This is a genomic window from Williamsia herbipolensis (assembly GCF_036153515.1).
Classification (GTDB): Bacteria; Actinomycetota; Actinomycetes; order Mycobacteriales; family Mycobacteriaceae; genus Williamsia_A; species Williamsia_A herbipolensis.
In genome coordinates, this window is sequence record NZ_CP108021.1 from 3,444,833 (window position 1) to 3,501,835 (window position 57,003).

Below are 57,003 nucleotides of genomic sequence, written 5' to 3' on the forward strand. Positions count from 1 at the left end.
CCCGGGAACGTTACCGCCATTCATGAGTGATCGCGATGAGTTCCATCTGAGAAACGCGCGTGACGACGGGATCAAACCGCAGCACCATGGACGTTGGTCATGAGTAGAAGTGATCGGAAAGCGAGGGAGAACGAGATGCGTACAGACGATGCGACCTACTACGACGTGGTGATCGTCGGTTCGGGCTTCGGCGGACTGGCCGCAGCGCGCCGACTGCGCGGTCGCGGCAAGAGCGCTCTGCTGATCTCGAGCACCCCCGAATACCTCTTCCAGCCCCTGCTCTACCAGGTGGCAACCGGTGTCCTGCACCGCGACGACATCGCACCTCGCACCGACACACTGCTGCGCCGGCATCGCGACGTCGAGGTCGTCGAGGGCGAGGTCACCGCGGTCGACGCGATGCCCGCCGTCCTCACCTACCGGGCCGACGGACGTGACCACCGCGTGCGCTACGGCTCGCTGATCGCCGCGACCGGGGCCGCGCAGAGCTACTTCGGGCGCGACGAGTACGCCGATCGCACCTTCGCCCTCAAGACCATCGACGACGCCACCCGTCTGCGCGCGCACCTGCGCGCATGCTTCGACGCTCCCGCTCAGGACACCGCGGCCACCACGTTCGTCGTGGTCGGTGCGGGTGCGACCGGTGTCGAGGTCGCCGGTCAGATCGCCGAGTTGGCGCGCCGGCACGAACACCGCGAGGTCGCCATCACCGTGGTCGAGGGACTCGATGAGGTGCTGCCCGCGTTCGGCGGCGGGCTGAGCGACTACACCCGCGCATCGTTGGAGAAGGCCGGCGTCGAGGTGCTCACCGGATCGATGGTCACCGACATCGCCGACGGCGTCGTCACCATCGACGTCCACGACGGCGCCGCGACCCGCAAGATCACCACCGACACCGTCGTGTGGTCGGCCGGGGTCGCCGCGAGCGGCTTCGCCGGAGTCCTGGCCGAGGCGACCGGGTGCGACACCGACCGCGCCGGACGCCTGCTCGTCAACGACGATCTCACCGTCGGCGGCGTCGCCAACATCTACGCCATCGGCGACATGACATCGCTGCACGACTACCCCGGCCAGAGCCCGGTCGCCATGCAGCAGGGTCGCCACGCCGTCGACATCATCACGCGCAAGCTCTACCCCGGCAGCGCGTTCCACTACCTCGACAAGGGGTCGATGTCGATCATCAGCCGCGGACGCGCGGTCGCGAAGCTGACCGAGCGGATCACCTTCCGCGGCCTGCTCGCCTTCGGCGCCTGGCTCGCGGTGCACCTCTACTACCTCGCGGGCATGGGCAACCGGGCGAAGGCGGTCGTCGCCTGGATCCGGTCGTTCCTCGGCACCGCCCGCCCGGGCTTCGCCGAGGTGACCCGCACGCCGCAGGAGCACCGCGAACGCATCGCCGGCTGACCGGGCCGACTCAGGTCAGCCGCCGAACAGCAGATACAGCCCGAGGAACGTGTAGCCGACCATCGTCAGCATCAACGCGAGCTGACCGGTGAGCCGGTGGCGGCGGGGAAGAAGTCGCAGTGACGCGTCGTGTGCCGCGACCACGGCGGCGATGTGGCCGCCGACGACGAACACGAGCTTGAGCGTCGACGACACCGTCGGGTGCGACGACAGCACGTACTCGGGGTGGATGTCGCCCAACCACAACACGTTCCAGCCGCGGTCGAGGGGATCGGCGAGCGAGGCGAACACCAGCTGACTGCGCTCGACGATGTAGTTCAGGTAGTGGGCGAGGATGTAGCCGACGACGATCGGGATGAGCGTGTGCGTCATCTGCACCGGCAGGCGTCGCCGCTGCTGCGGCGTCACGCCGCCGGTGGCGCGGGTCGCCGCCCAGAACGTCACCGCCACCACCGCGATGAAACCGGCGAGCGTCACCGTCGACACCACCGATGCGATCGCGGTGCCCTCGCCGAGATCGTCGATGGTGCGCTGCCACACCGGGAACGACGAGAAGCTGTCGAACGCCGTCGAACCCAGCAGCACCGCCATCACCGCGAGCATGCCGGGTCGTTCGGGCAGCGTCGACAGATGCGCCAGCGGATTGCCCATCACGATCCGGCCCGAGTCGTCACGCCAGAACGGTGCGATGCGTGACGCGACGACGCCGTAGGTCTCGAACGGGTCGGCGCGGGCGAACCACCGCGTGCCGGTGAGCAGCCCACCGACGGCCATGGCCACGACGTACACCACCAACCAGATCCGGATGCCGATCAGCGAATCGGGATCGGGCGAGGCGAGTTCCAGCCACACGAACGCGGCGAGCCCGACCGCGGCGGGCCGGTGCCCCCACGACTCCGGGTACGCGCGCCGCGCCGTCGCACCGATCGGCAGGGTCGAGAGCAGCCGTGCCACGGTCCGGACCGGCGAGATGACCCGCCACACCGGTCCGATCAGCACCGACAGGACCACCAGCCCGACCCACAGCAGCACGTAGAAGACGCCGGGGAGCGGGTTGATCTCGGGATCGTCGCTGCCCGCGACGGCCGCCAGCGCGACCCACACCGTGAACAGCAGCGCGAACCCGGCGACGACCGCACGCACGCCGCGCGAGTCGACCAGTCGCGTCACCGCCGCCGGCAGCCCGATGCCCGAGGTCCGCGGATCCAATCGCGGTGTCTTCCAGGCGAAGGCGACGATCGCGAACGACGCCGTCAACGCCCAGGCACCACCGATCAGGGCATAGGTGTAGGGCAGCGGAAGGTATTCCGCGCCCAGCCCATGCGCCAGGATCGTGCTCTGGCTCAATGCCGTTCGGCCGGGTCGCTGCCGGCGGGATCGACGTCGGTGGCGGAATCGGTCTCGATGTCCTCGTCGTCGCCGCGCCGTCGATCCCGCACCGCGATGAACACGATCACGCCGACCAGCAGGACGGCGGGGACGAACGCGGGCAGCGCCAACAGCAGCGAATGCGACGCCAGCGTCGTCGTGGTCGTCACGGGCGCGGCCCCACCTTCGGCCGCTCGCTCGTCGAGCGCACCGGGGTGGCGTCGTTGCGGTTGATGCGCGCGGCACCCCACGCCATCGCGGTGATCAGCAGCAACGAGCAGACCCCGACGACCAGCGATGCCGCACCGTAGAGCCAACTGGGGTAGTCGAAGGTGCGCTCGCGCTGCAGGATCGTGATCTCGCGGACGAAGTCGCGGGTCATCCTCGGTTCCGCCGGCACCTCCTCGGCGCCGATGCCCGGGTCGGCGGGCAGATACACCGGGACCGCGGTCATGGTGGTCCCGTCCTGCACGCGCAGCAGCGTCTTCCACGAACCCGACGTCGGCACCGACCGTGTCGAGCGGTACAGCCCGGGCCCGATCTTCTCCAGCGGGTCGATGATGAGCCCGCGGGACTTGTCGAGACCGCCCTGCCAGGCCAGCATGGTCACCCACTCGGGGTCGTCGCTCACCAGATCCTTCCGCGTGATCGCGACGACGGCGGTGCCGCGGGTCTCGCCGTCCACACTCGGAGCCGGGCTCAAGGTGATGGTGGCACTGGCGTTCTCGGGCACGGTGGTCCGCAGACCGTTGGCCACGGCGCCGCCGATCACGAGCACGGTGACCGCGACGGCGACGGTCGCCCACCTCGGTCGCGGCAGGCGTTCGCCGATGAGGATGATGCCGAGAAGCGCACCGCAGAGTCCCATCCCGACGGCGACCGGGATCGCCATGGCGAGCGCCTCGGGCCACATGCCGACCGGCCACGCGTAGTGGTACACCGCGTCGATCCAGAGCGATTCGAGGTACAGGCCCGCGGTGGCGATGCCGAGGCCGCCGACGACGCCGAACCACACCGGCTTGCGGATGAGGGGTGTGAGAGCGAGGAGCTCGATCACCACGGCCGGGCCGAGGTAGAGAGCGAAGACGTTGATCGGTGCGCCGAGGCCGGGGCCGACGACGAGCGCGACGACGCCCCGGATGACGGCGGCGAACACCGCGGCGATCAGAGCGGCGCCACGGCCCAGGGTGATCCGGGCGGCGATCAGCGCGAAGGCGGCCGCGCCGGCGATCATCATGGGCTGCAACACGAGTCGGAACTGCTCGATGCCGAAGTCGTACTCGATCTGGAACACCGACAGTCCGATGAGCAGGCCACCGAAGGCCAGACACCGGGTCAGCCACATGCCGCGTCCGTCGGCCGGGGCGTCGTCGCCCATGGCGGCGCGGCCCTCGCGCTCGAGGAGCAGCACGCCGATCAGCGACATACCGGCGCCGCCGATGAGCATGAGGTGGGTGGGACCCCACAGGGTGACGTCCTGGCCGAAGATGCGATGCCAGATGTCGTCGAGGGGGAACCCGATCAGCGCGTACAGGCCGGAGCCCGCGAGCAGGATGCCGCCGATCGGTGCGTGCCAGGTGCGGGTGATGCGGACTGCGGCGCGGCCGGGCTTGTCGTACGGCAGGAAGATCGAGAGCATTCCCGCGATGAACAGCAGGAACAGGCCGACGAGGATGAAGTAGTGCGCGGGGTTGGCGAGCGGTCCGGCGTCGCGGCCCTTGCCCACGTGCAGGCTCACGTCCCACAGGAACCCGAACAGCGCGCAGATGATCGTGGAGACGAACAGGAACACGGGCAGCGCGGCCCACGGCGGTCGGTTGAGGCGACGTCCGGCCCACTCGCCCAGCGACGTCAGCCAGGTGATCTGACGGGTCCGGTGGCGCCATCCGATCCACAGCAGCGCCACCGAGACCACGGCCGCCGCGACACTCATACCGAAAACCTGGTCGAGGGCCGCGCCGCCACCCTCGGAGCCCTCGACCGCGAGAACCGCATCAACCGGTGTTGTCATGGTCTCAGTATTGAACAACCGCCGTTGTCATGTCCACGAAATCGTGCGTTTCGGGTGAACCACCCTCACCCGTCGACGGGTGCGAGGTCCTCCTGGGGTGTCTGACCTGCCTCGACACGCGCCGCATGGAAGTCCTTCGAGCGGATGAGGACCGCTGCACTCACCGCCGCGATCCCGGCGATGCACGCCGCGATCAGCAGGATGAGGTCGAGCGCGTCGGCGTATCCGCGTCCTGCGCGTTCGGCGACCATCGCCCGCAGCGGCGCGGGGACGGAGTCGATGACCTGGGCGGCGGCGCCGTTGGCGACGGCGTCACCGATCTCGCGGCCCTTGTCGGCGAGCGGGGTGCCGGCCAGTGCCGACTGCACGTTGTCGCTCAGGCGCGAGGCGAGCAGGCTGCCGAGCAGTGCGACGCCGGTGGCGATGCCGATCTGGCGGAACGTCGAGTTCATGCCCGAGGCCATGCCGGCGCGTGACTGCTCGACCACGCCGACCGCGGTCGAGGCCAGCGGCACGTTGATCAGACCGGTACCGACGCCGGCCACGATGAAGCCCGGGATGAACTGGGTCCAGCCGCCGGTGGGGTCGGTGCCGCGCATCAACAGCAGGCCGATGCCCACGAGGATGAAGCCGGGCGTGATGAGCCACCGCGCGGGGACCTTGTCCGAGAGGCGACCGGCGATGGCGGCCGAGACGAAGACCAGGCCGGAGAACGGCAGGAAGTACAGACCCGCCTGCAACGCCGAGTAGCCCATGGTGCCCTGCAGGTAGATCACGATGTAGGTCAGCAGCGAGAACATCGAGGCCGAGATGGCCCACGCGGCGATGAGTCCTCCGGTGAAGGTGGGTACACGGAACAGCGACGCGTCGACCATCGGTTCGGCGACGGTGCGCTCGACCACTGCGAACGCGATCAACAACACGGCGGCGGCGATCAACGAACCGGAGACCTGCAGCGAACCCCACCCGTCGGCGTGGCTGCGGATGAGCCCGAAGACCAGGAACGCCAGTGCGGCACTGAAGGTCACGCAGCCGAGCCAGTCGATCTTGTGGGTGCCCGGGGCCTTCGACTCGTCGACGCCGACGATGGTGATGACGAGCGCGATGATGCCGACCGGGATGTTGACGAAGAAGATCCAGTGCCACGACAGACCGGTGGTGAGAACGCCGCCGAGGACCGGGCCGACCGCGACCGAGACGCCGGTGACCGCACCGAAGACGCCGAACGCGATGCCACGTTCCCGCGGCGCGAACGCCTGGGCGAGCAGGGCCAGGGCGGTGGCGAACATGATCGCGCCGCCGACGCCCTGGGCGAGTCGGGCGATGATCAGCGTGAGGATGTTCGGCGCGAGTCCGCACGCCAGCGAGCCGACGGTGAAGACGACGATGCCGGTGGCGAACACCAGTCGGCGGCCGACGATGTCGGCGATGGTGCCCGAGGTCAGCAGCAGCGCGGCCAGCGACAACGCGTAGGCATCGACGACCCACTGCAGGTCGGACAGGTTCGAGTTCAGGTCCTTCTGGATGTCGGGCAGCGCGACGTTCACGATCGTGACGTCGAGCAGGAGCATGAAGACGCCGGTGCATACGGCGGTCAGGGTCAGCCACTTACGGGCCATGGTGCCTCCAGATCGAGTGCGAGCTCAGGAGATGGTCGCACATTCTGAGTACGCACTCAACAATTGACATTCGGTGGGTAGTGTGGCCCCATGGCGCGACGCGGAAGGCCACCGGCGATCGGACGAGACGAAGTGTTGTCGTCCGCGCTCGATGTGCTGCGCGAACGCGGTGTCGCACGGTTGACCACACGCGAGGTCGCCTCGCGCGCAGGGGTTTCCGAGGGCTCGATCTTCTATCACTTCCGTGATCGGCAGGGTCTGCTCACCGCGGTGTTCGACGAGGCGCTGCGGCCGCTGTTCGCCTTCAAGAACGACATGGATCCCACCGTGGTCGGTGAGCTCGAGGACGTGCGGGCGGTGCTCGAGCAGTACGTCGCGGCCGTACACACCTTCCTCGACGACGGCCTCGAACTGCTGGTCGCCGCACACGGGGACGCCGGTCTACGCGACGAGGTGGGGGCGGTGGTGACGGCCAACGACTTCGGTCCGCATCGCGGTGTCGCCGCGATGGGCGAGTACTTCGGAGCGCTGCAGGAGGCGGGGATCATCGCCTCCGACGTCGACACCGGCGCCGCGGCCTACCTGATGGTCAGCGCGACGTTCCTGCGCTCGGCCCAACCCAAGCTCTTCGGCCATTCCCACGGCATCCCGCCGATGTCCGACGTCATCGACGCGGTCCTGCGCATGCTGGGCGCCCGTGCGCGCGAGAGCCGGTCGGTCTAGCCGAGGACCTTCTCGGTCTTCGCGTACCCGCTCTCGACGCCGTCTTTGTACGGGCGCCACCAGTCGACGTTCTCGCGATACCAGTCGATCGTCGCGGTGAGACCGGCGGTGAAATCGACATACCTTGGCGCCCAACCGAGTTCGGTACGCAGCCGGGTGGAGTCGATGGCGTAGCGCATGTCGTGGCCGGGGCGGTCGGTGACGTGGTCGTAGGCGTCGGCGGGCTCACCCAGGACGGTCAGGATCGACTCGACGACGGTCTTGTTGTCGGTCTCGCCGTCGGCGCCGATCAGGTAGGTCTCGCCGACCGTGCCGCGCTCGATGATGGTCCACACGGCGTCGTTGTGATCGTCGACGTGGATCCAGTCGCGCACGTTCGTCCCCGCGCCGTAGAGCTTCGGCCGCAGGCCGCTCAACACGTTCGTGATCTGCCGCGGGATGAACTTCTCGACGTGTTGGTACGGCCCGTAGTTGTTCGAGCAGTTCGACAGCGTCGCGTGGATCCCGAACGAGCGCACCCAGGCGCGGACCAGCAGGTCGCTGCCGGCTTTCGTGGAGCTGTACGGGCTCGACGGGTTGTAGGGCGTCGACTCGGTGAACCGTGCGGGGTCGTCGAGCTCGAGGTCGCCGTACACCTCGTCGGTGCTGATGTGGTGGTACCGGGTGCCGTGGCGGCGGACCGACTCCAGCAGCGTGTAGGTCCCGACGAGGTTGGTGTGCACGAACGCCGACGGGTCGGCCAGCGAGTTGTCGTTGTGCGACTCGGCGGCGAAGTGCACCACCAGATCGGTCGCGGCGACGAGCCGATCGACCACCGCGGCGTCGGCGACGTCGCCCTCGACCAGGGTGATGCGATCGGCGACCGGTGCCAGCGTCGCCGGGTTGGCCGCATACGTGAGCTTGTCGAGCACGGTGATCTCGACGTCGGGACGCTGTTCAACGGTGCGCAACACGAAGTTGGCGCCGATGAAACCTGCCCCGCCGGTGACCAGAACACGCATCAGGTGGCTCCTTCCCTCGAGGGCGAAGACTACCGGCCCCGTAGCGCGGTCGCGTGACTCACGCGTGTGTGCGCGGTGCAATAGTGTGGCGCCATGCGGGGAATCATCCTGGCCGGTGGCACCGGTTCACGACTCCATCCGATCACTCTCGGCGTCAGCAAGCAGCTGGTGCCGGTCTATGACAAACCGATGATCTACTACCCGTTGTCGACGTTGATGCTGGCCGGTATCCGCGACATCCTGGTGATCACCACTCCCGGTGACGCGGCGGCGTTTTCGCATCTGCTCGGTGACGGATCGCAGTTCGGCATCTCAATCACCTACGCCGTGCAACCGTCGCCCGACGGCCTGGCGCAGGCCTTCGTGCTCGGGGCCGATCACATCGGAAATGATTCCGTCGCACTGGTTCTGGGTGACAACATCTTCTACGGACCCGGCCTCGGCGATCAGCTGATGCGCTACACCGATGTCGACGGCGGATCGATCTTCGCCTACTGGGTGGCCGAGCCGAGCGCCTACGGCGTCGTCGATTTCGACGCCGACGGCAAAGCGATTGCGCTGCAGGAGAAACCGGAGAATCCCCGTTCGAACTACGCCATCCCGGGTCTGTACTTCTACGACAACGACGTGATCGAGATCGCGCGGTCGCTGACGCCCAGCCCGCGCGGTGAATTGGAGATCACCGATGTCAACGCGACCTATCTCGAACGCGAGAAGCTGTCAGTGCACGTTCTGCCCCGCGGGACGGCGTGGCTCGACACCGGTACCTTCGACTCGCTGCAGGACGCCGGAAATTTCGTACGAACGGTCGAACAACGGCAGGGCCTGAAGATCGCGGTGCCCGAGGAGATCGCGTGGCGTCGCGGCTTCATCGACGAGGACGGACTGCGGCGCCGGGCCGAGACCCTGATGAAGTCGGGGTACGGCGCCTACCTGCTGACCATCCTGGAACAGGGGAGCTGACATGCGTGTGCGACCGCTGACGATCGCCGGGTCGTGGGAACTGACGCCGGTGCAGCACGGCGACCCGCGCGGGGTGTTCCTCGAGGCGTTCAAGGCGCCCGTCCTCGCCGAGCTGATCGGCCACGATTTCACCCTCGCGCAGGTCAACATCTCGGTGTCGGCGGCCGGGGTGCTGCGCGGCATCCACTACGCCGACACCCCGCCCGGGCAGGCCAAGTACGTGACGTGTCCCCGGGGCGCGATCCTCGACGTCGTGGTCGACATCCGTGAGGGGTCGCCCACGTTCGGTCAGTGGGACAGCGTCGTCCTCGACGACGTCGACCGACGCGCGATCTATCTCTCGGAGGGGCTCGGGCACGCGTTCTGCTCCCTCGAGGATGACTCGACGGTCTCGTACTTCTGCTCGACCGGCTACAACCCGGGCGGCGAACACGGCATCCACCCACTCGACCCCGATGTCGGGATCGACTGGCCCGCGGTGGGTCGCGACGGTGCGCCGCTGCAGTACTCGCTGTCGGACAAGGACACTGCCGCGCCGACGTTGGTCCGGGCCCGCGCCGATGGTGCGTTGCCCCGCCTCGACGACGTCGAGAGGTACCTGCGCGGTCTCGCCGCCCGCGACGCCTGACCCGCGCCGCGCGTGGTCAGCCGGCCTGACCGTAGAGGTGATCGGCGTGCAGGCGCAGGACCAGTCGACGGTCGGCGACCATGGCGCGCCGGTAGTCGTCCCAGTCGGGGTGCTCGCCGCCGATCGCGCGGTACAACTCGACGAGTTCTTCGGTCGCGTCGTCGTCGGGGGCCTGCGCCACGGCACTGAGCTCGGCGGGCCCGTCGGCCACGGCGTACGACCACCCGTCGGGACTGCTCACGTGCAGCGCCGCCCGCGGGTCGCGACGCAGGTTCGCGGTCTTGGCACGGCCGTCGGTGATCGAGACCCGCAGGATCTCGGTGCGGGCATCGAAGGCGTAGTTGACCGTCGACAGCTGCGGACGGCCGTCGCGGCGGATCGTCGCGAGCACGCCCTGCTCGTGTGCGCGGATCAGATCGATGAGTGCAGATCGCGTTGCCATGGGTGGACTATGACGGCCACAGGTCCCGGCGACAACCCCCTCGAGAGCGACGTCGCTAGGGTGGAGAGATGAGTGACGACGTCGAGAGCATCTCCGAGGGTTCGGACAACGAGTACAGCTACGATTCCGACGACCAGCTGCAGCCCGAGGACACCCTCGTGGATCGCGGTGTCGACGACATCCTCGACGAGGGCATCTCCCCGCCGGAGAAGCCGAGCAAGGCAATGCGTTACGGGGTCACCGCTGAGGATCAGCGTGAGGGCGAGTCCCTCGAGGAGCACCTCGCCGAAGAGGTCCCCGATCCCGCCGCCGAGGTGACCTTCCACGAGGACAGCGCCCCCAAGCCCGCGGTTCCCGCCGACGAGGACCTCAGTGACGCCGTCGACGAGATCGACGAATTCGACAACGAGGTCGGCGACGACCGCGCAGGCCGACTCGTCTCGCCCGACGAGGGCGTCAACCCGCACACCACCCACCAGGAGGTCGCCTCCGACGCCGGCATCGACGGCGCCGGGGCATCGGCCGAGGAGGCCGCCGTGCACACCGTCCCCGAGGGTCAGATCCCCTGATCTGCTGACATGTCGCGGGTCACCGGCTGCCGGACACGCCCAACAGCGCCGCCATCTGGCGGGCGAGAGGGTTCAGGTCTAGGGTGTCGGGCGCCTTCTTCGGAGTCCGGTCCCACGGCTGGGCGATCGTCGGCTCTGCGTACTTCGCGTTCTGGGCTCCTCGGACCAGGGTCGGATTCCCCTGTGGCAGAGCACATCCTGCCGACGTGTTGAACGGGAAATCGTCGTAGTCGATGGTGAAGTCGGGGTTCTTCCGCTTGATCTCGGCAATCTGGGCCGCGGTGGACTCGTAACCGACCGTGCACGACGGCGGGTTGTTCGTCTCGAGGACGGCGCCGAAGCGGATGGAGCCGTCGCCGCGAGCGGTTGTGTATGCGTGACTGGAGATCGACGACAACATCGACAGGGCCGGTGAGATCAGCGGGAAGGTTCCCCTGATGTTGCCGACATCCTCGGCCAGGTTCCGGACGACTGTGGTCGCGTCGCCGCCGCTGCGTTCGAGCAGCGCCGATATCTCTGTGGCCGCGAGGCTTCCCGTGGTCAACAGTCTGCGGATCGAGGGGTCGCTGCTGGCCAGCACGGCGGTGATCACGCCGAGGTTCTTCGACCAGTCACCGATCGCGTCGGCCTGGTCGGCCTGAGTCGCCAACGCGGTGTCGGCGTTGCGGAGCAGCGAGACCGTTGCCGGGATGTTGTCGTTGCCGGAGGTCGCCAGTTTCGACAAGGAGTCGATCAACGACCGGAGGTTCTCACCGTTCCCGTTAAAGGCCTTGCCGAGTTCGGTGACGACGGTGCGGAGGTCGTCGACCGGAACCGAGTCGGCCAGATCGACTGCGCTCGCGAGGACGTCCTGCACGGGCGTCGGGATGGCCGTGTCGGTGACGACCGAACCATTCGCGAGGAACGGCCCGTCGACCCCGGCCGGCCTGAGATCCACGTACTGCTCGCCGATGGCGGAGCGGTTGACGATGACCGCCTGAGCCGATGCCGGGATACGCGGCGCATCGGACTCGACATGCAGTTCCACGCGGACCCCGTCCGGGCGTAGGTGCAGCGGACCCACGCGCCCGACCGGAACGCCCTGATAGGTCACCTCGGCGTTGGTGAAGATTCCGCCGGAATCGGTGAAATCGGCATGAACCGTGTAGCGCCCTGCGCCGACCAGTTGGTCGAGATGCACGTACCGCACACCGGCGATGGACAGTGCGGCGACGGCCACGACAACCAGCGCCACGAGCTGCCAGATCTGGCGGCGGCTCACCATGTTCATCGCGATCCCCTCGGCGCGGCCCACGTCGGCGTGGAAACACGCCGACATTCATAGTCTATATGGAATAGTGCATATTTGAGAGTGGCCTTGCCCACGCCGGGTAGGCCTACCGCAACGACAGAGGGTGCGATGACGACAGGATCGATGACCACGAGGCGCATGGCCGCCGTCGCGATATCCGCCTCGCTGGTGGTGGCATGGGGCGCGACGCAGTCCGGTTCGGCCAGCGCCGCGCCAGACCGCTTCTACACCTACAGCGGACACGCCGCGCTGACGTCCTACGTGCCCGGCTCGGTGCTGAAGACGCGAACGATGCGGTATCACGTGGCCGGGATCGCCACACCGTTGCTCGCCACCCAGATCCTCTTCCGCTCGACCGGAGCGACAGGCGCGGCGACGGCGAACGTGACGTCGGTGATCAGCCCGCCGGGGACGAAGCGCTCCAAGGGTGTCGTCTCCTACCAGTCGGCGTATGACTCGTTGAACCCGGAGGACGGACCGTCTCGCGCGGTGGCCGGCGATGTCGATCTCGGTCCGCTGACCCCCGTCGGGCGGAACGTCCACATCGGCTCGATTGCGGCGAACGCCGAGAACGGGATTCTGACAACGGTTCTCGCGTTGGGCTACTCGGTCAACATTCCCGACACCGAAGGTCAGGACGCCGACTTCGCCGCCGGACCGGAGTACGGGATGAACACCCTGGACTCACTGCGCGCTATCGCCGAGGTCCCCTCCACCGGCACCGACAGGACCTCCCGAATCGGACTGATCGGCTACTCGGGTGGAGCGATCGCATCGAACTGGGCGGCCATCCTCGCGCCCGGGTATGCGCCCGATGTGAATGCGCGTCTGATTGGTGTCGCCCAGGGCGGTCTGTTGGTCAACCCGTCTCGCAACCTCCGTTACGTATCGGGCAGTTACGGCTGGGCCGGTGTGACCGGCATGGCGATCAAGGGAGTGTCGCGTGCCTACGGTTTCGACCTGGACAAGTACCTCTCGAACTACGGCCGACAGACTCTCCGACAGCTGTCGGACGCGTCGATCCTAAATTTCTGGTACCCCGGGCTCACCTGGAGGAAACTCATGAAACCCCAGTTCGCGGACCCGCGAACCGTTCCGGAATTCGTCGACGCCGTGAACGAGCTGAACATGGGCACCGCCGCGATTCCCACCGTCCCCATGTTCATCGCGCAGGCGGCCAACGGGATCATCGAACTCACACCACCTGGATCCCGGGACATCGGCCCCGGAGACGGCGTCATGATCACCGGCGACGTCCGAGCTCTGGCGAAGCGATACTGCGACAACGGACTTGCGGTCGCCTACCACCAGTACGACGTGCTCAGTCACACCACCGGCGCAGTGGTCTGGCTCGCCGAATCCGTGCCGTGGCTGCTGGACAGGTTCGCGGGTCGACCCGCTCCCGATACGTGCGGGCAGATCGCACCGGGCAATAAGGATGCGTTCGCTCAGGAGCGGCACATGCCGTCGCACACATCGGGCGGGTGACGCGCCGCCGGTTCTATGTCTATCGGGACTCGGGGAAGGCGGGAAGTGCCTTCTGCCGCAGCCACTTCTGCCACAGCGGCGTGAGCGGGGTGTCGCTGTGGCGGGCGGCGAGGGCCGTGAAGTCGTCGGTGCTCACCGAGCTGTAGCGGTATTCACGCGTCCACTCCTTGAGCAGGGAGAAGAACGCGTCGTCGCCCACCGTGGCCCGCAGCGCGTGCAGCGTCAGCGCGCCGCGCTTGTACACGCGGTCGTCGAACATCTTCTCGGGGCCGGGATCGCCGACCACGATGTCCTTTCTCGACGTCGCGAGCTGCCGATGATGCCGGCGGGCCAGGTTGTCGGCGGTGTCGTCCCCGGCGTACTCGGCCCACAGCCACTCGCTGTAGCAGGCGAACCCCTCGTGCAGCCAGATGTCCTGCCAGCGGGCCAGGGTCAGCGAGTTGCCGAACCATTGGTGGGCGAGTTCGTGGGCGACGAGTCGCTCCGACCCGCCGTTGCCGTCGCAGTGGTTCGCACCGAACGTCGACATCCCCTGGGCCTCGATCGGGATCTCGAGGTTGTCGTCGGTGACGACGACGGTGTACTCGGGGAACGGATACGGCCCGAACATGTCGCAGAACGCCGTCATCATCTGTTCCTGGCGCGCGAAGTCGGAGTCGAAGCCGCTGCGCAGCCGCTCGGGCAACACCGCGTGGATCTTCACCGGTTTGGTCGCCAGGGTCTTCCGCACGTACGGCCCGATGGAGATGGTCGCGAGGTAGGTCGCCATCGGCTCCACCTGCTCGTAGACCCACGTCGTCATCGCGGCCTTGTTGCGCTTGCGCTGCAGGGTCCCGTTGGCGATCGCGTGGTACGGCGACTCGGTGGTGATGGCGATCCGATACGAGGCCTTCGACGACGGATGGTCGTCGCACGGGAACCACGACGCCGCGCCGTTGGGCTGGTTGGCACACAGTGCACCCTCGGTGAGTTCCTCGAAACCGACCTCGCCCCACGGCCCACGGATCGGCTTGGGTGAGCCCGAGTACTTGATCACCACGGTCATCGACGCGCCCGGCGGCGGAGGCGTCGCCGGGGTGATCGACAGTTTGTTGGACCGCTGGCTGTAGCGCGACGCCCGCTTGCCGTTCACCGACACCCGCGACACCGACAGTGACGTCGCGAGGTCGAGCGAGAAGCGTCCGAGGTGGTTGATGGCGGTCGCGGTGATCGTGGCGGTGCCGGTCAGGCGGTTGCTGGCCACCTTGTATTCGAGCTCGAGGTCGTACCGACTGACCCGGTATCCGAGGTTGCCGTTCTTGGGCAGGTAAGGATCGATCCCGTCGGTGGGGTCACCGAGTAACGGACCCCCACCCGAAGAACTGCTGTCCGGCACCAAACCTCCACTCGCACATGTGTGTCGTGCGCCCCCGGCGCCCACGATCGTGAAATGAGGTTACCCGGCCACCTGTGGGGTCCGCTCCGGTAGCGTTCGCCCCGGAGCCGGCGAATCGGACATCAGGAGGAACGGTCATGGGCGCATCGAGAAGTCTCACATCGCTGATCGCACGGGTGATCCTGGGCATCATCTTCATCATGCACGGCTGGCAGAAGCTGCACACGAACGGAATCGCCGCCACGCAAAAGGGATTCGCGGCCATGGACGCGCCGTTCCCCGAGTTCAGCGCCCACTACGCGACGTGGGTCGAGTTCGTCGGCGGCATCCTGCTGATCCTGGGCGTCCTCGTGCCGCTGGTGTCGATCCTGCTCATCATCGACATGATCGGCGCGATCTTCGTCGCCCACGTCGACAAGGGGTTCTGGAACTACGACGGCGGATACGAGTTCCCGCTGGCCCTGATCGCGGCGCTCATCGCCGTCGGCCTGGTCAACACCGGCAGGACCGGGGTCGACGGATACGTCATGAGCCGTCGGGGCCGCGCCAACACCTGATCGTCATGCTTTCTCGCTCCAGGGCGCGATGGGGTTGCCCTGCCAGCGGGTGAAGTCGGGGACCACGTCGCCGCGCATCACCAGCGACGCGGGGCCGACGGTCGCCGCGTCGCCGAGGCCGGCCGCCGGTAGCGCGACGCAGTGCGGTCCGAGCGTGGCACCGTTGCCGAGGGTCACGCGGTCCATGGCCATCACGCGATCGTGGAACAGGTGCGTCTGCACCACGCAGCCGCGCGCGATGGTGGCGCCGTCGCCGAGGGTGACCAGGTCGGCCTCGGGGAGCCAGTAGGTCTCGCACCACACGCCGCGACCGATCTTGGCGCCGAGCAGTCGTAGCCACACGTTGAGGATCGGCGTGCCCGTGGCGGCGTTGGCGAACCACGGGGCCGCGACGGTCTCGACGAACGCGTCCGAGAGCTCGTTGCGCCATACGAAGGAACTCCACAGCGGGTGTTCGCCCACCGCGATCCGGCCCACCACCAGCCATTTCGCCGCGGCCGCGATACAGCACGCGGCGGCCCCGGCGACCAACAGCATCAGGCCGCTGACCAGGCCGGCGAGCCAGAAGTTCGATTGCGAGGCGATGTACTGCAGGCCGATGAGGACGAACAGTCCGAGGCCGAAGGAGATCATCACCGGGATCAACCGCATCGTCTCGACGATCGCGCGCGCGACCTTGAGCTTGCGCGGCGGGTCGAAGGTGCGGCTGGTGTCGGTCTGGGCGACGGCGCGCCGTAGACGGACCGGCGGGCTACCCAGCCAGCTCGATCCCGACTTCGCCTTGTCCGGCGTCGCCGACAGCACCGCGACGAGGCTGTTCTTCGGGACCTTGCGTCCCGGACCGGTCATGCCCGAGTTGCCGAGGAAGGCACGCTTGCCGATCTTCGCCTCGTCGATGTGCATCCAGCCGCCGCCGAGTTCGTAGCTGGCGACCATGGTGTCGTCGGCGAGGAACGCCCCGTCCCCGACCGAGGTGAACTTCGGGATCACCAGAGCGGTGCTGATCTCGGTGCCCGTCCCGATGTCGGCGCCGAGCAACCGGAACCACGCAGGCGTCAGGAGGCTCGCGTACAGCGGGAACAGGTAGGTGCGGGCGGAGTCCATCAACCGTTCGGTGGCCCACACCTGCCAGCCGACCCGCGAGCGCACCGGGTGGTAGCCGACGGACATGCCGATCGACAGCAGGCGCACACCGATCGCGGTGATCGCCGCGAACACGAGCAGGCTCACGACGGTGGCCGCGGGCAGCAACGCCAGCGACCGCAGGGCCACGTCGCGTAGACGGTCGGCGCGCGCCGCCCAGGTGCCGATCACCGCCAGGCCCGCGGCCAGGGCGATCAGCGGGATACCCGCCAACAGGATGGAGCTGACGCCGTACACCGGCACCCACCAGCTGGCACGCGGCGGTCGTTCCGCCGGCCACGGGGTGGTGGCCTTGCCGGTCTTCACCGCCGGCGATCCGGCCCAGTGCTGACGCGCCTTCACCTTGCCGAGGACGGCCGATCCCGGCGCGACGACGGCGTCGCGGCCGATGCGGGTGCCGGGCAGGAGCGTCGAGCGGCTGCCGACGGTGGCGCGTTCGGCGATCTCGATGTCGCCGATGTGGACCACGTCGCCGTCGATCCACCAGCCCGCCAGGTCGACCTCGGGTTCCACCGAGCAGCCCTCGCCGAGCGAGATCATCCCGGTCACCGGGGGAAGTGAGTGCAGATCGACACCGGAGGCGATGTCGGCGCCCAGCGCCCGGGCGAAGTAGATCATCCACGGTGCGCCGGCCAGGTTCGATGCGCCGCTGGCCTCGGTGAGGCGTTCGGCGACCCAGAGCCGCAGGTGCACCGATCCGCCGCGCGGGTAGGTTCCCGGCGTCACCCCCGCGAGCAGCAGACGGCAGCCGACGGTGGCGATCACCATGCGGCCCAACGGGGTGATGAACACGATGAACGCGGCGAGCAGCACCCACCAGTTCACCGAGATGAGCCACGGCACGTCGGTGAACACCGCGGCCACGTTGTTCGCGACACCGAGCCATGTCGCCCACTGCAGACCGGTGAGGGTGGTCAGCGGGATCGACAGCAGGATCTGCGCGATGCCGGTGATGCGCGGTGTCGGCCGCACCTCGCGGGGCTCGGCGACGATGCCGGGGTTGAGGTCGTCGAGCATGCCGGCGAGCGATCCCAGGCGTGGGTGGTCGTAGAGATCGGCGACGGTCACCTCGGGATAGCGCTCCCGCAGTGCGGTCACGAGCTGCGCGGCGGCCAGGGAGCTGCCGCCCTCGCTGAAGAAGTCGGCCTTCTCGTCGACGATGGCCACACCGAGCACCGCGGTCCACAGGTCGGCGACCCACTGTGCGGTCGGACCGAGGTCGGAGCGGTCGGCATCACCGGTCGCGCCGGGCAGTGGCCACGGCAGGGCGTTGCGGTCGACCTTGCCCGAGGTCCGGGTGGGCAACTCGTCGACGAGTGCGAGCCGCGGCACCATCGCCGCGGGGAGTTGCTCGGCGAGGAGGTCGTGCGCCCGCGTCAGGTCGAAGGCGGGATCGGTCGAGGCGAGGTAGCCGACGAGCACCGAGTTGCCCGCGGCGGTCTTGCGCACCGCTGCCGCCGCACCGCCCACACCGGGCAGGTTCTGCAGCGCGGTGTCGATCTCGCCGAGTTCGATACGGCGTCCGCCGACCTTCACCTGGTCGTCGGCACGCCCGGCGAAGATCAGTCCCTCGGCCTCCAGACGGACCAGATCGCCGCTGCGGTAGGCGCGGTCCCAGCCGAGAGTGGGCATGGCCGAGTACTTCTCGGCGTCCTTGGCCGGATCGAGATAGCGGGCCAGCCCGACTCCGCCGATGACGAGTTCGCCGGTCTCGCCCTCGGCGACCGGGTTGCCGGTGGCGTCGACGACCGCGAGATCCCATCCGCGCAGGGGCAGTCCGATGCGCACCGGTCCCTGGCCGGTCAGCGGTGCGGCACACGCGACGACGGTGGCCTCGGTGGGGCCGTAGGTGTTCCACACCTCGCGGCCCGGGACGGCCAGGCGCTCACCGAGTTCCGGTGGGCAGGCCTCGCCACCGAAGATCAGCAGTCGGACCGCCTCGAGGGCCTCGGCGGGCCACAGTGCGGCCAGCGTGGGGACCGTGGAGACCACGGTGATGTCGCGGGCGACCAACCACGGACCGAGGTCCATACCGCTGCGCACCAGGGCTCGGGGCGCGGGCACGAGGCAGCCGCCGTGGCGCCATGCGAGCCACATCTCCTCACACGAGGCGTCGAACGCGACCGACAGACCCGCGAGTACGCGATCGCCCGGACCGATCGGGTCGTCGACGAGGAACATGTCGGCCTCGGCGTCGACGAAGGCCGCGGCGTTGCGGTGGGTGACCGCGACGCCCTTCGGGGTGCCGGTCGACCCCGAGGTGAAGATGATCCAGGCGTCGTCGTCGGGTGTCGGGGCCATCGACGACGCCGACGCCGGCACCTCGACGGTGTCGCGGTTGCGCACCGACGCGGTGCGGTGCAGTCCCGACTTGTCGATGACCGCGGCGACCTGGGCCTCGCCGAACACGAGCTGAGCGCGCTCATCGGGGTCGTCGACATCGACGGGGACGTAGGCGGCACCGGCGGCGAGCGTCGAGAGGATGGCGAGATACAGCTCGCGGGAGCCCGACGGCATCCGGATGCCGACCCGATCGCCGCGCCCGATGTTCTGCTGCGCCATCCACCGGGCGCCGTCGTCGACCGCCTCGATCAGTTCGGCGTAGCCCAGCGACACCTCGCCGTCGTCGATGGCGGGTGCGTCGGGGTGGCGACGGGCGGTCTCGGTGAGGATGTCGATCAGCGTGCGGGCGTCGCCGGCCTGCGACGACAACAGGTACTGCGGCGGGATCGGGTGGGTCACCGACGTCCTTTCCGGCTGTGGTCACGGCCCTGTGGGGCGATGACAGTGTGGCAGCCCCCGGCCGAGGAGATGCGGTGAGGTCGGCCACGCCGACGGCCATGTCGGCGGGCATCTCCGGGCACGATCAGACGACGACCTCGGGCGGTGGGTGTTACGTTCGGTCACAGAGACAAGCGTCACGCAATCCGACGTCACCGTTCGTTCATCGAGCGTCTGCGTCCCGTTCGACTGCACGCGTTCCGACAAGAAGGGGCGGTCGCGTGCGCGTCGAGACCCACCGGAGGAGGCCCCCGTGCCGGTGATCACCCACACCCGCCCCAGCCGCGGATCCAAGCCGATCTGGGTGGGCTCCCGTCTCGTCCTCAAGCCGCTCCTGCGGCTGTGGCCGGTGACCCCCTCGGGGTTGCGGCTGCTCTACCTCATCGACCGTGCCGCGGCCCGCGGCCCCAAGCCGCGCGGCGTGGTGAGCGAGCAGATGGAACTCGCCGGCCGCCCGGTCGAGATGTCGGTGCCCGCGGGACCGAGTCGCCGCGACAGCGACACCGCCCTGCTCTATCTGCACGGCGGCGCGTTCATCACCTGCGGCCTCGCGACCCATCGTGTGGTCGCCGGCCGCATGGCCCGCGTCACCGGTCTCCCGGTGTTCTCCCTCGCCTACCGCCAACTGCCCGAGGCCGGCGTGGGGACGTCGGTGCACGACGCCTACTACGCCTACCGCGAGCTGCTCCTCGAGCGCGGATACCGCCATGTGGTGGTCGCGGGCGACTCCGCCGGGGGATTCCTGGCCGCGAAGATCGGTGAGTACGCCCACCGCGACGGGCTGTCCATGCCCGCGGCCTACGTGGGTTTCTCGCCGCTGCTCGATCTCGACCTCGCGAACAATCCCGATCGCAGCAGCCGCAGCGACGCCTACCTCCCGATGTCGAAGATGGCCGAGCTGACCCCGATGTTCGACCAGGGTCCGATCGGGCTCGACGGTGTCCGCCGCATCGCGGCTCTCTCGCCCCGGTCGATCCCGCCGCTGCTCATCACGTGCGCGCAGGACGAGATGCTCGAACCCGACATCATCGAACTCGTCGAATCCCTCGACGCCGCGGGTGCGACGGCGGTCGCCCACAGCTTCTCCTGGCAGGTGCACGCGTTCCCGGCCATCTCGGGCAAGCATCGTGAGGCGCTCGAGGCGATCGCGTTGGCCGGCGACTTCGTGCGCGAGGCGCTGCAGAGCGCCAAGCAGGGCGACACCTCGGCCGAGAAGATGCACGGCCAGGCCGGTTAGCTCCGCTCGGTCAGGTCGGATGTGGGGCACGCCGTTCGCGGCGGGCCTGGGCTCGGCACTTCGCCGAGCAGTATCGGACGTCGTCCCACTGGCCGCGTGCGGCCCAGCGCTTGCGGTTGTCGAACGGTCGACCGCAGACCTCACAGGCCTTGCTCTCCCGCCAGTCCGCGGAGTCGCCTCGCTGCCTACCCATCGCCCCATTCTGCGCCCACAGTTTCTGGGCCGACGGTTTCCGGGCCGACGGTCGACTCGATGGCCGAGATGCGGCGGAGGTCGTCGAAGCGCACGATGACGGTCCCGTCGGCGCAGCGGAGCTCGTAGCAGTCGGCGTCAGCGCGGTCGAGCACGATGCCCTCGCGGCGGGCGGCGTAGGAGTGGACCGCGAGAACGTGGTCGGTCATCATCCCCGAGCTCAGTCCCGCGGTCAGCGTGCGGTTCACCGACAGGCTCCCCGCCGGCGGCAACGCGAAGTCGGCGTCGTTGCGCAGGATGAACGTCGCCTGGTCGTCGGGGGACTCGCCGAACGACCGGAACCAGACCGGCGCCGGGTCGAGCGACAGGGCCTGGGTGAGCAACACGTACTGCGTGGCGACATCGGTGCGGGCGGGCAGCCCCTGCGCCGCGCGGGCCTCGGCGTCGAGTGGCTGCAGCGCTGTGGTCAGTTCCGCGATCCCGAGTTGCTCGCCGTTGCCGTGGACCGTGTTGGCGATCGCGACCACCGGCTCGGCGAACTGGTTGATGTTGTGCCACCCCCACATCCACGATCCGTCCGCCGAGGTCGACCCGACGAAGCTCGGTGCGAACCGCGCCGGGGGATCGGTGTGGAAGGTGAAGGTCGGAGGTTCGGTGAGATCGCCCTCCCAGGCCACGCCGCCGAACCGTTCGGCGAACAGCACCTGCGACTCGAAGGCCAGCAGGACGATGTGATCGACGAGTTGGGCGACCACGTCACCCTCGACATCGATCCAGAAGTTGGGCTCGAGATCGGCCACCGTTCTCCCCCTCGGTGAATGCGTGTTCGGAACGAACCCTATCGACCCCTCGGACGTCGGGCGCGGGGCTAGCCTGGGAAGCATGACCGCTCAATCCGTCACCGAACTCATCGCGCTCGACGATCTCCTCGACGCCGACGAACGCGAGATCCGCGACACCGTCCGCCGCTTCGGCGAGGAGAAGCTGCGTCCGCACGTGGCCGGCTGGTTCGAGGACGCGAAGCTGCCGGTGCGCGAGCTCGCGGGACAGCTCGGCGAGCTCGGATTGTTCGGGATGCACCTCACCGGCTACGGCTGTGCCGGCTTGTCGGCGACCACCTACGGCCTGGCCTGCCAGGAACTCGAGGCCGTCGACTCGGGTCTGCGCAGCTTCGTCTCCGTCCAGGGCTCGCTGGCCATGTTCGCGCTGCACGCCTTCGGCAGCGACGAGCACAAGGACGAGTGGCTGCCGAAGATGGCCGCGGGCGAGGCCATCGGCTGCTTCGGGCTCACCGAGGCCGACTACGGGTCGAATCCCGGTGGCATGCGCACCAACGCCAAGCGCGACGGCGACGACTGGGTGCTCAACGGGTCGAAGATGTGGATCACCAACGGGTCGGTCGCCGACGTCGCCGTCGTGTGGGCGCGCACCGACCTCGACGAGGGTGCCCGCGGCATCCGCGGATTCGTCATCCCCACCGACACCCCCGGCTTCAGTGCCCCCGAGATCACGAAGAAGATGTCGCTGCGCGCGTCGGTCACGTCCGAGCTCGTTCTCGAGGACGTGCGGCTGCCGGCATCGGCGATGCTGCCGGGCGTGCAGGGACTCAAGGGCCCGCTCAGCTGTCTCAACGAGGCGCGCTTCGGGATCGTGTTCGGTGCGCTCGGCGCCGCCCGCGACTGCCTCGAGACGGCGCTGTCGTACGCCGCCGATCGCGACGTGTTCGACAAGCCGCTCTCGAGCTACCAGCTCACCCAGGCCAAGCTCGCCGACATGGCACTCGAACTCGGCAAGGGTCAGCTCCTCGCGGTGCACCTCGGGCGTCGCAAGGACCGCGGCGAGATCCGCCCCGAGCAGATCAGCGTCGGCAAGCTCAACAACGTGCGCGAGTCGATCAAGATCGCCCGGGAATGCCGAACCATCCTCGGCGCCAACGGCATCACCCTCGAGTACCCGGTGATCCGCCACATCAACAACCTCGAGTCGGTGCTCACCTACGAGGGCACCAGCGAGATGCATCAGCTCACCGTCGGCAAGGCGCTGACCGGGTACGACGCCTTCCGCTGACCGAGTCGGACATGTCGGTTCGTTAGGCTGTCGCGCATGGAACAGGGCATGCGTACGTTCTCCAAGAGCCTGACCGTGCTCGGGTCGATCCTGCTGATCGGCTGCGTCGGCTACCTCATGGTCGGGTGGTTCACCGACGAGCGGTGGGGCTGGGTCGCGATCGGCGTCATCGTGATCGCCGCGAACCTCGGTGTGCTGTTCGTCCAGCTCAAACCCACCCCGAAGCCTCGCGACTGGACCGTCGACGAGGTGCGGACACTGATCGAGCCGGTGCACGGCGAGATGGCCCAGATCCGCACCCTGCGCCGCGCCGACAAGGGTCTGCCGCTGGCCAAGGCGGTCGAACTCGTCGCCCAGGCCCGGATCGGCTCCTAGCGCACGATCTCGTCGGCCACCCATCGCGCGACACCGTCGGGATACGGCGCGGACAGCCCGAGCGTGACGTGGTCGAAGCCCGCGGCGACCGCCTGGGCCACCGCCACCCGGGTGGCGCCGGGGTCGTCATACGACACCCCGAGGTGGATCGACCGGCTGATCGACGCGGGGTCCCGTCCGATCTCGGCGCAGTACCCGTCGAGCACTGCACTCCGCTCGGTCACGTCGTCGATGTCGCCGCCGGGGATGTTCCACATGTCGGCGTGCTGGGCGACCAGACGCAGCACGGCCTTGGAGCGGCCGCCGATCATGATCGGCGGTCCGGGTCGCTGGATCGGCTTCGGGTTCCCGAACGCGCCGGTGACGTCGACGTGGTCACCGTGGAAATCGAACGGTTCGGATTCGGTCCAGAGCTTCCGGATCACCGTCAGCGACTCCTCCAGACCGGTGACCGCGCCGGTGGCGTCGAGGTACGGCAGACCGTGGGCGTCGTACTCGCGTCGCGCCATCGGCACGCTGGGTCGCGAACCGGCCCCGATCCCGAAGATCAGCCTCCCGCCGGACACCACGTCGACCGTCGTCGCGATCTTGGCCAGGATCGCCGGCGGCCGAATCCGGTTGCTGGTCACCAGGAGTCCGAGCCGCAGCCGTGCGGTCTGCGCGGCCATCGCCGACAGCAACGTCCAGCCCTCGAAGATCGGGCCGTCGGGGTCGCCGCCGATCGGCATGAGGTGATCGAAGAGCCACGCGTCGCTGATCTCCTCGACGCCGTCGGCCTCCCGCCACACCCGCACCAGGTCGGCGTAGTCGACGTTCTGTGGGGGAGTGACGATCCCGAAGCGTGTCACCTCAGCGCCGCCGCAGCGAGGCGTCGAGGATCGCCGGCGGGGTGTCGAACTTCTCGTCCGGCGCCAGGTCGACACCGGGGGCGACGATCTCGTCGATGGCGTCGAGAACATCGGCCGACAGTTCGGTGTCACCCGCGGCGAGTTGAGAGGTCAGGTGCTCGAGCGTGCGCGGTCCGATGATCGCGCTGGTCACGCCGGGATGTGCGGTCACGAATCCGAGTGCGAGCTGGATCAGTGTCAGTCCGGCCTCGTCGGCGAGTGCGACGAGCTTCTCGACGGCGTCGAGCTTCGGCTTGTTCGCGGGAGCGTCGGGTCCGAAACGCTCGGGCATGAGCTTTGCGCGGTTCGAGGTGTTCTCCTGCCCCGCGCGGATGGCGCCGGAGAGGAAGCCGCCGGCGAGCGGACTCCACACCAGCACCCCCATCCCGTACTCCTCGGTGACGGGAAGGACGTGGGATTCGATGCCGCGCTGCAGGATCGAGTAGGGCGGTTGCTCGGTGGTGAAGCGACTCAGGTGGTTCTCGCGAGCGGCCCACTGCGCCTGCACGATCCGGTACGCGGGGTAGGTCGACGAGCCGAAGTAGCGGATCTTGCCCGCGCGCTGCAGGTCGGTCAACGCCGAGAGCGTCTCCTCGTCGCTGGTCTGGGGGTCCCAGCGATGGATCTGATAGAGATCCACGTGGTCGACGTCGAGGCGTCGCAGGCTGTTCTCCAGCTCGGCGACGATCCAGCGGCGGGAGCTACCGCGGTGGTTGCGCTCGTCTCCCATCGGGTTGAACACCTTGGTGGCCAACACGATGTCGTCGCGGCGCCCCGCGATGGCCTTGCCGACCATCTCCTCCGACTCGCCCTGGCTGTACATGTCGGCGGTGTCGATGAGATTGATGCCGCCGTCGAGGGCGGCATCGACGATCGCGGTCGCGTCGTCCTGCGTGGTGTGGCCGATGGCGCCGAAGTTCATGGCGCCGAGCGAGAGGGTGCTGACCTGGACGCCGGTGCGGCCGAGAGTGCGGTATTTCATGAGGGCCCCTGATCTGAGCTATCGTGGACGGAAGCGGAACGTGGTTCCGATTCAAAGATACGGAACACTGTTCCGCTTGTCGAGAGGGGATGCTGCCGTGGTCGAGGCCACCCCGTCACCGACGCGGAAACGGGCCGATGCCCGGCGCAACGCCGAGACACTGCTCGATGCCGCTGCGGCCGCATTCGTGACCGGCGGTGTCGCCGTCCCGGTGCGCGAGATCGCCGCCGTCGCCGGCGTGGGCGTGGGCACCATCTACCGCCATTTCCCGACCCGCGCGGACCTGATCGTGGCCGTGTACCGCCACCAGGTCGACGCCTGCGCGGCGGCCGGACCGGAACTGTTGGCGCGCAACGAGTCCGCGCACGACGCACTGGCGCTGTGGATCGATCTCTTCGTCGACTTCCTGGTCACCAAGCACGGCCTCGCCGAGGCACTGCAGTCCACCGACCCCACCTTCGAGGCCCTGCACGCCTACTTCCTCGACAACCTCGTCCCGGTGTGTGCCGACATCCTCGACGCCGCGGCGCGGGCCGGCGAGATCCGGTCCGACGTGCGCCCGATCGATCTGATGCGGGCCGTGGGCAACCTCTGCATCGGTGCCGGGTCGGACACCCGATACGACGCGCGACGCATGGTCGGAGTTCTCGTCGCGGGCCTGCGGGTGCAGCAGAGCCGCTGACGCCCGCCGGCGTGGGTCAGGCGGCGGCCCGCTCCACGGCCAGCAGGCTGTTGGCGTGATGCTCCGCTTCGTAGGCGCGCGCTCCGCCGTTCGCGCCGAACAGGCGTTTGCTCCACACGAGCCAGACCACCGCGGCCACGTTCACCGCGAACAGCAGGACGCGCAGCACGGTGACCTTCTCGGTGAGCTCGTAGATCTCGACGGGCAGGAACACGCTGGTCGCGACGACGGCGAAGTACTCACCCCACCGCTTCATCAGCCACAGTCCGGTCGCCTCGATGAGCTGGGAGACGCCGTAGACAACGATGGCGACCCCGATCCACACAAGCGTGGTGGAGCTCAGGGAGAAGCTCTTCTCGACGAGCCTGATGACCTTCGAGTCGTCGATGTTCCACCCGAGCTGGTTGGCGAGGGGACGCAGCAGCGGCAGCTCGGTGTCGAAGGCGTGGCGGGCCGACTCGCGACTGTCGCGGAAGCGGATGACCGCGCCGCCCGCGATCAGCAGCACGATGGCGCGCAGCAGTCGCTCGACGGCGAGCAGTCGCAGCACCACCCGGTCGCGCGCGGCCTTGCCTCCGGCGATGTCGGGTGCCTCGTCGGCCGGTCCCCGGCCGTGTGGCTCGCCCACCGCGAAGTCACCGCAGCGCAGGCACCGCCAGGCGTCGCCGGCCGCGGTCGTCGCCGTCAGTCGTGATCGCAGCCCGGGGTGGTCGGTGGGCTCGTACGTGGCGTGTCCGTGTCGGCTGCACGCACGCAGTGACCAGTCCATCGATGCCGCCGCCTCCCGTCGGAAGAAATGTGCCCACACCATAAGCGGTCGCTGTGGGAGCGGAGTGACCATGCGATCTTTGTCCGATTCGAGCGAAGGCCGGGTGAATGGACGGCGTTTCACTGGGCTCGAGCGCGCGTCTGAGGCAAGATTCGACGCGGCACGTCGGTTGATGTGCTGTCGACGCAGACCGCTCGTCTGCCCGGGTCGAGGAGACCACCATGACCGGCTTCGACCGCCACGACATCAGCCGTCGGACCCTCTTCAAGGGGGCGGGAGCGCTCGGAGCGGCCGCCGCTGCCGGCGCGGTGAGCAGCAAGAACACCCCGGTCGCGTTCGCCGATCCCACCGCCGGGTCACGCGCGGTGTCGATCGCGGGCACCACCCTCGACACCGTCGGCGTCCCCGCCGCGACCGGACCGAAGTCGTACCGCCGCCTGGTCGCCGGCCCCGCGTGGCCGCTGGTGGTCCGAGGAGAACTGGCCACACCCAAGGCGGGTCGAGACGGTCGACGGACGGGACTCGCGTCGATCGTGCAGACCACCGACGTCCACATCGTCGACGCCGAGAGCCCGGTGCGCGCGGAGTTCGTGCACCAGTACAACGGCTCGGCGTTCCGACCCCACGAAAAGCTCGGTGCCGCGGCGACCATCAACCTGGTGCAGCGGATCAATGATCTCGCGTCGGCCCCGTTCAGTGGGCGCAAGTTCGACTGCGTGGTGTCGACCGGCGACAACACCGACAACCACGAGTTCGTCGAACTCGGGTGGTTCCTCACGCTGTTCAGCGGTGGAACCCTGGCGCAGTCCACCGGTGACCTCACCCGGTACGAGGGCGTGCAGGTGTGGGGTTCCGAGCTGTACTGGCAGCCGGAGTCGGCGGTGAACGACCTGTACAAGCAGAAGGGGTTCCCGCAGATCCCCGGGTTGCTCGCCTCGAGCATCAAGCCCGTCACGAGCCCCGGTCTCGACACCCGCTGGTACAGCGTGTTCGGCAACCACGACGACAGCGTGCAGGGCACCCTGCCGAGTGGGATCGGGGCGCTCGACGCGCTCTACACCGGTTCCATCAAGCCGGATCTGCCGCTGCGTCAGACCGAGGTCGCGCAGATCGCCGATGCCTTCGACAACCGACCGGCCGACGCCGCCCGCATGCTGGCCGCGCAGGCGGTCAGCGGGCCGATCCGCACCATCACCCCCGACCCGCGTCGGCGCCCGTTCACGCCGAGGCAGTACATCGCCGAGCATTTCAAGGACCGCTACACCGGTCCCGGACCGGTCGGTCACGGATTCGCACGGGACGCAGCCGAATCCGGCATCACCTACTACTCGTTCGAGATCGCGCCCGGCGTCGTCGGTATCTCGATGGACACCACCAACCACGCGGGATTCACCGACGGGTCGATCGGGCAGGGCCAGCTCGACTGGATGCAGCGGCTGTTCACCCGCGACCGCACCACCCTGTTCGTGGCGTTCAGCCACCACACGAGCGACACGATGGAGCTGCCGATCCCCGATCCGGAGCGGCCACTCGAACGTCGCGCCACCGGCCCACAACTGATCGACTTCTTCCACCGGTTCCCGAACGTGATCGCGTGGGTCAACGGTCACACCCACACGAACAAGATCACCCCGCACCGCGGATCGACTCCCGCGCAGAGCTTCTGGGAGATCAACACCGCCTCGCACATCGACTTCCCGCAGAACGCCCGAGTGATCGAGGTATGCGACAACGCCGACGGCACCCTGTCGCTGTTCTGCACCCTCATCGAATCGGCCGCGCCCTACTCGGTCGACTACTCCGACCACTCGGTGACGGGGTTGGGCTCGATGTACCGCGAATTCTCCTACAACGACACCGGTTACGAGGCCAAGCGTCTCGGCACCTCGGTCGACCACAACGTGGAACTGCTGCTCCCCAAGCCTTTCTGACCGTCGACGCGGCGAAACTCTGCACGGAGCGGGTCGGCATGGACCATACGTCCACGCCGGGTCCCTGCCTGCAGACTTTCGCCGTCTGCCGCTGAGATCCCTCATCCAGGAGCCGGGACCACACCCAGCGCGACCACGGCGACGATCCCGACCACCCCGCCGATCTGCCGGGCGACCGACATCACACCGGAGGCCAGGCCGGCGGCGCCGGGTGGGACATCAGAGGTCGCCAGCGAGACGGTGGGCATGGTGAGCACGCCTGTGCCGCATGCCCACACGAGCGTCGCGCCGACAAGGACCGCTCCGGCGCAGTCGTCGTTCATCGACATCGCCAGCGTCGCGGCCCCGACCGCTGCCATGATCGTTCCCGCCCTCAGCACGCGTTGGGTACCCCACCGGGTGAGAAGTCGAGGCGACGCAACCGCGCCGAGCGCGAGGACGACGCTCATCGGAAGCAACAGCGAACCCGTCTCCAGTGGGGTGCGCCCCTGCGTGTTCTGGAGAAAGAGCGACAGGCAATAGAGGGCCGCGGTCATCGCTGCCCCGAGTGCCGTCATCGCCAGGTTGGCGAGCACGATGCGACGCCGCAGCACCGCCCGCCACGGGTATGCGGTCGTCGGAGGCGTCTCGTCGGAGCTCGCGACCGCGGACAGGGCTGCGGCGAAGGCGAACAGCGCCACGCCGACAGGCACGTTCGTGAAGAACACCCATCGCCAACCGAATTCGGACGTGATGATGCCACCGACGACGAGGCCACCGGCGCCGGCCACGGCGGAGGTGGCGCTCCACGCGGAGAGTGCCCGGGAACGCGCGGGGCCGGTGAACGTCGTGGTCAGCAGGCTGAGGCTGGTGGGTGCGACCGCGGCCGCCCCGATTCCCTGCGCGATGCGCGCGGTGAGCAGCATTCCACCGTTCGGCGCGAGGCCGGCGCACAGACTCGCGAGGGTGAACACCGCGACACCGGCGATGAAGACCCGTCGGTGTCCCAGTCGGTCGGCGGCACGGGAGGCGGGGAGGAGCAGACCACCGAAGGCGAGCAGGTAGCCGTTGACCACCCAGCTCTGCGATGTCGGCGACAGCTCCATGTCGGATCGGATGGCGGGCAGGGCGACGGTCACGATCAGCCCGTCGATCACCACGAGCAATTGGCCGACGCACGCGACCGCGAGCGTCATGCGGGAGGTGGAGGCGCGAGCAGCTAGGTAAACAATGTTCACCTAGCCGAAGGTAAACGGATCCTCCACCGGCGTCAACGGCGGACGTAGTGTTTCAGGCGATGGCCGTGCAGAGACTCAATCGTGATCGCCTGGTGGCGATCGCGCACGGCTATGTCGCCGAGAACGGTCTCGACGCCCTCACCGTCCGGCGGCTGGCGGCCGCGGCGGACGTGACACCGGGCGCGCTGTACAAGCACTTCCGGGACAAACGCGATCTGCAACGTGCACTGGCCGACTCCGTCTACGCGACCATTGATCTCGATGGTCTCGGGCTCGACTCTCCACAAGCCGATCAGATCATCGAGTGTTGTGCGCGAATGCGTCAGGCAATGCTGGGGTTCCGCGATGGCGGACGGATCGTGGCGGGCTCATATGCGCCGTTCGCCGCGACAGTCGCGATCTCGACGACGCTGCGTAAGCTGTTGGCGCCCCTCGTCATCGCGCCGTTCGACGCCGGCGACATCGCCTTCGCGTTGCGCAACTTCACCCTCGGCTTCGTGATCGAGGAGCAGGCCTACCTCGCGTTGACCGCGTCCGGCGAGTGGGACGGACTCGTCGCCAAAGTCCGTGCGGGTAGCCCGTCGACGTCGCACTCGGGATCTGATGGCGTCGCCATCCTCTCCGGAGATCGTGATGCGCGGTTCCGTGCCGGTCTCGCGGCGATTCTCACCGGAACGGTCGAGTGAGTCTGCGGGCGGAGCGGTCGCGGACGCTTCGCGTCGCGGCAGCCCAACCGCACACAGTGCTGGACGATGTCGCGGCGAACGCCCACGCGCACGCACGGGCAATTCGAGAATGTCGGGCGCGCCTGGTGGTGTTCCCGGAGTTGTCGCTGACCGGGTACTCGATGGACGCACCAGTCGTGAGCCCGGGCGATGCTGCACTCGAACCGCTCATCGAGGCGTGCGCAGTCGCTGATTCGGTCGCGCTTGTCGGTGCTGCGGTTCACCACGGCGACGGCCGCACCATCGGGGTCATCGCTGTCGATTCCGGTGGCGCACGGGTCGTCTACCGGAAGATGTCCCTCGGTGGGCCGGAACTCGGGGCCTACCGACGTGGGATGTCGCCCGGTGTCATCGAGGTCGACGGGTGGCGAGTCGGTCTCGGTGTCTGCAAGGACACGCGCATGCCCGAGCATCTCGACCTGACGGCCGCACTCGGGATGGATGTCTATGCGGCAGGTCTGGTGCATGCCCCACATGAGATCGGAGCGTTCGACGAGCGGGCACGCGCGATCATCGAGCGGTTCGGGGTTCCGGTGGTGTTCGCGGGATTCGCCGGCCCGTCCGGCGGTGGGTACAGGGAGACCTCGGGCGGATCGGGGATCTGGGTCCGTCGGGGCGAACCTGTCGCGAAGGCCGGTGTGACACCGGGGGAGTTCGCGGTCGCGGACCTCGAGCGCCAGGCATCCCCGGACCCCGAGTAGCAGGCGGCCGACACCTGGCCCCCTACACGAGCAGCAGCACCGCGGCGACCACCATGGCGACGGCGGTGAGGCCGTGGATGGCCAGCGCGGAGGTGGTGGATCCGCGATTGCTCAGGACGATCGCGGCGTCCCCGGTGGGGATGATGGCGAGCACCAGCATCAGCCACCCGAGCTGGGCCGGAGCGAGGAAGATCCACACGATCGGGGCGATCCCGCTGGTCACGTCGCGGATGCCCTTGACCTGCCACCACCCGCGGGCGTCCTCGCTCGGGTAGGTCCGCAGGCCGAATCCTGCCGCGTTCTTCTCGTTCTTCGTCAGGTAGGCCAGGCCGATACCGATGATGCCGAGTGCACCGATCCAGGTGAGGGCGAGTCCGATGAGGTGTGCCACGACGGGTCCTATCCACGGTTGGAGATCTATCGGTGATAGATCGTTGCTAGGAAAGCTATCACTGTTAGATTCAGTTAGTGGCACGACAGGACAGAAAGATTCGGGAGCGCGCCGAACGGGAAGCCCGCATCATCGAATGCGCGGCCGACATCGCCGAGCGCGAGGGGTGGGCCGCGGTCACCACGCGCCGCCTGGCCGACGAGATCGAATACAGCCCTCCGGTCCTCTACGGGCATTTTCCCAGCGGTCGCGCCGGCATCGTCGACGCGGTCGCGGTCCGTGGATTCGCGCAGATGGCACAGATGTTGGCCGCCGAACCCGACGCCGGACTCGATCGACGGCGCGGGGTGATCGAGCGCTACCTCGAATTCGCCGCCACGAACCCCGCGACCTACACGGCGATGTTCTCGATGCCGATCCTTGCCGAATTCGCCACCACCACAACACCGCCGGAGCTCCTCGATGCGTTCGCGACCATCGCCGACGTGGTGGGGGACGGCCCGTCGCGCGACGCGCGGGCCGAGGTCCTGTGGAGCGCACTGCACGGTCTCGCGACGCTCGCGCGCGACGGCCGCCTCCCGTCCGACACCCGCGATGCGCGCGTCGACGCGCTTGTCTCGATGCTCGGCTGAACGTGTGCGCGCAGATGCACCGTTGACTTAATGACCGAGTAGTCATTAGTGTCATCGGCATGACCACACGCGACATCCGAAACCGGACGATGATCCCGATCATCGGCACCCTGGTGCGTGCCTACGTCGTGATCGCGGTCCTGACCGTGGTCGCGCTGGCGATCCTGTCGGCGGTGGCGCCCGATCAGGCCCCTCGGGACGCGTGGGTCCACGCGGTCGTCGTCGTCGTGTTCGCCGCGCTGCTGCCGCTGCGACTGCGGTCGGCACAGCGGGGAAGCGTGGCGGCCCTGCGCGCCGTCGGGATCATCGCGGCGGTGCTGTTCCTGGCCAACGTCATCGAGGCGATGATCCCGGACTTCGCCCCGGGATGGATGCGCATCGAGATGATCGTGATCGCGCTGGTGATGCTCGGGATCATCGGATCCGTTGTGCGGGAACGCGTGTGACGGTCACTCCCACCCCACGTCGACGCCTGAGCCCCGACGCGCGCAAGGAGCAACTCGAGCGCGCGGCGATCGACCTGATCGGCCGCGACGGCCTGCCCGCGACGACCGCAGAGGCGATCGCGGAGGAGGCCGGGGTGTCGAAGGGTCTGCTGTGGCGGTACTACGAGAACCTCGACGCACTGCTGGTGGCCGGCGCGCGTCGCGCCTTCGTCGCCCTCGAGAAGGCGGTGTCGGTCGATGTCGATCTCGACGCCCCCGCGGCGACACTGTTCACCACGGCCATCCACCGCGCCGCCGGTCTGCCGACCACCCACCCCGCCGAACTGCGGACCGTTCGCCAGGTCGGTGCGGCCTTCGCGACGGCCGATGGCGACCCTGCCGAGCGAGCCGCCGAATACGCTGCGCTCCACCGCCGTCAGGCCGAGCTGCTGCGACGCTGTCAGGAACGCGGCGACATCCGGCCCGACCTCGATGTCGCCCTGCTCGCGGTCACCTATCAGGGCATGGTCGACACCATGCTCGACCACCTCGACGCCGACCCGACCCTCGACCCCGATACGTACGCCGACCACGTCACGGAGGTGTTCCTCGGTGGCGTTCGCGCTCCGCTTGCGTAGTCGCGCTCCGCTTGTACGTGGAGCGCGACCGGAGAAGTGGAGCGTGACGTCAGACGGTGACGTCGGCGGGTTGTTGATCGGCGAACTGGGTGCGGTAGAGCTCGGAGTAGCGACCACCCGACGCCAACAGGGTGAGGTGGGTACCGCGCTCGATGACGCGCCCGTCCTCGAGGACGAGGATCTGTTGCGCGGCGCGGACGGTGGACAGCCGGTGGGCGATCACGATCGACGTCCGGTCGACCAGGGCCTCCGAGAGCGCCTCCTGTACAGCGGCTTCCGACGTCGAATCGAGGTGGGCGGTCGCCTCGTCGAGGATCACCACGGCCGGTTCGGCCAGCAGTAGTCGTGCGATCGTGAGCCGCTGACGTTCACCACCGGAGAGCCGGTACCCGCGTTCGCCGACGACGGTGTCGAGCTGGTCGGGCAACGACCGCACCAACTCCTCGAGCCGGGCGCGCCGCAGGGCGGCCCAGATGTCGTCCTCGGTGGCGTCGGGAGCGGCGAGCATCAGATTGGAGCGCACGGTGTCGTGGAACAGGTGTCCGTCCTGCGTGACGAGACCGACCGCGCGATGCAGCGACGCCGACGTCACGTCACGCACGTCGATGTCGTTGACCGTGACGGCGCCGGAGTCGACGTCGTAGAGCCGTGTGGCGAGCTGGGCGATGGTCGACTTACCGGCGCCGGAGCTGCCGACGAGGGCGACCATCGAACCGGCGGGTACCTCGAACGAGACATCGTGGATCACCTCGACGCCGCCGCGGTTGTCCAGTTGCGCAACCTCTTCCAGCGACGCCAGCGACACCTTGTCGGCCGACGGGTAGGCGAACCGGACGCCGTCGAAACGCATCGACACCGGTCCGCGGGGCAACTCGCGCGCGTCGGGCTTGTCGGCGATGAGGGGTACGAGATCGGTCACCTCGAAGACGCGCTCGAAACTGACCAGGGCGCTCATGATCTCGACACGGGCGTTGGCCAGCGCCGTGAGCGGCGCGTACATCCGTGTCAGCAGCAGGGCGAGTGACACCACCGATCCGGCGTTCAGGTGTCCGTGCACGGCGAGATAGCCGCCGACGCCATAGACCAGCGCGAGCGCCAGCGCCGACACGAGCGTCAGCATGGTGACGAAGACGGCCTGCAGCACCGCGCGCCGCACCCCGATACCGCGCACATTGGCTGCGCGGGCGGCGAATTCGCGCGACTCCTCGTCGGGGCGGCCGAACAGCTTCACGAGGGTGGCGCCGGGCGCGGAGAAGCGCTCGGTCATCTGGGTCGACATCATCGCGTTGTATTCGGCGGCCTCGCGCGACAGTGCCGCCATCCGCGCACCCATGCGTCGGGCGGGGACCACGAACAGTGGCAACAACACCAACGCCAACAGGGTGATCTGCCACGAGATGAACAGCATGACGGTCATGGTCAGGATGAGCGTCACGAGGTTCGACACCACGCCTGAGAGCGTGTCGCTGAACGCGCGCTGCGCGCCGATCACGTCGTTGTTCAGGCGGCTGACCAGCGCTCCGGTGCGGGTCCGCATGAAGAACGCGATCGGCATCGTCTGCACGTGGTCGAACACCGTGCGCCGCAGATCGAGGATCAGGCCCTCGCCGATCGTCGCCGACAACCACCGCACGAGCAGTCCGACACCCGCCTCCACCAGCGCGATGACGGCGATCGCGATCGACAGCCACACGATCACCGACGTGTGGCCGTTGCCCGTGATCTGGTTGACGACACGGCCGGCGAGCAGTGGGGTGGCGACGGTGAGAATCGCGGTCGCGATGCTCAACACGAGGAAGACGGCGATGCGGGTGCGGTGCGGACGGGCGAACCGACCGATCCGTCGCATGGTGCGACGCCGCTCCTCCTTCGGCAGTCGCGACTTCTTCTCCGACCGCGACATCGAGCGGTACAGCGAGTTGTACGCGACGGATTCCATGGACATCATCCGAGCGTAAGACATCAACCAATGTTCAGGTCAACGGAAGCCTGCCCCGTTCGCGCTCAGAGGAATCCGACGGGCTTCCTCCCGGCCCCGACGGCCGGTGTGGGGTCGGTACCGATGCCCCGGGCCAGCAGTTCGGCGTAGACGTCGCGGAAGTCGGTGGTGACCTTGAGATCGCCGACGTCGAGATCGGTGAGACTCGGTTCGTCGCCGTAGAAGCCACCGCGTACCGGGGCGCCGGCGACGAACACCGGGCCCGCGGTGCCGTGGTCGGTGCCCTCGGAGGCGTTCGCCCGCACCCGTCGGCCGAACTCGGAGTACGCCATCACCACCACGTCACGCCCGCGCGGATCGGTGCGCATGTCGGCCAGGAATCCCGACAGTGCGGCATCGAGCTCGCCGAGCAGCTTCTGCTGCGTGCCGCGTTCGTCGGCGTGGGTGTCGAACCCGCCCAGCTGCACCGAGTACACGCGGGTCGCGACCCCGGCCTTCACGCACCGGCCGACGACGGCGAGCTGATCGGCGAGCGACTGACCCCCGTGGCCACGCCCGCCCGTCCCGCCGCGCGACGACGAGCCGCCCAGCAGCGGGGAGAAGGTGCCCGAGGCGACCTTCTCGGCCGCGTACGACGCACACACCATCGACTCGGCCGCAGAATCCGATGCCGACCGTGCGCCGAGAGCCGCCAGGGTCGCGACCGACGCCGCGGCCAGCGGGGTCCCCGAGGTGTTGAGGGCCGCGGCGGTGGCGCGCTCACCGACGGCCAACGACGGCAGCACCGACCCCACGTTCACCGCCCGCAGAGGGTCGTCGCCCGTCGCGTCGAGCCACCGGCCGATCCACCCCGTGTGCACGGGTTCCGAGGGCGACGCGGTCTGCCAGATGTCCATGGACCGGAAGTGGCTGTGATCGGGCTTCGGGTAGCCGACACCACGCACGATCGCGAGCGACCCCGCACCCCACAGGTCGTGCAACCCCGTCATCGCGGGATTGAGGCCGAGCTGTCCATCGAGATGGAGGACATCGTCCTCGGCGTAGGCGAGCTCGGGCCGGGCGTCGTGATAGGCGTTGTCGGAGTAGGGGATGACCGTGTTGATGCCGTCGTTGCCGCCGTAGAGCGTGACGATCACGACCACCCCGTCGCCGTCCGCGCGCGGATGCTCCACGGCCGTCGCGGTCAGCTCCTCGACCGACCACGCGGTCGCGCCACCCGCGACGCCGAGCGCGGCCACCACCGACGAGCCGATGAGAAATCTCCGTCGATCGACCTGCATCCGTGGGCCTTTCATGCGGTGAGGTATTCGGGACTGTTGAGGCCGATCGCGGTCAGCGCGGGAGGGTGACCGACGGCGGTCCGCAGCACCGACGCGGTCCGGTCCGACCATCTCCCGACCCCGAGCAGGTGTCCCAGGGCGTCGATCCGGTCGCGCGGTGCGGCGTCGATGACCACCGCCGGTGTCGCGTGTGCGGCGAATCGGGTCGCCACGGCGAAGCGGGTCTCGGCGCCGGCCGTCGAGAGCCACGCCTGCCCCGCGGGCCATCCTCCGACGCTCGGGGGGAAGAACGGCAACTGCCCGAGGGTGCGCAGCGCGGAGGTCATCATCGTGATCTGCTGCGGCGTCACCTGCGGGGTGAGGGCGCGCGCGAGCCCGACCATCCACTCGACGGGGGACATCACGATCGACGTGCCGGATGTGGTGAACGCGGGATCGGTCACGATGGCCGTGACCAGGGCACGCAGGTCGCGTCGGGGGCCGTAGGCGTCGGTGAGGCGGCGCAGCGTGTCGGGCGGCGGCGGGGCATCACTCGCGAGCTGTCGCCACATGCTCGTCGCGACGTACCCCGACGACGCCGGGTGGCCGAGCACGGCGTCGCAGAACGACGACGCGTCGAGGTCGCCGGTGACGCCGAGCACCGTCTTCGTGCCGGTGTCGTGCGCGCGGGTCCGCAGGGCCGTGGCCCCATCGGTGGTGGTGCGCCACCCGGTGAGCGCCCGGGCGCCCTCACGGACGTCGGTCTCGGTGTAGCCGTTGCCGTGGCCGAGGGCGAACAACTCCATGAACTCGCGCGCCAGGTTCTCGTTGGGGGCCGACTTCGTGTTCTGTGCACCGTCGAGCCACCGCAGCATCGCCGCGTCGGTGAGCATCGCGTACGCGAGCGGCCGGAACTCGCCCAGCCCCATCGACCGCAGCTTCTCGTTCTGCGCCAGCATCGCCGAGGCGTCGCGCACCTTCTGCGCCGAGGTCGCGAAGTGGTTGTGCCACACGAACGTGAGTTTCTCGGGGGCGGGATTGTGCACCGACACCATCCGGCGCAGCCACCACGCGGTGAGTTCCGTCTGCTGATCGGAGCGCTCGGAATTCACCTTCTTGCGCATCGCGGCCGAGACCGCTCGCCCCGGCGCGGCGATCGCATCGAGGCGGGGCGCGGGGGTGGCGATCGCCCCCGGGTCGGCCGCCGGCGGGGCGGCCAACACATCGGCGACCCATCGGTGTACTCCCCGGGCGACGGCCGCGTCGACCTCTTTGCCGGTCGCGCCGAAACCGAGTCGACGCACCACGCGCGCGGCGCTCACCCAAGCTGTGGTGTCGGTCATGCGGCCAGTCTGTGGTCGCGCCGAACGAATCGGGAAGGCTCGCGGCCCGACCTTAAGAAGGTCTTCAGCTCCGCGGTCTCCTCCGTCCCTAGCGTGGTCGGCATGACAGATCCACACGACCCGCACCAGCCGGAACAGCAGCCGCCGACCGAGAGGTTCGACGCGCCCGCGCCGCCGGCGTTCCCACCACCAGCCGGGACGCCGCCGTCCGCGCAACAGCCGCCGCAGCGGGCCTCCTGGTTCTCGGGGACGCGTCGGGCCGCGATCGTGACCGGTGTCGTCGGACTGGTGGTCGGCGGTGTGATCGGCGGCAGCATCGGGTGGGCGGCGACCGGCAACGACGACTCCGCGCACACGAACTCGGCGTATTCACGTCAGATGTCGAACGGTGAGGGTGGCGAGAACCAGACCGCACCGGCCAAGCGGCACGCCCGCGGCGCGGTGGCGGGGACCATCACCGCCATCAACGGGTCGTCGTGGACGATCTCGGGCCGCGGCGGACGCACGTGGGAGGTGACCATCGGGCAGAACACGACATTCGGTACGGCGAAGGCGCCTGCGCAGCAGGCGGACTTCCACGTCGGCGACCGCGTCGCGGTCGTGGGCAAGGCGTCCGGGGGCGAGGACGACTCGGGCACCATCGACGCCACCCGCATCGCCAAGAGGAATGTCCCCGCGGCGTCGTCGACCGCACCGAGCGCCTCGGCGACACCGGGCGCGACGAGCCAACCGAGCTGACGGCCGCACCGACCGGGGCATCATGGACTGATGGGTTCGTCGGTTCTGCTCGTGGAGGACTCGACGTCGATCCGTGTGGCCATCTCGGCCGCGCTGACCGATGCCGGGCACTCGGTGCTGGCCCGGGGCGACGGAGCACGGATCGAACTCGACCTGGCCGAGTTCCGGCCCGATGTGGTGTTGCTCGACGTCATGCTGCCCGGTTCGGACGGGTTCGCGTTGCTGGAGATCGTCCGACGCCGCAGCGACGCCGGCATCGTGATGGTGACCGCGCGTGACACCGTCGCCGACCGACTGCACGGCCTCACCGAGGGCGCCGACGACTACGTGATCAAGCCGTTCGAGATGGCCGAACTGGTCGCCCGGGTCCACGCGGTCCTGCGCCGGCGCGGGCGGGGAGCCTCGATCGTCCACGTCGACGACCTGGTGATCGACCCCGACGCCGCCGTCGTGGTGCGCGGTGGGACACCGATCGCGTTGACCGCGACGGAGTTCCGCATGCTCGTGGTCTTGGCGCAGCGACGGGGTCGGGTGCTCACCAAGACCCAGATCCTCACGGCGGTATGGGGTTACGAGCACTACGACCCCAACCTGGTCGAGGTGCACATGAGTGCCCTGCGCAGGAAGCTGGAGGAGCACGGACCGCGTCTGCTCCACACCGAACGGGGCCGGGGATACACCCTCGACAGTGCCCGGCCCGTGAGGTCGTCGTGACCGAGACCTCGCCGCTGCGGACGCGATCGCTGCGTTTCCGCGTCACCGCCATCTGTCTCGGGGTCCTGTCGGTCGTCCTGATCGCCGTGATCGTCACCACGGCAACGCTGTTCACCGCGGTCTCCCACCGCGACGTGAACACCCTGTTGACCGACCGGATCGCCTACGCGCGTCAGCTGGCGCGCACCGCGACCGGACCCGAGGCGTTCCTCACCCGTATCGACGGCCGCTCGGTACGTGCCCAGCTGATCCTCGCCGACGGCACCGTGGTGGGCCGGCCGCTCTCGCCCGGCGAGAGCGAGGAACGACGCGTGGTGCGGTTGCGCGGAGGGCGCGCGTGGACCCAGGGCGCCGAACTCACCCTGTCGGTCGACAACCGCCTCCTCGACCGACTGCAGTCCCGCCTGCTGTGGGGCATGGCGATCGCCGGGATCGTCGCCCTCCTGCTCACCGCGGCGCTGCTGTGGTTCGCGGTCCGCTACGCGTTGGCCCCGCTCGACGCGATGACGGGTCTCGCCCGGTCGATCACCGGCGGCCATCGCGGACGACGGCTGTCCCCGCAACGTCGTGACACCGAACTCGGTCGCACCGCAGCGGCATTCGACGACATGCTCGACTCGCTGGAGGGTGCAGAGGCGCGCGAACGCGCCGCGCAGCAGTCGGTGCGACGGTTCGTCGCCGACGCCGCGCACGAGCTGCGCACTCCCATAACCGGGGTGGCGGCCATCGCCGAGACGCTGTTGCAGTCCGACCGCGACACCCCCGTCGAGGATCGCGAACAGCTCTGTCTGCTGCTGGTCCAGGAGACCCGTCGCGCCGGTCGACTGGTCGACGACATGGTCGACATGGCACGCATCGACGCCGGGTTGACGCTGAGCCCGTCGCCCACCGAGCTGCGCTCGCTGGTCGCCGATCAGGTCGCCCGTGTCTCGGTGATCCACCCCGACATCGCGGTCACCGTGCGGGGGGATGCGACGCCGCTGGTGGCCGACGCCGGACGCATCAGCCAGGTGGTGGCCAATCTGGTCGACAACGCCTGTCAGGCGACGCCACCCGGTGGCGCGGTCACCGCGTCGGTGTACGCCACGCCGGGGTGGGCGCACCTCGAGGTCGCCGACACCGGACCCGGCGTCGCCCCGGCCGACCGCGAGCGGATCTTCGAACGGATGGTCCGGCTCGACGCCTCGCGCGATCGCCGGTCGGGGGGTTCGGGGCTGGGGCTCGCGCTGGCACGCGGCCTCGCCCGCTCGCACGGTGGGGATCTCGTCCTCGTCGATCCGCCGCCGGGTCTCGACGGCGCGGTCTTCCGCCTCGACCTCCCGCTGTCTCCCGCGCGGTGACCGCTACCTCAGCAGCGGCAGGAATGCCTCGGCGATGACGCGGTGTCCGGTGGGATTGGCGTGGATGTCCTTGTACTGCGTGCATCCCCACGTCCACTGACAGATCCGGGCGACGTTCTTCGGGAGCGGCCCGAAGCCGTCGACGGGGACCTGTGTGAGGACGTCGTTGTTGGAGAACGCGTTCAGCACGTCGGCGGTGGCGAACCCGTTGGCGCTGTTCGCCGAGCGGATGGTGTCGGAGAACAGGTTGTCGGCCGCCGCGGTGCCCTGGGCCAACACCTTGCCCTGCGCACTGTCGAGCCACCGCCGCAGCGGCGGCGTGTAGTAGTTCATGCCCACGTAGCGCGGACCGGCGCCGCCTGCGGTGCGCAGCCGCCCGTCGATGGTCGACAGGTTGGTGCCGACCGTCTGCAGTGCGCCGCCGATGCAGCCGACGTCGGGGATCCCCAGCGCGGAGGAACCGGTGGTGACCGACCCGTTGAGGCAGCGGTAGAGGTCGTTGGCGCCGATGTCGAGGGTCACGAACTTCACGCGCGCCCGGTTCGCGGCGATGAAACGGGTCGCCTGATCGAGCTGCGACGACGCCCCGGCGTAGGTGCACCGTCCGCCGTTGATCATCGTCGCGGTCGTCTCGCCGCTGCAGCCCAACCGCACGTGCACGAGGTTCGGGTCCGAGACCTTGAGGGCGTCGTAGATGCGGTCGGTGTAGGAGACCGGTTCGTCGGTGTTCGTGTCCGGTTGGTAGCCGGCGGCCAAGGAGTCGCCCAGCGACACGTAGTAGGTCGCGGTCGGTGACGGATCGGGCAGCGGTCCCGGTGCGGCCCACGCCGGCGTGGTGACCAGTGCCGCGAGCGTCAGTGCGGCCGCTCCGACCGCTGCGAGCATCCGTGTGCGCATGAAGAACCTCTCGATACCGATGTGTCCTCCGAACGGGGGACGCCGGTTCGATTCGTACCACGGAAGGTGTTGGCCGGATGAATCTTTCATCGCATCGAGACCGCACCTATGTCCCACCGAAACTCTGGCGCTAGGTTGAATGGTACGTAAGTCGCCTCATGGCGATCCCTCGGACAGGAGCACAGCGATGGCGCAGCAACTGAGACTCGGTTACAAGGCATCGGCCGAGCAGTTCGATCCCCGTGAGCTCGTGGAGATCGCGGTCTCCGCCGAGGAACACGGCATGGACTCGGTCGCCGTCAGCGACCACTTCCAGCCGTGGCGCCACAACGGTGGCCACGCGCCGTTCTCGCTGGCGTGGATGGCCGCGGTCGGTGAGCGCACCAAGCGCGTGCAGATCGGCACCTCGGTGATGACGCCGACCTTCCGCTACAACCCCGCGGTCATCGCACAGGCCTTCGCGTCGATGGCCTGCATGTACCCCGACCGCATCATGCTCGGCGTCGGCACCGGAGAGGCCCTCAACGAGTACGCCACCGGGTTCACCGGCGAGTGGCCGGAGTTCAAGGAACGCTTCGCCCGGTTGCGCGAGGCCATCGCGCTGATGCGTGAGCTGTGGACCGGCGAGCAGGTCGATTTCGACGGCGAGTACTACTCCACCCAGGGCGCCTACATGTACGACATCCCGGAGAGGCCCGTCCCGGTGTACGTCGCGGCCGGCGGCCCGGTGGTCGCCCGCTACGCCGGACGCGCGGGCGACGGTTTCATCTGCACCTCGGGGAAGGGGATGGAGCTCTACACCGAGAAGCTGCTGCCCGCGGTCGCCGAGGGCGCGGGCAAGGCCGAGCGCGACGTCGCCGACATCGACAAGATGATCGAGATCAAGATCTCCTACGACCCCGACCCGGAGTTGGCGCTCGAGAACACCCGGTTCTGGGCGCCCCTGTCGCTGACACAGGAGCAGAAGCACAGCGTCAACAGCTCGACGGAGATGGAACGTCTCGCCGACGAACTCCCGATCGAGCAGGTCGCCAAACGGTGGATCGTCGCCTCCGACCCCGACGAGGCCGTCGAGCAGGTCAAGCAGTACACCGACGCCGGGCTCAACCACCTGGTGTTCCACGCACCGGGTCACGATCAGCAGCGGTTCCTCACCAATTTCCAGACCGATCTCGAGCCGCGGCTGCGCAAGCTGGGCTGAGCACCTGCTCACGGCGTGTGTCGAGCTCGTCACAGAGCGGGCGGCCACGGTCGACGCGGACGGTTGCGGTCCCTAGCCTGGGAGGCTCACAACCGTTCGAGTCAATGCCGACTCCACAGGGGCCCGCTCTCGCGAGCTGTGCGCCCCGATCTCCACAGGAGCCGTGACACATGTCGATTCTTCCTCTGCTCATCGTGATCCAGGCCTTCGTGCTGTCGACATGGTCGATGGTGGTGCTGACCGCCTACCTCGTCACCCGCGACGATGATCACGCCTACGAGTCCCTCGATCTCACCGCGGCCAACGTGGCGGGTGCCCGCACCCGGTAGCTGCCCGGCGAGCGATGAGTTCTGCCCCCGGATCGGGTCGGACACGGTGACACCACCGCACCGATCCGAGGAGATCCACCGATGACCGAGTTCGCCACCACCACCCTCGGCGACACCGTCGCGTTCGACCGACACGGTCCCTCCGCCCCCTCCGCCGGTCGCGCCGTCGTCTTCGTCGCCGGCGCGGGCCCGCATCGTGCCGGCGATCCGATCACCACCGCCACCGCCGCGTTGCTCGCCGACAGGGGTGTCGCGTCGATCGTCCACGACCGCCTGGGCCGTAACGAGAGCCCCGCCGACGGGGTCATCACCCTGGAGAGGGAGCTGGCGGCCGTCTCGGCGATGATCACCGCCGCCGGTGGTTCCGCGGTGCTGTGCGGCCACTCGTCGGGATGCGCGATCGCCATCGAGGCCGCGCGCGCCGGACTCCCGGTCACCGGACTGGTGCTCTGGGAGGCCCCGTTCATGCACTCGGGCGACGAGACCCGCGAATGGATCGAGGAGTTCGAACGCCGCCTCGACGCCGGCGACCGCGACGGCGCGCAGCGGCAGTACATGAGGGACATGCCGGCCGAGTTCATCGACCGCGCACGGGAGGACGGCATCTGGCCCGCGGTGATCGCGCAGGTCGAGAGCCTCCGCCCCGACGGTCGTGCGCTGGTCGCGGTCGCCGCCGAACCGCTCACCTCGATCCTCGGATCCGTGGGGGTCCCGGTGCTCGCGGTCGTCGGCACGGAGACGTTCCCGGGCATGGCCGAGGCGGCCGAGGCGATCGCGGCGGCGGCCGACGACGGGCGCGCCGAACGTGTCACCGGGGCGCACCACTCGTGGGACCCCGAGACGATGGCCGAACGTCTCGCCCGGTTCGTGGGCGGCAGCTGAGGAAACCCGTTTGTCGGCGCGGGGTCTCCTCGCGCAGGCTGTCCCCGTGAACCGTCGACTGGACCCCGCGACCCTTCCCGTTCTCGCAGCCGTCGTGACGGTGCTGCTGTGGGCGTCGTCGTTCGTGGTCATCCGCTCGGTCGGTGACCACTTCTCGCCCGGCGGACTGGCCTTCGGGCGCCTCGCCGTCGGATTCATCGGTCTGGCGGTCATCGCCCTGCGGTATCGCCGGCCGCTGCCGCGCGGGCGGGCGCTGGTGTTGGTGATCGGGTACGGCGTCGCGTGGTTCGGCGGGTACACCGTGCTGCTCAACTGGGCCGAGCAACATCTCGACGCCGGCACCGCGGCGCTCCTGGTCAACTTCGCGCCGATCATCGTCGCGGTGTTCGCGGGCCTGTTCATGGCCGAGGGTTTCCCGCGGCCGCTGGTGGTCGGCATGGTGATCGCCTTCGCAGGCGTCCTGCTCATCGCGTTCGGGGGCAGCGGCGGCAGCGGCTCCAACGACACCCTCGGCATCGCACTCGGACTGGTGACGGCCGTGCTCTACGCCGCAGGGGTCCTCATGCAGAAGGTCGCGCTGCGCTCGGTCGACGCCATCACCGCCACCTGGGTCGGATGCCTCGCCGGCCTGCTGGTGACCGTCCCGTTCGCACCGCAGGCCGTCGGCGAGATCGCCGACGCCTCGGCCGGCCAGATCGCGGGCATGGTGTTCCTCGGTATCGGTCCCACGGCGATCGCCTTCACCACATGGGCCTACGCGCTCACCCGCACCGACGCCGGGAAGATGGCCGCCACCACCCTCACCGTCCCGGCCATCGCGATTCTCCTGTCGTGGGTGACCCTCGGCGAGGTGCCGACGCTGCTCGGACTGGTGGGCGGCGCGATGTGCCTCACCGGGGTCGCCATCTCGCGACGACGTGCGCGTACCGCCTAACGTCTCCAGTCATGGATCGCGAGCGCATGGTCGACGTGGCGGTGTCGGTGGTGTCGCGTTTCGGCGCGCAGGCCCTGAACCTGACCTCGGTGGCCCGGCACGCCGGCGTCGGACGCGCGACGGCCTACCGCATGTTCGGAGGTCGGGACGAACTGCTCGCCGCGATCGTCGACCGCGAGGTGTCGGTGCTGCACGAGCGGATGGACAGCTGGATGCTGGCCGTCGACGATCCGCACGACAAGGTCCACACCCTCGTCACGAAGACGCTGACCTACATCCGCGAGCACGAGGCGCTGCAGTACCTCCTGCGCAACGAGCCCGGCGAACTGGTGTCGACGCTGGTCGCGAGCGGGCCCGACCGCGCGACCGACACCACGATCATCGACGTGATCGTGCAACGCTGCCTGCCCGACCTCGACGCCCAGCCCGCCCTCGCCGGCGCGCTGCACCCCGACGGTCGCGGGGCATCGGAGTTCGCGGCGCGGGTCGTGTACTCGCACATGCTCGTCCCGGGGAGTTCGATGACCGACGATCAGGTCGCCGACCTCGTCTGCCGGGCCGTGCTGGGTGGATAGGGTGGGGCCGTGGCCCATCTGACCCGTGACGACAGTGTGTTCGTGCTCCACCTCGGCGACGAGGGCGGTGGTGACGACGAGAACGTCTTCGGACCGCCGCAGGTCGAGGCCATCAACGCACTCCTCGACGAGGTCGAGGCCAGCGAGGGTCCTACGGCGTTGGTCACCACGAACGAGGGCAAGTTCTACTCGACCGGCCTCGACACGGGGTGGGTGCTCACCCATGTCGACGAGGTCGACCCCTACATCCAGAGCGTGCAGGAACTGCTCGCACGCATCCTCGTGTTCCCGATGCCGACCGTCGCCGCCGTCGCCGGTCACGCCTTCGGTGGTGGCGCGTTGTTCGCCCTCGCCCACGACCATGTCGTGATGCGGTCCGACCGCGGCTACATCTGCATGCCCGGTGTCACCATCGGCGCGAGCTACGCCCCGGGCAGCGTGATGCTCGTCGGCGACAAGGTGCCCGCCCGGGTCAACCACGAGATGCTCGTGACCGGCAAGCGGTACGGCGGTCAGCAGGCCCACGATCTCGGGATCGTCGATGCCGCAGCCACTCTCGACGACGTGCTGCCCACAGCGCTGGCCTACGCCCACGCGAACAAGCACACCCGCGGCCGCACCATCGGCGAGATCAAGGCCTCGATGTACGCGCGTACCGCCGCCGGCCTGCGGGCCACCGTCAGCGGTGTCGGTGGCCAGGCCGCCATCGCCGAGAGCTGAGTTCCCGGCTGGGATATGCCACCCAGCGGCTCGGCATCGTCCCCACGGCGATGCCGGTCCGCTCAGTGGCCTTTCTCAGTCATCTCGCTGAGGGCCTTGAGGTTGAGGAGTTGCCGGCGCGCCATCAGGAGGTCGCCGACCGAGACCAGGGGTGCGATGAGGCGGCCGCGGGCCATCACGATCTTGAGGAGCAGTCGGGTGTGCTCGCCGGTCGGCACCAGCACGTACGACATCACCGCGCCGGCGATCTCGCCGGTGAGTGCCTCGTTCGGTACCACGTCGAGGATCTCGCCCAGTGGTCGTCCGCCACAGGACATGAAGTGTTCTCCCACAACTGGTTCCGGAAGACCGGTCAACTCGGCAGGTGAGCGGCGCCCCAGGTTGTCGATCCAGTCGTAGGAGTAGGGCGCGAGACGGAGTTGACCGATCCACGGCCACACGCGGTCGGGGGTCGCGTGGACGGTCACACCACGCCACGCCTGCAGCACCGGCCGCGACACGATGTCGTCGCAGGGGAATAGACGCGAGGTCTCCGCGGTGTCGACGCCCCACCGGTCTGCGATCATCACCCGTTCCTACCAGTGCGCGAGGGGTGAGGGGCTCCCAGGGACCTCCCAGCATCCGCCCAGCCCCAGAGGAGACAGAACGGACATCGTGAGGAACGTACCGATCGGCGCCCTGCCGATCGGAGCTACCCACGGAGGCATCATGACCACCCTCGTCGACCGGGCGCGACCGCCCGCCGATCCGGACCCCGATGGTGGTCGCCATCGGATCGTCCACGACACCCCGCAGAGCACCCGCTCGCGCCTGCTGACCCGCGCGCCGCTACCGGTGCTGCTGGTGGTGACCGCGGTGCTCTACCTGTGCAACCTGTCGATGAACGGCTACGCCAACAGCTTCTACGCCGCGGCGGCACAGGCCGGCGGCACCAGCTGGAAGGCGTGGTTCTTCGGCTCGCTCGACGCACAGAACTTCATCACCGTCGACAAGCCCCCGGCGTCGCTGTGGGTCACCGGGCTCTCGGTGCGCATCTTCGGGATGAACAGCTGGGCCGTCCTCGTGCCGCAGGCACTGATGGGGGTCCTCGCGGTGTTCCTGCTGTACGCGACGGTGAAGCGCACGGTCTCGAACCCGCGCCACGGCCAGGTCGCGGGTCTCATCGCCGGTACGGTGCTGGCGTTCACGCCGGCCGCCGCGCTGATGTTCCGCTTCAACAACCCCGACGCCCTGTTGGTGTTGCTCATGGTCGCCGCCGGGTACTGCCTGATCCGCGCGATCGCCGCGGGATCGGGGAAATGGCTGGCGCTGGTCGGCATCGCACTGGGCTTCGCGTTCCTCACCAAGATGCTGCAGGGCCTCCTGGTGTTGCCCGCCTTCGGTCTCGCGTACCTGGTCCTCGCGAACACCGGGTGGCTCAGGCGGATCGGGCATCTCCTGCTCGCGACGGTGTCGCTGATCGCCGGCGCCGGCTGGTGGGTCCTCGTCGTCGCATTGTGGCCGGCCGGGTCGCGCCCCTACATCGGCGGATCCACCGACAACACGGTGATGAACCTCGTGCTCGGCTACAACGGCCTCGGCCGCATCTTCGGCGCCAGCGGCGGCGGAGGTGGCGGCATGGGCGGGAACGGTGCCGCCGGTTCGAGTTTCGGTGGTGCCACCGGACTGAACCGACTGTTCGGCTCCGAGATGGGCTACGAGATCTCGTGGCTGCTCCCGGTCGCGCTGTTCGTGATCGTCTTCGGCGCCTACCTCGTGGTGCGACAGTTCATCCGGGTGCGGGAGACCGATCGTCTCTCGCGCACCGAGAAGTCCGGACTGGTCATGTGGGGCGGCTGGCTCATCGTCACCGGTCTGATCTTCAGCTTCATGAGCGGCACCATCCACCCGTACTACACCGTGGCCCTCGCCCCGGCGATCGGTGCGCTCGTCGGTCTCGGCGGCGTCTACGCCTGGCGGCTGCGGGACCGGTGGGACGGCCGGATCGCGTTGGGCGCCATGATCGCCCTGGCCGCAGGCTGGTCGATCGTGCTCCTGAATCGAGCCGACTTCGGACCGGTGTGGACCCGCTACCTGATCGGCGCGGTCGCGGTCATCACGGTCCTCGTGATCGTGGTCGGCGGGAAACTCGGATTGCGCAAGGCGGTGGCCACGGCGGTCCTCGTCGGCGCGCTCGCCGGGTTCAGCGCCTCGGCGGCCTTCGGTATCGCCACGGCGGCAACCGAACACACCGGATCGATCCCCACCGCGGTGCAGACCGCCGACTCCTCGGGCGGCATGGGCGGGCCCGGCGGTGGTGGCCCCGGTGGTGGCGCGGGCGGCACCAGCGGCCAGCGGCCCTCGGGTGCCCCGGGTGGCACCGCAACCCAGACGCAGGTGCAGGGGCAGTCGCAGACCCCGACGTCCACGCAGCGCGCCGGCGGGATGGGTGGCGGCATGGGGGGTTCGACGAGCACCGAACTGACCACGCTCCTCAAGGCCACGACCACGAAGTGGGCTGCGGCGACCAACGGTTCGCAGTCGGCCTCGGGAATCGAGATCGCCAGTGGTACATCGGTGATGGCCATCGGCGGCTGGAGTGGTGACCCCACCCCGACGCTGGCGCAGTTCATCCAGTACGTGAAGGACGGCAAGATCGGCTACTACATCGGCAGCGGTCAGGGCGGTGGTCCGGGCGGATCGAGTTCGAGTGCCACCGAGATCTCCACCTGGGTGGCCGAGCACTACACCGCCACCACGGTCGGTGGGCAGACGGTCTACAAGCTCACCTGAGCGACCCGACACGACGTGCGGCGCCGGTGGTCACCTCCGTGACCATCGGCGTCTGTCGTTTCTCAACGCCTGTTGTAATTAGAGGCGGCCCCGTGTTTGACTGCGAACTGATCAATTCATCAGAATTGATCAGGCCGTAGGGGATGCTCATGGATGTCACACGCCGCCAGGCGATCACCGCGTTGGCCGCCGGTGGGGTGGTCGCCGGCCTCGCGCACGGGGCGTCGGCGGCGGTGGCCGATCCCGGCCCCACGGGTTCGGGCCGGTACCGCATCGACCTGCACTCGCACTTCCTCCCGCCGCGTTATCGGTCGGCCTTGCAGGCGAGCGGATACACGCTTCGATCCTTCGTCCCCGTGCCGTCGTGGTCGCCGGCCGAGGCGTTGGCGTTCATGGACGCGCACGGGATCGGTACCCAGGTGCTGTCGATCTCCGACCCGGGGGTGAACTTCCTCCCGGCCGCGCAGGCCCGCGCGATGAACCGGTACTGCAACGACTACCTCGCCGACCTGATCGCGCGGTACCCCACCCGTTTCGGCGGATTCGCGTTCCTCCCCCTGCCCGACGTCGCCGCGTCGCTGGCCGAGATCACCCACGCCCTCGACGTCCGCGAGCTCGACGGTGTCGCGCTGCTCAGCAACTACAACGGCATCTATCTCGGCGACACCCGCTTCGAGCCCGTGATGGCCGCCTTGAACGCACGCTCGGCCTTTGTGTTCGTGCATCCGGCCGAACTCGCCCCGAGCAACCGGCCGGAGCTGCCGTTCCCCGCGTTCTACGAGGAATACCCCTTCGACACGACCCGCGCGGCGGCGCTGCTCATGGCCACCGGCACCATCGACCGCTACCCGAACATCCGGTTCTCCCTCGCCCACGCAGGCGGCTGCGTGCCGTTCCTCTCCCAACGACTGTCCACGCCGCGCCAGGCGTTCCCCTCCGCGCCGCCCGTCTCGGTGTTCGGCACCGACGAGAAGATCCGGAACTTCTTCTACGACACCTCGCTGTCGTCGTCACCCGCCGCGATGCGCAGCGTGCTGGAGGTGACCGGCATCGACCACATCGTCTTCGGGTCCGACTGGCCGTTCAGCGCACTGACCTACCGGGGACAGACCGGTGCCGATCCGGCGCCCGCACTCGCCGAGGTGTTCGATCCACAGCAGCGCTACCGCATCGAACGACTCAACGCGCTGGCACAATTGCCCCGATTGGCATCGCGTCTGTCGTGAACTGAGGTGGAGGAGGGTCAGTGCGACCACCGACGAGGGCACCGGAGAACCGCACCGACCGACGCCGCGCCAAGACGCGCCAGGCCCTCATCGACGCCGCGCGCACGCTCATCGCCGACGGACGCGCCGCGACCGCGAGCATCGCCGACATCACCGCCACCGCCGACGTCGGCTTCGGGACCTTCTACAACCACTTCGACGACAAGAAGTCGCTGTTCGACGCGGCGATCGACCAGATTCTCGAGGCGCTCGGCGACCACCTCGACACCGTCGCCGACCGCACCGCCGACCCCGCCGACGCCTTCGCCACGTCGTTCCGGCACGCGGGGCGGCTGGCCATCGCGCACCGGCAGACCGCCGAGATCATCGACTCCTACGGCTTCGTCCTGATGGAGTCGCCGACCGGGCTGGGTCCCCGTGCCCACCGCGACCTGTCCGCCGCGGTCGACGCCGAACGCCTGCAGATCGACAACGTCGACCTGGCCACCGCGATCACCGGCGGCCACCTGCTCGCGCTGGTCCACGCCTGGCTCGCCGATCCGACCTCGGTCACCGAGGCCGATGTCGACGCGTCGGTCGAGACTCTGCTGCGGTCGTTCGGGATGTCTGCGGCGGCCGCCCGCCGGTTGGCCCATCGCACCCTCGAACCACTCGGATGAGTGCCGATAGGCTGAGCGGCATGGCCGCAGGCAGTCCGACCTCGAGCAGCATCTACATCGCCTCACCCGAGGGCGACACTGGGAAATCGACGATCGCGTTGGGGACGCTGCACCTGTTGGCCGCCACCGGCGGTCGCGTCGGTGTGTTCCGACCGATCTCGCGGGCCGCGGCCGGAGAGCGCGACTACATCCTCGACCTGCTGATGGAACACGACTCGGCCGACCTGTCCTACGAGGACTGCATCGGCGTCACCTACGAGCAGGTGCATTCCGATCCCGAGGCGACGCTCGCCGAGATCGTCGACCGCTTCCACGCGGTGGAGGAGCAGTGCGATTCGGTGCTCGTCATCGGGTCGGATTTCACCGACGTCGCGAGTCCCTCGGAGCTGAGCTTCAACGCGCGGATCGCCGCGAACCTGGGCACGCCGATGGTGTTGGCGCTCAAGGCCGCCGACCGCACACCCGACGAGGTGCTCGCGCTCGCCGAACTCTGTCTGGCCGAGGTGCGCGGAGCCCATGCGCAGGCCGCGGCGCTGATCGCGAACCGGTGTGCGCCCGATCTCCTCGCCGAGGTCAAATCGACCCTGGAGACCACCGGCCTGCCCGCATGGGCGCTGCCCGAGGACCCGGTGTTGGTCGCGCCGACGATGAACGAACTGATGGCCGCCCTCGATGGCGAGCTCTACAGTGGCGATCCCGAACTCCTCGACCGCGAGGCGATGAGTGTGATGGTGGGCGGCATGACCGCCGAGCACATCCTCGAGCGCCTCACCGACGGAGTCGCGGTGATCACCCCCGCCGATCGGTCCGACGTCCTGCTCGCGCTGGTGACCGCCAATGCGGCACAGGGATTCCCGAAGTTGTCGGGCATCATCATGAACGGCGGCATCAAACCCCACCCGATGATCTCGTCGCTGGTGGAGGGACTGAAGCCGGCGCTGCCGATCATCACCTGTGAGCAGGGGACCTACGAGACCGCGCGTACCGCCGCGCTGGCCCGGGGCCGGGTCGGCGTCGAGTCGGTCCGCAAGATCGACGCGGCGCTCACGCTGATGGAGGAGCACGTCGACTCCGAATCGCTGCTGGAGAAGCTGCGGCTCTCGGCGCCGACGGTGGTGACGCCACAGATGTTCGAGTACCAGCTGATCTCGCGCGCGAAGTCCGACCGCAAACGGATCGTGCTGCCCGAGGGCGACGACGACCGGGTTCTCCGTGCGGCGGGCCGTCTGCTGCGCCGTGGCGTCGCCGATCTCACGCTGCTCGGTGACGTCGACGACGTGCGTTCGCGCGCACAGGAACTCGGCGTCGATCTCGACGCGGCCGAGGTGATCGATCCGACCACCTCGGATCTGCTCGAGCGCTTCGCCGACTCCTACGCGGAGCTCCGCAAGCACAAGGGCATGGACGTGGCCCGCGCTCTGCAGGTCGTCCGCGACGTCTCGTACTTCGGCACGATGATGGTGCACGAGGGGATCGTCGACGGCATGGTGTCGGGCGCGAAACACACCACCGCACACACCATCCGGCCGGCGTTCGAGATCATCAAGACGCTCGAGGGTGTCTCGACGGTGTCGAGCGTGTTCTTCATGTGCCTCGCCGACCGCGTGCTCGCCTACGGGGATTGCGCGATCGTGCCCGACCCGACCGCCGAGCAGCTCGCCGACATCGCCATCTCCTCGGCCGCCACCGCCGAACAGTTCGGCATCGAGACCCGCGTCGCGCTGCTGTCGTACTCGACTGGTGAATCGGGCTCGGGTGCCGACGTCGACAAGGTCCGCACGGCCACCGAGCTCGTGCGGGACCGCGCGCCGGAACTGTTGGTGGAGGGCCCGATCCAGTACGACGCCGCCGTGGAGCCGTCGGTCGCGCAGAGCAAGATGCCCGACTCGAAGGTCGCCGGGCAGGCCACGGTGCTCGTGTTCCCCGATCTGAACACCGGCAACAACACCTACAAGGCGGTGCAGCGCAGCGCGAACGCCGTGGCCATCGGTCCGGTGCTGCAGGGGTTGCGCAAACCCATCAACGACCTCTCCCGGGGAGCGCTGGTGTCCGACATCGTCAACACCGTCGCGATCACCGCGATCCAGGCGCAGGCCCTGTGATGACGGACGCTGGGCTGACGGGCGACGCCACAGGCGCTGTCCTGGTCCTCAACTCCGGTTCGTCGTCGCTGAAATACCAGCTGGTGCATCCCGATTCGGGCGAGGTCGTCGCGTCCGGTCTGGTCGAGCGCATCGGCTCGGAGACCGCGGCGGCCGAACACGAACAGAACGGTGACACCCGCAGGTTCGACGGCCCGATCGCCGACCACCACGAGGCGTTGGCGAAGGCGCTGGACCTGTTCGCCGAGGCCGGTACCGATCTGGCGTCGAGCGGCCTGCAGGCGGTCGGGCACCGGGTGGTCCACGGCGGCCAGGAGTTCTCCGAACCCGTGCTGGTGAGCGACGAGGTGATCGAGACCATCGACGCCCTGTCGGGACTGGCGCCCCTGCACAACCCGGTGAACCTGATGGGCATCACCGCGATCCGCGCACTGCTGCCCGACGTCCCCGGCGTCTGCGTGTTCGACACCGCCTTCTTCCACCACCTCCCCGCCGCGGCCGCCACCTACGCGATCGACCGCGACGTCGCCGCCGAGCATCACATCCGTCGCTACGGCTTCCACGGCACGTCACACGAATACGTGAGCGGCGCCGCCGCAGAGTTCCTGGGCGCCGATCCCACCGACCTCCAGCAGATCATCCTGCACCTCGGCAACGGGGCCTCGGCCTCGGCGGTGCGCGGTGGACGCCCGATCGACACCTCGATGGGCCTCACCCCGCTCGAGGGTCTGGTGATGGGAACCCGCAGTGGCGACATCGATCCCGCCATCGTGATGTACCTCCGGCGGGTGTCCGACATGGACATCGACGACATCGACCACATGCTCAACTCCGGCTCCGGACTCAAGGGCCTGTGCGGCGAGAACGACTTCCGCACGATCACCTCTATGGTCGCCGACGGTGACGAGGCCGCGCAGCTCGCCTACGACGTCTACATCCACCGTCTCCGTCGGTACATCGGTGCGTACATGGTCGATCTCGGTCGCGTCGACGCCATCGTGTTCACCGCGGGTGTCGGGGAGAACGCGCCCACGGTCCGCCGAGATGCACTGGCCGGGCTCGAGCGGTACGGCATCGCCGTCGACGACGAGGCCAACGTCGTGCGGTCGCGTGCGGCGCGCCGAATCTCCACCGCCGACTCGGAGGTGGCGGTGCTGGTGGTCCCCACGAACGAGGAACTGGCGATCGCGCGCAAGGCCGCAGCGGTGGTCGCCGGCGCCTGAGCGTCAGTTCCGGACGACGATCTCCTGCGCGCTGCGGGTGATGAGGCCCGCGCGTTCGAAGTCGTCGAGCCATCCGGCCATCGGCCATCGGCCCCACCGTCGGTGGAACACCGTCGCGTTCACGACGATGTCGTCGAGGTGTTCGACCGGCGGCCGCGACACGGGATGGTGCTGGTGGTGGGCGTGCGCGCCGCCGACCCATGAGATTCCGATGCCGGCCACGACGGCCACGGCGGCGAAATCGGTGTCCTCCCCGCCGTATCCGCGGTAGTCCTCGCAGAAGCCACCGACCCGTCGCCACGTCTGCGGGGTCACCGCGAACGACAGCGACCAGAACAGGTCCGGATCGTCACCGGCGACCACGACGCCGTCGGGTGGGTTCGGGCGAGCCGGGTGCGGGTCGGTCGCGGCGGCCAGTTCCGCGGTGGTCCAGGGGGATTCGCGAGGGGGCAGGTAGGTGACGGGTCCACACAGCAGGGTGTCGGGGTGGTCGGCGGCAGCGGAGGCGTATCGCTCGAGGAGGTCCGGTGTCGGGATGCAGTCGACGTCGAGGAACACCAGCAGTTCGGCGCCGGCGTCGATCGCGGTCGCGGCGCCGCGATTGCGTGCGGTCGCCAGCGGCAGGCGGTGATGGTCGGTGCCGACGGTGACCAGGGTCGTCGGCACGGGGCTCTCGTCGAGCACGGCGCCCACCGTCGGATCACCCATGGCGACCACCACGTGCACGGCAGGCGGCGACATCGCCTCGGCGAGACCGGCACGCTGGGCCCGCAGGTGGCCGTGTCGGCCCGAGACCACCGTCACCACAGCCAGTCTCGTCATCGTGCGCGCCCACTCGCCGATGCGAGTTCGGAGATCACCGTGGCGGCACGCTCGGCCGCACCGTCGGTCTGCAGGCGTTTCCAGCGCGTCGCGTCGACGGTCGAGGCCTGTTCGAGGAGGCGGGGCCACGCCTGTGGTGCCGGCCAGGACGGCGTCGTGACCGCGATCCCACCGCGGGACAACGCATCGGCGGTCGCCATCTGTTCGTCGAAAGGACGCTCCTGCGGGATGACGATCGCCGGGGTGGCGGCACAGGCGACGTCGGCCACGGCGTTCTGACCGGCGTGGGTGACCACCACCGAGGCACCGGTGAGCAGTGGCCACACATCCTCGACCCACGACCCCGGGCCCGCGAACCGCCATCGGTGGTCGGGACACGCGCGCGCCGCGGCCTCGACGGCCCGGGTGTCGACCGCCGAGCCGCCGGCGCCGCCGAGCACGAGGACGGTCGGTTCGGTGGCAGCCGCGTCCGGATCACGGGTGCGGTCGGCGAAGCGACTGATCGACCCGACGTGGTGGGTCTTGCCGGCGAACGGGTGGAGGTGGGCGGGGTCGTAGACGTCGCGCGACCACGGCGCGACGATGCGATCGGCCATCCGGTGCGCGAGATCGTGTGGGCCGTCGGTGCGGTCACCGGGCATGGCCATCACGACCACCGGGACGCCCATGAGACGCACGAACACCGCGATCTCGACCGACACGTCCACCACCACCACCGACGGCCGCACCCGGGCGATCCATGCGGCGATGGCCGCCATGCGGTCGGTGAGGCCGTCGACCCCGGTCGGCGCCCAGTGTACGGTGTCGTGCGCGGTCGGATCCGTGACCATGTCGACGAGCCGGGAGCCTAGCGGATCGGCGGGGACGTCGAGCGGCAGATCGAGCCAGTCGACCGCCGGATGATCGGCCGGCGGACACCGCGACGACAGCACGGTGACCGGTTCCTCGAGGGCACCGGCGATCGACGCCGATCGGGTCATGTGCCCGACCCCGTGGTGGTGCACGTAGTAGCCGATCACGCGGGGCGTCGGCTCAGCATCGCGGTCGGGTGAGCATGCCGTCGTAGAGGTGCAGGTACTCGTCGACCATCCGCGTCTCCGAGCACACATCCTCGGCTCGGCGACGCGCGTCGGTCCGCGACAGCCCCGCGGCCTGGGTGAGCGCCGCGGCGAGCGACGCGACGTCGTCGGGCCGGGCGAGCCGTCCCGACGAGGGGTCGATGATCTCGGGGATCCCGCCGCGGTCGAACGCGGCCACAGGTGTGCCGCACGACAGCGCCTCGGCCACGACCAACCCGTACGGCTCGTCCCACACCGGTGTCACCAGCGCGACGGCCGACCGGCCGACGAGATCGGCCAGGTCCCGTCGGTGCAGATGGCCGACGTACTCCACGTCGTGTCCCAGCCGCGGGGCGATCTCGTCGGCGTAGTAACGGTCGTCCCAGATGGGACCGGCGATGCGGATGGGCATCCCCGCCGCACGCGCGGCATCGATGGCGAGGTGCGGCCCCTTCTCCGGGACCAACCGTCCCGACCACACGGCGTGATCGCCGCCGGGGCCCACCGGCCACCGGTCGGTGGCGATGCCGTTGAACACGACGTCGACCGTGCCGGCCACCGGCTCCCACTGTCGCGCCGTGTACCGGCTGACCGCCGCGAACGAGGTCGTGATGCCGCGGGAGACGGCGATCGCCGACTCCAACCACGCGAACGGCGGGGTGTGCAGTGTCGTCAACATGGGGATGTCGAGCATCCGCGACATGGCGATGGGGAGGTAGTGCAGGCTGTGGTTGTGCACGAGATCGTATGTCGTGCCACCGGTCTCGGCGAGTTCGAGCATCAGTGAGAGGTAGGCGTGATGCTCGTTCACCATGTGCTCGGGGGTCGTCGGATCGGCCTTCGAGATCGCGGAGAGCTCGAGCGTCCGCACCCGGAGCATGCCCGAGGCGATGTCGGTGGCCGATCCGTCGGCGGCGAACAGCGTGACCTCGTGCCCCAGGGCGGTCAGCGCCGTCGCCCACTGGTGGATGTGGGCCTCGAGCCCGCCTGCGAACGGTTCGGAGATGGGGTGACTCGACGACCCGAGCAGTGCGATCCGCAGCGGTCTGTCGGTGG

55 protein-coding genes (1 of these 55 running past the window's edge) are annotated in these 57,003 nt (G+C 68.9%); 31 read left to right on the plus strand and 24 right to left on the minus strand.

Annotated elements, in window-relative coordinates:
• Window positions 1–135 precede the first annotated feature (135 nt).
• Window positions 136–1,404: an NAD(P)/FAD-dependent oxidoreductase gene (locus OG579_RS15795; protein ID WP_328856711.1), complete on the plus strand. Its 1,269-nt coding sequence runs from the start codon at window positions 136–138 to the stop codon at window positions 1,402–1,404.
• A 15-nt stretch (window positions 1,405–1,419) separates the two neighbouring features.
• Here OG579_RS15795 and OG579_RS15800 read toward each other — a convergent pair whose 3' ends face one another.
• The 4 genes from OG579_RS15800 to OG579_RS15815 form a co-directional block, all read right to left on the minus strand.
• Entirely contained in the window at window positions 1,420–2,751 is a 1,332-nt protein-coding gene (locus OG579_RS15800; RefSeq protein WP_328856712.1) for a hypothetical protein, read from the minus strand.
• Window positions 2,748–2,942, minus strand: a complete 195-nt coding sequence (locus OG579_RS15805) for a hypothetical protein (RefSeq protein ID WP_328859325.1) — start codon at window positions 2,940–2,942, stop codon at window positions 2,748–2,750. Before OG579_RS15805 ends, OG579_RS15800 begins: the two co-directional genes overlap by 4 nt.
• Window positions 2,939–4,783, minus strand: coding sequence for a hypothetical protein (locus tag OG579_RS15810; RefSeq protein WP_328856713.1), 1,845 nt, complete (start codon window positions 4,781–4,783; stop codon window positions 2,939–2,941). The genes OG579_RS15805 and OG579_RS15810 overlap by 4 nt, the downstream gene beginning before the upstream one ends.
• Window positions 4,784–4,848: 65 nt before the next feature.
• Complete coding sequence (locus OG579_RS15815; protein ID WP_328856714.1) at window positions 4,849–6,402, minus strand: MFS transporter; 1,554 nt, start codon at window positions 6,400–6,402, stop codon at window positions 4,849–4,851.
• A 132-nt stretch (window positions 6,403–6,534) separates the two neighbouring features.
• On the opposite strand from OG579_RS15815, the gene OG579_RS15820 reads away from it, so the two are divergent.
• A complete protein-coding gene (locus tag OG579_RS15820; RefSeq protein ID WP_328856715.1) occupies window positions 6,535–7,125 on the plus strand; it encodes a TetR/AcrR family transcriptional regulator in 591 nt (196 codons plus the stop codon).
• Here OG579_RS15820 and rfbB read toward each other — a convergent pair.
• Complete coding sequence (gene rfbB / locus OG579_RS15825) at window positions 7,122–8,126, minus strand: dTDP-glucose 4,6-dehydratase (RefSeq protein ID WP_328856716.1); 1,005 nt, start codon at window positions 8,124–8,126, stop codon at window positions 7,122–7,124. The two genes, OG579_RS15820 and rfbB, sit on opposite strands and share 4 nt — an antisense overlap.
• 93 nt (window positions 8,127–8,219) lie before the next feature.
• On the opposite strand from rfbB, the gene rfbA reads away from it, so the two are divergent.
• Together rfbA and OG579_RS15835 are read left to right on the plus strand one after the other, a co-directional pair.
• Window positions 8,220–9,089 carry a glucose-1-phosphate thymidylyltransferase RfbA gene (rfbA, locus tag OG579_RS15830; RefSeq protein WP_328856717.1) on the plus strand — a complete coding sequence of 290 codons (870 nt, stop codon included), beginning with the start codon at window positions 8,220–8,222 and terminating at the stop codon, window positions 9,087–9,089.
• Between the two features lies 1 nt (window position 9,090).
• Window positions 9,091–9,717, plus strand: a complete 627-nt coding sequence (locus OG579_RS15835) for a dTDP-4-dehydrorhamnose 3,5-epimerase family protein (RefSeq protein ID WP_328856718.1) — start codon at window positions 9,091–9,093, stop codon at window positions 9,715–9,717.
• Window positions 9,718–9,733: 16 nt separating this feature from the next.
• On the opposite strand, the gene OG579_RS15840 is transcribed toward OG579_RS15835, so the two are convergent.
• Window positions 9,734–10,159 (minus strand): PPOX class F420-dependent oxidoreductase, encoded by a 426-nt coding sequence (locus tag OG579_RS15840; RefSeq protein ID WP_328856719.1) that lies wholly within the window; start codon window positions 10,157–10,159, stop codon window positions 9,734–9,736.
• Between the two features lie 68 nt (window positions 10,160–10,227).
• Between OG579_RS15840 and OG579_RS15845 the strand changes: the two genes are divergently transcribed.
• The gene (locus OG579_RS15845) at window positions 10,228–10,728 is read left to right on the plus strand and encodes a DUF5709 domain-containing protein (RefSeq protein WP_055785728.1); all 501 of its coding nucleotides are present in this window, start codon (window positions 10,228–10,230) and stop codon (window positions 10,726–10,728) included.
• Between the two features lie 19 nt (window positions 10,729–10,747).
• Here OG579_RS15845 and OG579_RS15850 read toward each other — a convergent pair whose 3' ends face one another.
• Window positions 10,748–11,998, minus strand: coding sequence for an MCE family protein (locus OG579_RS15850; RefSeq protein WP_408068826.1), 1,251 nt, complete (start codon window positions 11,996–11,998; stop codon window positions 10,748–10,750).
• Window positions 11,999–12,142: 144 nt separating this feature from the next.
• On the opposite strand from OG579_RS15850, the gene OG579_RS15855 reads away from it, so the two are divergent.
• Window positions 12,143–13,507, plus strand: coding sequence for a lipase family protein (locus OG579_RS15855; protein WP_328856720.1), 1,365 nt, complete (start codon window positions 12,143–12,145; stop codon window positions 13,505–13,507).
• Window positions 13,508–13,526: 19 nt separating this feature from the next.
• On the opposite strand, the gene OG579_RS15860 is transcribed toward OG579_RS15855, so the two are convergent.
• Window positions 13,527–14,882: a M1 family metallopeptidase gene (locus tag OG579_RS15860; protein ID WP_328856721.1), complete on the minus strand. Its 1,356-nt coding sequence runs from the start codon at window positions 14,880–14,882 to the stop codon at window positions 13,527–13,529.
• A 137-nt stretch (window positions 14,883–15,019) separates the two neighbouring features.
• On the opposite strand from OG579_RS15860, the gene OG579_RS15865 reads away from it, so the two are divergent.
• Window positions 15,020–15,439, plus strand: coding sequence for a DoxX family protein (locus tag OG579_RS15865; protein ID WP_045821603.1), 420 nt, complete (start codon window positions 15,020–15,022; stop codon window positions 15,437–15,439).
• Window positions 15,440–15,442: 3 nt separating this feature from the next.
• Here OG579_RS15865 and OG579_RS15870 read toward each other — a convergent pair whose 3' ends face one another.
• Window positions 15,443–19,324, minus strand: coding sequence for a Pls/PosA family non-ribosomal peptide synthetase (locus tag OG579_RS15870; protein WP_328856722.1), 3,882 nt, complete (start codon window positions 19,322–19,324; stop codon window positions 15,443–15,445).
• Between the two features lie 292 nt (window positions 19,325–19,616).
• Between OG579_RS15870 and OG579_RS15875 the strand changes: the two genes are divergently transcribed.
• Window positions 19,617–20,600, plus strand: coding sequence for an alpha/beta hydrolase (locus tag OG579_RS15875; RefSeq protein ID WP_328856723.1), 984 nt, complete (start codon window positions 19,617–19,619; stop codon window positions 20,598–20,600).
• A 10-nt stretch (window positions 20,601–20,610) separates the two neighbouring features.
• Here the strand turns inward: OG579_RS15875 and OG579_RS15880 are convergent, their stop codons facing one another.
• Together OG579_RS15880 and OG579_RS15885 are read right to left on the minus strand one after the other, a co-directional pair.
• Window positions 20,611–20,793, minus strand: a complete 183-nt coding sequence (locus tag OG579_RS15880) for a DUF2256 domain-containing protein (protein ID WP_328856724.1) — start codon at window positions 20,791–20,793, stop codon at window positions 20,611–20,613.
• Window positions 20,786–21,592 carry a DUF6882 domain-containing protein gene (locus tag OG579_RS15885; RefSeq protein ID WP_328856725.1) on the minus strand — a complete coding sequence of 269 codons (807 nt, stop codon included), beginning with the start codon at window positions 21,590–21,592 and terminating at the stop codon, window positions 20,786–20,788. Before OG579_RS15885 ends, OG579_RS15880 begins: the two co-directional genes overlap by 8 nt.
• 82 nt (window positions 21,593–21,674) lie before the next feature.
• Between OG579_RS15885 and OG579_RS15890 the strand changes: the two genes are divergently transcribed.
• Window positions 21,675–22,859, plus strand: coding sequence for an acyl-CoA dehydrogenase family protein (locus OG579_RS15890; RefSeq protein WP_328856726.1), 1,185 nt, complete (start codon window positions 21,675–21,677; stop codon window positions 22,857–22,859).
• Between the two features lie 36 nt (window positions 22,860–22,895).
• Window positions 22,896–23,234 carry a hypothetical protein gene (locus OG579_RS15895; RefSeq protein WP_328856727.1) on the plus strand — a complete coding sequence of 113 codons (339 nt, stop codon included), beginning with the start codon at window positions 22,896–22,898 and terminating at the stop codon, window positions 23,232–23,234.
• On the opposite strand, the gene OG579_RS15900 is transcribed toward OG579_RS15895, so the two are convergent.
• Both OG579_RS15900 and OG579_RS15905 read right to left on the minus strand, forming a co-directional pair.
• Window positions 23,231–24,082, minus strand: a complete 852-nt coding sequence (locus OG579_RS15900) for an LLM class flavin-dependent oxidoreductase (protein WP_328856728.1) — start codon at window positions 24,080–24,082, stop codon at window positions 23,231–23,233. The two genes, OG579_RS15895 and OG579_RS15900, sit on opposite strands and share 4 nt — an antisense overlap.
• A 1-nt stretch (window position 24,083) precedes the next feature.
• Window positions 24,084–25,103: an aldo/keto reductase gene (locus OG579_RS15905; protein WP_328856729.1), complete on the minus strand. Its 1,020-nt coding sequence runs from the start codon at window positions 25,101–25,103 to the stop codon at window positions 24,084–24,086.
• Between the two features lie 97 nt (window positions 25,104–25,200).
• Here OG579_RS15905 and OG579_RS15910 point away from each other — a divergent pair, with 97 nt between their 5' ends.
• Entirely contained in the window at window positions 25,201–25,785 is a 585-nt protein-coding gene (locus tag OG579_RS15910) for a TetR/AcrR family transcriptional regulator (RefSeq protein WP_328856730.1), read from the plus strand.
• Window positions 25,786–25,801: 16 nt separating this feature from the next.
• On the opposite strand, the gene OG579_RS15915 is transcribed toward OG579_RS15910, so the two are convergent.
• Complete coding sequence (locus OG579_RS15915) at window positions 25,802–26,554, minus strand: DUF2127 domain-containing protein (RefSeq protein WP_328859269.1); 753 nt, start codon at window positions 26,552–26,554, stop codon at window positions 25,802–25,804.
• 221 nt (window positions 26,555–26,775) lie between these two features.
• Here OG579_RS15915 and OG579_RS15920 point away from each other — a divergent pair, with 221 nt between their 5' ends.
• The gene (locus OG579_RS15920) at window positions 26,776–28,485 is read left to right on the plus strand and encodes a TIGR03767 family metallophosphoesterase (RefSeq protein ID WP_328856731.1); all 1,710 of its coding nucleotides are present in this window, start codon (window positions 26,776–26,778) and stop codon (window positions 28,483–28,485) included.
• Between the two features lie 101 nt (window positions 28,486–28,586).
• Here OG579_RS15920 and OG579_RS15925 read toward each other — a convergent pair whose 3' ends face one another.
• Complete coding sequence (locus OG579_RS15925) at window positions 28,587–29,702, minus strand: MFS transporter (RefSeq protein ID WP_328856732.1); 1,116 nt, start codon at window positions 29,700–29,702, stop codon at window positions 28,587–28,589.
• Window positions 29,703–29,761: 59 nt separating this feature from the next.
• Here OG579_RS15925 and OG579_RS15930 point away from each other — a divergent pair, with 59 nt between their 5' ends.
• Window positions 29,762–30,388 (plus strand): TetR family transcriptional regulator, encoded by a 627-nt coding sequence (locus tag OG579_RS15930; protein ID WP_328856733.1) that lies wholly within the window; start codon window positions 29,762–29,764, stop codon window positions 30,386–30,388.
• On the plus strand, window positions 30,385–31,128 hold the full coding sequence (locus OG579_RS15935; protein WP_328856734.1) for a carbon-nitrogen hydrolase family protein: 744 nt from the start codon (window positions 30,385–30,387) through the stop codon (window positions 31,126–31,128). The genes OG579_RS15930 and OG579_RS15935 overlap by 4 nt, the downstream gene beginning before the upstream one ends.
• Before the next feature lie 22 nt (window positions 31,129–31,150).
• Here the strand turns inward: OG579_RS15935 and OG579_RS15940 are convergent, their stop codons facing one another.
• Window positions 31,151–31,519, minus strand: a complete 369-nt coding sequence (locus tag OG579_RS15940; RefSeq protein ID WP_328856735.1) for a DUF4267 domain-containing protein — start codon at window positions 31,517–31,519, stop codon at window positions 31,151–31,153.
• 77 nt (window positions 31,520–31,596) lie between these two features.
• Here OG579_RS15940 and OG579_RS15945 point away from each other — a divergent pair, with 77 nt between their 5' ends.
• From OG579_RS15945 to OG579_RS15955, 3 genes are read left to right on the plus strand one after another with little or no spacing between them, the layout of a single operon-like run.
• Window positions 31,597–32,151, plus strand: a complete 555-nt coding sequence (locus tag OG579_RS15945) for a TetR/AcrR family transcriptional regulator (RefSeq protein WP_328856736.1) — start codon at window positions 31,597–31,599, stop codon at window positions 32,149–32,151.
• Between the two features lie 59 nt (window positions 32,152–32,210).
• Complete coding sequence (locus OG579_RS15950) at window positions 32,211–32,597, plus strand: hypothetical protein (RefSeq protein WP_328856737.1); 387 nt, start codon at window positions 32,211–32,213, stop codon at window positions 32,595–32,597.
• Window positions 32,594–33,214: a TetR/AcrR family transcriptional regulator gene (locus OG579_RS15955; protein ID WP_328856738.1), complete on the plus strand. Its 621-nt coding sequence runs from the start codon at window positions 32,594–32,596 to the stop codon at window positions 33,212–33,214. The genes OG579_RS15950 and OG579_RS15955 overlap by 4 nt, the downstream gene beginning before the upstream one ends.
• Before the next feature lie 49 nt (window positions 33,215–33,263).
• Here OG579_RS15955 and OG579_RS15960 read toward each other — a convergent pair whose 3' ends face one another.
• The 3 genes from OG579_RS15960 to OG579_RS15970 all read right to left on the minus strand — a co-directional run bounded on the left by OG579_RS15960 (window position 33,264) and on the right by OG579_RS15970 (window position 37,755).
• A complete protein-coding gene (locus OG579_RS15960; RefSeq protein ID WP_408068827.1) occupies window positions 33,264–35,153 on the minus strand; it encodes an ABC transporter ATP-binding protein in 1,890 nt (629 codons plus the stop codon).
• A 65-nt stretch (window positions 35,154–35,218) separates the two neighbouring features.
• Window positions 35,219–36,433 (minus strand): DUF1501 domain-containing protein, encoded by a 1,215-nt coding sequence (locus tag OG579_RS15965; RefSeq protein WP_408068689.1) that lies wholly within the window; start codon window positions 36,431–36,433, stop codon window positions 35,219–35,221.
• Window positions 36,434–36,444: 11 nt separating this feature from the next.
• Complete coding sequence (locus OG579_RS15970; protein WP_328856741.1) at window positions 36,445–37,755, minus strand: DUF1800 domain-containing protein; 1,311 nt, start codon at window positions 37,753–37,755, stop codon at window positions 36,445–36,447.
• Between the two features lie 102 nt (window positions 37,756–37,857).
• On the opposite strand from OG579_RS15970, the gene OG579_RS15975 reads away from it, so the two are divergent.
• The 3 genes from OG579_RS15975 to OG579_RS15985 are packed head-to-tail and all read left to right on the plus strand — an operon-like array spanning window position 37,858 to window position 40,547.
• Window positions 37,858–38,493: a DUF5666 domain-containing protein gene (locus OG579_RS15975; RefSeq protein WP_328856742.1), complete on the plus strand. Its 636-nt coding sequence runs from the start codon at window positions 37,858–37,860 to the stop codon at window positions 38,491–38,493.
• 30 nt (window positions 38,494–38,523) lie between these two features.
• A complete protein-coding gene (locus tag OG579_RS15980; RefSeq protein WP_328856743.1) occupies window positions 38,524–39,207 on the plus strand; it encodes a response regulator transcription factor in 684 nt (227 codons plus the stop codon).
• A complete protein-coding gene (locus OG579_RS15985; protein WP_328856744.1) occupies window positions 39,204–40,547 on the plus strand; it encodes a sensor histidine kinase in 1,344 nt (447 codons plus the stop codon). Before OG579_RS15980 ends, OG579_RS15985 begins: the two co-directional genes overlap by 4 nt.
• A gap of 3 nt (window positions 40,548–40,550) precedes the next feature.
• Here OG579_RS15985 and OG579_RS15990 read toward each other — a convergent pair whose 3' ends face one another.
• Window positions 40,551–41,444: an SGNH/GDSL hydrolase family protein gene (locus tag OG579_RS15990; protein ID WP_045821793.1), complete on the minus strand. Its 894-nt coding sequence runs from the start codon at window positions 41,442–41,444 to the stop codon at window positions 40,551–40,553.
• A gap of 187 nt (window positions 41,445–41,631) precedes the next feature.
• Here OG579_RS15990 and fgd point away from each other — a divergent pair, with 187 nt between their 5' ends.
• From fgd to OG579_RS16020, 6 genes are all read left to right on the plus strand, one after another.
• Window positions 41,632–42,645, plus strand: a complete 1,014-nt coding sequence (gene fgd / locus OG579_RS15995; protein WP_045821622.1) for a glucose-6-phosphate dehydrogenase (coenzyme-F420) — start codon at window positions 41,632–41,634, stop codon at window positions 42,643–42,645.
• Between the two features lie 170 nt (window positions 42,646–42,815).
• Window positions 42,816–42,974, plus strand: a complete 159-nt coding sequence (locus OG579_RS16000; RefSeq protein ID WP_156377917.1) for a hypothetical protein — start codon at window positions 42,816–42,818, stop codon at window positions 42,972–42,974.
• Window positions 42,975–43,055: 81 nt separating this feature from the next.
• Entirely contained in the window at window positions 43,056–43,856 is an 801-nt protein-coding gene (locus tag OG579_RS16005) for an alpha/beta hydrolase (protein WP_328856745.1), read from the plus strand.
• Window positions 43,857–43,902: 46 nt separating this feature from the next.
• A complete protein-coding gene (locus OG579_RS16010; protein WP_328856746.1) occupies window positions 43,903–44,790 on the plus strand; it encodes a DMT family transporter in 888 nt (295 codons plus the stop codon).
• An 11-nt stretch (window positions 44,791–44,801) separates the two neighbouring features.
• Entirely contained in the window at window positions 44,802–45,365 is a 564-nt protein-coding gene (locus OG579_RS16015; RefSeq protein WP_328856747.1) for a TetR/AcrR family transcriptional regulator, read from the plus strand.
• Between the two features lie 9 nt (window positions 45,366–45,374).
• Entirely contained in the window at window positions 45,375–46,085 is a 711-nt protein-coding gene (locus OG579_RS16020) for an enoyl-CoA hydratase/isomerase family protein (RefSeq protein WP_045821626.1), read from the plus strand.
• A 62-nt stretch (window positions 46,086–46,147) separates the two neighbouring features.
• On the opposite strand, the gene OG579_RS16025 is transcribed toward OG579_RS16020, so the two are convergent.
• Entirely contained in the window at window positions 46,148–46,651 is a 504-nt protein-coding gene (locus tag OG579_RS16025) for an SRPBCC family protein (RefSeq protein ID WP_328856748.1), read from the minus strand.
• Between the two features lie 142 nt (window positions 46,652–46,793).
• Here OG579_RS16025 and OG579_RS16030 point away from each other — a divergent pair, with 142 nt between their 5' ends.
• The 5 genes from OG579_RS16030 (at window position 46,794) to OG579_RS16050 (ending at window position 54,067) form a co-directional block, all read left to right on the plus strand.
• Window positions 46,794–48,857: a glycosyltransferase family 39 protein gene (locus OG579_RS16030; RefSeq protein WP_328856749.1), complete on the plus strand. Its 2,064-nt coding sequence runs from the start codon at window positions 46,794–46,796 to the stop codon at window positions 48,855–48,857.
• A gap of 149 nt (window positions 48,858–49,006) precedes the next feature.
• Window positions 49,007–50,083 carry an amidohydrolase family protein gene (locus tag OG579_RS16035; protein WP_328856750.1) on the plus strand — a complete coding sequence of 359 codons (1,077 nt, stop codon included), beginning with the start codon at window positions 49,007–49,009 and terminating at the stop codon, window positions 50,081–50,083.
• Between the two features lie 20 nt (window positions 50,084–50,103).
• Window positions 50,104–50,742, plus strand: coding sequence for a TetR/AcrR family transcriptional regulator (locus tag OG579_RS16040; RefSeq protein ID WP_328856751.1), 639 nt, complete (start codon window positions 50,104–50,106; stop codon window positions 50,740–50,742).
• Between the two features lie 20 nt (window positions 50,743–50,762).
• Window positions 50,763–52,844 (plus strand): phosphate acetyltransferase, encoded by a 2,082-nt coding sequence (gene pta / locus OG579_RS16045; protein WP_328856752.1) that lies wholly within the window; start codon window positions 50,763–50,765, stop codon window positions 52,842–52,844.
• Window positions 52,845–52,858: 14 nt separating this feature from the next.
• Window positions 52,859–54,067, plus strand: coding sequence for an acetate kinase (locus tag OG579_RS16050; protein WP_408068828.1), 1,209 nt, complete (start codon window positions 52,859–52,861; stop codon window positions 54,065–54,067).
• A gap of 3 nt (window positions 54,068–54,070) precedes the next feature.
• On the opposite strand, the gene OG579_RS16055 is transcribed toward OG579_RS16050, so the two are convergent.
• The 3 genes in view from OG579_RS16055 to OG579_RS16065 are tightly spaced (at most 52 nt apart) and all read right to left on the minus strand, a layout consistent with a single transcriptional unit that may run on beyond the window.
• A complete protein-coding gene (locus OG579_RS16055; protein WP_328856754.1) occupies window positions 54,071–54,889 on the minus strand; it encodes a glycosyltransferase family 2 protein in 819 nt (272 codons plus the stop codon).
• Window positions 54,886–55,869, minus strand: coding sequence for a glycosyltransferase (locus OG579_RS16060; RefSeq protein WP_328856755.1), 984 nt, complete (start codon window positions 55,867–55,869; stop codon window positions 54,886–54,888). The genes OG579_RS16055 and OG579_RS16060 overlap by 4 nt, the downstream gene beginning before the upstream one ends.
• Window positions 55,870–55,921: 52 nt before the next feature.
• A protein-coding gene (locus OG579_RS16065; RefSeq protein ID WP_328856756.1) for a glycosyltransferase crosses the window boundary here: on the minus strand, window positions 55,922–57,003 show its 3' portion. It continues 55 nt past the right edge of the window; the window shows 1,082 of its 1,137 coding nt (coding positions 56–1,137); its start codon lies beyond the right edge, outside the window; it ends in the stop codon at window positions 55,922–55,924.

What these genes read in the sequence shown, in the direction of transcription:
- OG579_RS15795 (WP_328856711.1), top strand. Translation starts at nt 136, where the DNA reads ATGCGTACAGACGATGCGACCTACTACGACGTGGTGATCGTCGGTTCG.
- OG579_RS15810 (WP_328856713.1), bottom strand. Translation starts at nt 4,783, where the DNA reads ATGACAACACCGGTTGATGCGGTTCTCGCGGTCGAGGGCTCCGAGGGT.
- OG579_RS15815 (WP_328856714.1), bottom strand. Translation starts at nt 6,402, where the DNA reads ATGGCCCGTAAGTGGCTGACCCTGACCGCCGTATGCACCGGCGTCTTC.
- rfbB (WP_328856716.1), bottom strand. Translation starts at nt 8,126, where the DNA reads ATGCGTGTTCTGGTCACCGGCGGGGCAGGTTTCATCGGCGCCAACTTC.
- rfbA (WP_328856717.1), top strand. Translation starts at nt 8,220, where the DNA reads ATGCGGGGAATCATCCTGGCCGGTGGCACCGGTTCACGACTCCATCCG.
- OG579_RS15835 (WP_328856718.1), top strand. Translation starts at nt 9,091, where the DNA reads ATGCGTGTGCGACCGCTGACGATCGCCGGGTCGTGGGAACTGACGCCG.
- OG579_RS15840 (WP_328856719.1), bottom strand. Translation starts at nt 10,159, where the DNA reads ATGGCAACGCGATCTGCACTCATCGATCTGATCCGCGCACACGAGCAG.
- OG579_RS15845 (WP_055785728.1), top strand. Translation starts at nt 10,228, where the DNA reads ATGAGTGACGACGTCGAGAGCATCTCCGAGGGTTCGGACAACGAGTAC.
- OG579_RS15850 (WP_408068826.1), bottom strand. Translation starts at nt 11,998, where the DNA reads ATGAACATGGTGAGCCGCCGCCAGATCTGGCAGCTCGTGGCGCTGGTT.
- OG579_RS15855 (WP_328856720.1), top strand. Translation starts at nt 12,143, where the DNA reads ATGACCACGAGGCGCATGGCCGCCGTCGCGATATCCGCCTCGCTGGTG.
- OG579_RS15865 (WP_045821603.1), top strand. Translation starts at nt 15,020, where the DNA reads ATGGGCGCATCGAGAAGTCTCACATCGCTGATCGCACGGGTGATCCTG.
- OG579_RS15880 (WP_328856724.1), bottom strand. Translation starts at nt 20,793, where the DNA reads ATGGGTAGGCAGCGAGGCGACTCCGCGGACTGGCGGGAGAGCAAGGCC.
- OG579_RS15890 (WP_328856726.1), top strand. Translation starts at nt 21,675, where the DNA reads ATGACCGCTCAATCCGTCACCGAACTCATCGCGCTCGACGATCTCCTC.
- OG579_RS15895 (WP_328856727.1), top strand. Translation starts at nt 22,896, where the DNA reads ATGGAACAGGGCATGCGTACGTTCTCCAAGAGCCTGACCGTGCTCGGG.
- OG579_RS15905 (WP_328856729.1), bottom strand. Translation starts at nt 25,103, where the DNA reads ATGAAATACCGCACTCTCGGCCGCACCGGCGTCCAGGTCAGCACCCTC.
- OG579_RS15915 (WP_328859269.1), bottom strand. Translation starts at nt 26,554, where the DNA reads ATGGACTGGTCACTGCGTGCGTGCAGCCGACACGGACACGCCACGTAC.
- OG579_RS15920 (WP_328856731.1), top strand. Translation starts at nt 26,776, where the DNA reads ATGACCGGCTTCGACCGCCACGACATCAGCCGTCGGACCCTCTTCAAG.
- OG579_RS15930 (WP_328856733.1), top strand. Translation starts at nt 29,762, where the DNA reads ATGGCCGTGCAGAGACTCAATCGTGATCGCCTGGTGGCGATCGCGCAC.
- OG579_RS15950 (WP_328856737.1), top strand. Translation starts at nt 32,211, where the DNA reads ATGACCACACGCGACATCCGAAACCGGACGATGATCCCGATCATCGGC.
- OG579_RS15960 (WP_408068827.1), bottom strand. Translation starts at nt 35,153, where the DNA reads ATGGAATCCGTCGCGTACAACTCGCTGTACCGCTCGATGTCGCGGTCG.
- OG579_RS15965 (WP_408068689.1), bottom strand. Translation starts at nt 36,433, where the DNA reads ATGCAGGTCGATCGACGGAGATTTCTCATCGGCTCGTCGGTGGTGGCC.
- OG579_RS15970 (WP_328856741.1), bottom strand. Translation starts at nt 37,755, where the DNA reads ATGACCGACACCACAGCTTGGGTGAGCGCCGCGCGCGTGGTGCGTCGA.
- OG579_RS15975 (WP_328856742.1), top strand. Translation starts at nt 37,858, where the DNA reads ATGACAGATCCACACGACCCGCACCAGCCGGAACAGCAGCCGCCGACC.
- OG579_RS15980 (WP_328856743.1), top strand. Translation starts at nt 38,524, where the DNA reads ATGGGTTCGTCGGTTCTGCTCGTGGAGGACTCGACGTCGATCCGTGTG.
- OG579_RS15990 (WP_045821793.1), bottom strand. Translation starts at nt 41,444, where the DNA reads ATGCGCACACGGATGCTCGCAGCGGTCGGAGCGGCCGCACTGACGCTC.
- fgd (WP_045821622.1), top strand. Translation starts at nt 41,632, where the DNA reads ATGGCGCAGCAACTGAGACTCGGTTACAAGGCATCGGCCGAGCAGTTC.
- OG579_RS16000 (WP_156377917.1), top strand. Translation starts at nt 42,816, where the DNA reads ATGTCGATTCTTCCTCTGCTCATCGTGATCCAGGCCTTCGTGCTGTCG.
- OG579_RS16005 (WP_328856745.1), top strand. Translation starts at nt 43,056, where the DNA reads ATGACCGAGTTCGCCACCACCACCCTCGGCGACACCGTCGCGTTCGAC.
- OG579_RS16015 (WP_328856747.1), top strand. Translation starts at nt 44,802, where the DNA reads ATGGATCGCGAGCGCATGGTCGACGTGGCGGTGTCGGTGGTGTCGCGT.
- OG579_RS16025 (WP_328856748.1), bottom strand. Translation starts at nt 46,651, where the DNA reads ATGATCGCAGACCGGTGGGGCGTCGACACCGCGGAGACCTCGCGTCTA.
- OG579_RS16030 (WP_328856749.1), top strand. Translation starts at nt 46,794, where the DNA reads ATGACCACCCTCGTCGACCGGGCGCGACCGCCCGCCGATCCGGACCCC.
- OG579_RS16035 (WP_328856750.1), top strand. Translation starts at nt 49,007, where the DNA reads ATGGATGTCACACGCCGCCAGGCGATCACCGCGTTGGCCGCCGGTGGG.
- pta (WP_328856752.1), top strand. Translation starts at nt 50,763, where the DNA reads ATGGCCGCAGGCAGTCCGACCTCGAGCAGCATCTACATCGCCTCACCC.
- OG579_RS16055 (WP_328856754.1), bottom strand. Translation starts at nt 54,889, where the DNA reads ATGACGAGACTGGCTGTGGTGACGGTGGTCTCGGGCCGACACGGCCAC.
- OG579_RS16060 (WP_328856755.1), bottom strand. Translation starts at nt 55,869, where the DNA reads ATGACCCGATCGGCGTCGATCGCCGGTGCCCTCGAGGAACCGGTCACC.